General features: G+C 58.4%; 58 protein-coding genes and 1 pseudogene (2 of these 59 cut by a window edge). 30 read left to right on the top strand and 29 right to left on the bottom strand.

The window, feature by feature from the left end:
• Both ACZ9BB_RS04040 and ACZ9BB_RS04035 read right to left on the bottom strand, forming a co-directional pair.
• Positions 1 to 122 carry the beginning of an MOSC domain-containing protein gene (locus ACZ9BB_RS04040; RefSeq protein WP_476212643.1) on the bottom strand. The gene continues 682 nt to the left of window position 1, outside the view, so the window shows 122 of its 804 coding nt (coding positions 1-122); the start codon lies at positions 120 to 122; its stop codon lies off the left edge, out of view.
• A 94-nt stretch (positions 123 to 216) separates the two neighbouring features.
• The gene (locus ACZ9BB_RS04035) at positions 217 to 1,152 is read right to left on the bottom strand and encodes a chemotaxis protein CheV (protein WP_007940052.1); all 936 of its coding nucleotides are present in this window, start codon (positions 1,150 to 1,152) and stop codon (positions 217 to 219) included.
• Between the two features lie 461 nt (positions 1,153 to 1,613).
• On the opposite strand from ACZ9BB_RS04035, the gene ACZ9BB_RS04030 reads away from it, so the two are divergent.
• The 3 genes from ACZ9BB_RS04030 (at position 1,614) to ACZ9BB_RS04020 (ending at position 4,087) form a co-directional block, all read left to right on the top strand.
• Positions 1,614 to 2,078 (top strand): hypothetical protein, encoded by a 465-nt coding sequence (locus tag ACZ9BB_RS04030; protein ID WP_476212642.1) that lies wholly within the window; start codon positions 1,614 to 1,616, stop codon positions 2,076 to 2,078.
• Between the two features lie 459 nt (positions 2,079 to 2,537).
• Complete coding sequence (locus ACZ9BB_RS04025) at positions 2,538 to 3,431, top strand: sensor histidine kinase (protein ID WP_476218191.1); 894 nt, start codon at positions 2,538 to 2,540, stop codon at positions 3,429 to 3,431.
• A complete protein-coding gene (locus tag ACZ9BB_RS04020) occupies positions 3,428 to 4,087 on the top strand; it encodes a response regulator (RefSeq protein ID WP_476212641.1) in 660 nt (219 codons plus the stop codon). Before ACZ9BB_RS04025 ends, ACZ9BB_RS04020 begins: the two co-directional genes overlap by 4 nt.
• Here ACZ9BB_RS04020 and ACZ9BB_RS04015 read toward each other — a convergent pair.
• Positions 4,071 to 4,184: pseudogene (locus tag ACZ9BB_RS04015) on the bottom strand (lipid kinase YegS); the annotation flags it as partial. The gene ACZ9BB_RS04020 and the pseudogene ACZ9BB_RS04015 overlap by 17 nt on opposite strands.
• 408 nt (positions 4,185 to 4,592) lie before the next feature.
• Between ACZ9BB_RS04015 and ACZ9BB_RS04010 the strand changes: the two are divergent.
• Positions 4,593 to 4,901, top strand: coding sequence for a hypothetical protein (locus ACZ9BB_RS04010; RefSeq protein WP_476212640.1), 309 nt, complete (start codon positions 4,593 to 4,595; stop codon positions 4,899 to 4,901).
• Positions 4,902 to 4,967: 66 nt separating this feature from the next.
• Here ACZ9BB_RS04010 and ACZ9BB_RS04005 read toward each other — a convergent pair whose 3' ends face one another.
• Positions 4,968 to 6,194 (bottom strand): molybdopterin molybdotransferase MoeA, encoded by a 1,227-nt coding sequence (locus tag ACZ9BB_RS04005; RefSeq protein WP_476212639.1) that lies wholly within the window; start codon positions 6,192 to 6,194, stop codon positions 4,968 to 4,970.
• Positions 6,178 to 6,717 (bottom strand): molybdenum cofactor biosynthesis protein B, encoded by a 540-nt coding sequence (moaB, locus tag ACZ9BB_RS04000; protein ID WP_476212638.1) that lies wholly within the window; start codon positions 6,715 to 6,717, stop codon positions 6,178 to 6,180. The genes ACZ9BB_RS04005 and moaB overlap by 17 nt, the downstream gene beginning before the upstream one ends.
• A gap of 81 nt (positions 6,718 to 6,798) precedes the next feature.
• Here moaB and mobA point away from each other — a divergent pair, with 81 nt between their 5' ends.
• On the top strand, positions 6,799 to 7,401 hold the full coding sequence (gene mobA, locus ACZ9BB_RS03995; protein WP_476212637.1) for a molybdenum cofactor guanylyltransferase MobA: 603 nt from the start codon (positions 6,799 to 6,801) through the stop codon (positions 7,399 to 7,401).
• Positions 7,402 to 7,479: 78 nt separating this feature from the next.
• Positions 7,480 to 7,701, top strand: coding sequence for a YgdI/YgdR family lipoprotein (locus tag ACZ9BB_RS03990; protein WP_476212636.1), 222 nt, complete (start codon positions 7,480 to 7,482; stop codon positions 7,699 to 7,701).
• Positions 7,702 to 7,791: 90 nt separating this feature from the next.
• On the opposite strand, the gene ACZ9BB_RS03985 is transcribed toward ACZ9BB_RS03990, so the two are convergent.
• The 3 genes from ACZ9BB_RS03985 to ACZ9BB_RS03975 form a co-directional block, all read right to left on the bottom strand.
• On the bottom strand, positions 7,792 to 8,682 hold the full coding sequence (locus ACZ9BB_RS03985) for a pseudouridine synthase (RefSeq protein WP_476212635.1): 891 nt from the start codon (positions 8,680 to 8,682) through the stop codon (positions 7,792 to 7,794).
• 72 nt (positions 8,683 to 8,754) lie between these two features.
• Positions 8,755 to 9,075, bottom strand: coding sequence for a transcriptional regulator (locus tag ACZ9BB_RS03980; protein ID WP_476212634.1), 321 nt, complete (start codon positions 9,073 to 9,075; stop codon positions 8,755 to 8,757).
• A gap of 160 nt (positions 9,076 to 9,235) precedes the next feature.
• The gene (locus ACZ9BB_RS03975) at positions 9,236 to 9,478 is read right to left on the bottom strand and encodes a glutaredoxin family protein (RefSeq protein ID WP_476212633.1); all 243 of its coding nucleotides are present in this window, start codon (positions 9,476 to 9,478) and stop codon (positions 9,236 to 9,238) included.
• A gap of 210 nt (positions 9,479 to 9,688) precedes the next feature.
• On the opposite strand from ACZ9BB_RS03975, the gene ACZ9BB_RS03970 reads away from it, so the two are divergent.
• Positions 9,689 to 11,401: a cation:proton antiporter gene (locus ACZ9BB_RS03970; protein ID WP_476212632.1), complete on the top strand. Its 1,713-nt coding sequence runs from the start codon at positions 9,689 to 9,691 to the stop codon at positions 11,399 to 11,401.
• A 1-nt stretch (position 11,402) separates the two neighbouring features.
• Here ACZ9BB_RS03970 and ACZ9BB_RS03965 read toward each other — a convergent pair whose 3' ends face one another.
• Positions 11,403 to 12,611 (bottom strand): ammonium transporter, encoded by a 1,209-nt coding sequence (locus tag ACZ9BB_RS03965; protein WP_476212631.1) that lies wholly within the window; start codon positions 12,609 to 12,611, stop codon positions 11,403 to 11,405.
• 306 nt (positions 12,612 to 12,917) lie between these two features.
• Here ACZ9BB_RS03965 and ACZ9BB_RS03960 point away from each other — a divergent pair, with 306 nt between their 5' ends.
• The 9 genes from ACZ9BB_RS03960 to ACZ9BB_RS03920 all read left to right on the top strand — a co-directional run bounded on the left by ACZ9BB_RS03960 (position 12,918) and on the right by ACZ9BB_RS03920 (position 24,742).
• A complete protein-coding gene (locus ACZ9BB_RS03960) occupies positions 12,918 to 13,232 on the top strand; it encodes an ElaB/YgaM/YqjD family protein (RefSeq protein ID WP_476212630.1) in 315 nt (104 codons plus the stop codon).
• A gap of 2 nt (positions 13,233 to 13,234) precedes the next feature.
• A complete protein-coding gene (locus tag ACZ9BB_RS03955; RefSeq protein ID WP_476212629.1) occupies positions 13,235 to 13,624 on the top strand; it encodes a phage holin family protein in 390 nt (129 codons plus the stop codon).
• Complete coding sequence (locus ACZ9BB_RS03950) at positions 13,621 to 13,962, top strand: hypothetical protein (RefSeq protein ID WP_476212628.1); 342 nt, start codon at positions 13,621 to 13,623, stop codon at positions 13,960 to 13,962. The genes ACZ9BB_RS03955 and ACZ9BB_RS03950 overlap by 4 nt, the downstream gene beginning before the upstream one ends.
• 123 nt (positions 13,963 to 14,085) lie before the next feature.
• Entirely contained in the window at positions 14,086 to 15,249 is a 1,164-nt protein-coding gene (locus ACZ9BB_RS03945; RefSeq protein WP_476212627.1) for an EAL domain-containing protein, read from the top strand.
• A gap of 67 nt (positions 15,250 to 15,316) precedes the next feature.
• Positions 15,317 to 16,648, top strand: coding sequence for a deoxyguanosinetriphosphate triphosphohydrolase (locus ACZ9BB_RS03940; RefSeq protein ID WP_476212626.1), 1,332 nt, complete (start codon positions 15,317 to 15,319; stop codon positions 16,646 to 16,648).
• 171 nt (positions 16,649 to 16,819) lie between these two features.
• A complete protein-coding gene (locus tag ACZ9BB_RS03935) occupies positions 16,820 to 17,224 on the top strand; it encodes a response regulator (RefSeq protein WP_476212625.1) in 405 nt (134 codons plus the stop codon).
• Positions 17,225 to 17,469: 245 nt separating this feature from the next.
• Entirely contained in the window at positions 17,470 to 18,096 is a 627-nt protein-coding gene (locus tag ACZ9BB_RS03930; protein ID WP_476212624.1) for a response regulator, read from the top strand.
• 8 nt (positions 18,097 to 18,104) lie between these two features.
• Entirely contained in the window at positions 18,105 to 21,749 is a 3,645-nt protein-coding gene (locus ACZ9BB_RS03925; protein ID WP_476212623.1) for a transporter substrate-binding domain-containing protein, read from the top strand.
• A gap of 47 nt (positions 21,750 to 21,796) precedes the next feature.
• Positions 21,797 to 24,742, top strand: a complete 2,946-nt coding sequence (locus ACZ9BB_RS03920; RefSeq protein ID WP_476212622.1) for an HD domain-containing phosphohydrolase — start codon at positions 21,797 to 21,799, stop codon at positions 24,740 to 24,742.
• Here the strand turns inward: ACZ9BB_RS03920 and ACZ9BB_RS03915 are convergent, their stop codons facing one another.
• Together ACZ9BB_RS03915 and ACZ9BB_RS03910 are read right to left on the bottom strand one after the other, a co-directional pair.
• Positions 24,743 to 25,225, bottom strand: a complete 483-nt coding sequence (locus ACZ9BB_RS03915; protein WP_476212621.1) for a GAF domain-containing protein — start codon at positions 25,223 to 25,225, stop codon at positions 24,743 to 24,745.
• The gene (locus ACZ9BB_RS03910; RefSeq protein WP_476212620.1) at positions 25,222 to 26,112 is read right to left on the bottom strand and encodes an ATP-binding protein; all 891 of its coding nucleotides are present in this window, start codon (positions 26,110 to 26,112) and stop codon (positions 25,222 to 25,224) included. Before ACZ9BB_RS03910 ends, ACZ9BB_RS03915 begins: the two co-directional genes overlap by 4 nt.
• Positions 26,113 to 26,278: 166 nt before the next feature.
• Between ACZ9BB_RS03910 and ACZ9BB_RS03905 the strand changes: the two genes are divergently transcribed.
• Positions 26,279 to 28,600 (top strand): hybrid sensor histidine kinase/response regulator, encoded by a 2,322-nt coding sequence (locus ACZ9BB_RS03905; protein ID WP_476212619.1) that lies wholly within the window; start codon positions 26,279 to 26,281, stop codon positions 28,598 to 28,600.
• Here the strand turns inward: ACZ9BB_RS03905 and ACZ9BB_RS03900 are convergent.
• The 3 genes from ACZ9BB_RS03900 to msrB form a co-directional block, all read right to left on the bottom strand.
• Positions 28,584 to 29,045 carry a MarR family winged helix-turn-helix transcriptional regulator gene (locus tag ACZ9BB_RS03900; RefSeq protein WP_476212618.1) on the bottom strand — a complete coding sequence of 154 codons (462 nt, stop codon included), beginning with the start codon at positions 29,043 to 29,045 and terminating at the stop codon, positions 28,584 to 28,586. The genes ACZ9BB_RS03905 and ACZ9BB_RS03900 overlap by 17 nt on opposite strands.
• Positions 29,042 to 29,527, bottom strand: a complete 486-nt coding sequence (locus tag ACZ9BB_RS03895) for a glutathione peroxidase (protein WP_008075665.1) — start codon at positions 29,525 to 29,527, stop codon at positions 29,042 to 29,044. The genes ACZ9BB_RS03900 and ACZ9BB_RS03895 overlap by 4 nt, the downstream gene beginning before the upstream one ends.
• 186 nt (positions 29,528 to 29,713) lie before the next feature.
• On the bottom strand, positions 29,714 to 30,109 hold the full coding sequence (gene msrB / locus ACZ9BB_RS03890) for a peptide-methionine (R)-S-oxide reductase MsrB (protein ID WP_476212617.1): 396 nt from the start codon (positions 30,107 to 30,109) through the stop codon (positions 29,714 to 29,716).
• Between the two features lie 226 nt (positions 30,110 to 30,335).
• Here msrB and ACZ9BB_RS03885 point away from each other — a divergent pair, with 226 nt between their 5' ends.
• Positions 30,336 to 31,547, top strand: a complete 1,212-nt coding sequence (locus tag ACZ9BB_RS03885; protein WP_007940017.1) for a pyridoxal phosphate-dependent aminotransferase — start codon at positions 30,336 to 30,338, stop codon at positions 31,545 to 31,547.
• A gap of 316 nt (positions 31,548 to 31,863) precedes the next feature.
• The gene (gene htpX / locus ACZ9BB_RS03880; RefSeq protein ID WP_476212616.1) at positions 31,864 to 32,754 is read left to right on the top strand and encodes a protease HtpX; all 891 of its coding nucleotides are present in this window, start codon (positions 31,864 to 31,866) and stop codon (positions 32,752 to 32,754) included.
• 115 nt (positions 32,755 to 32,869) lie between these two features.
• On the opposite strand, the gene ACZ9BB_RS03875 is transcribed toward htpX, so the two are convergent.
• Positions 32,870 to 33,523 carry a thiopurine S-methyltransferase gene (locus ACZ9BB_RS03875; RefSeq protein WP_476212615.1) on the bottom strand — a complete coding sequence of 218 codons (654 nt, stop codon included), beginning with the start codon at positions 33,521 to 33,523 and terminating at the stop codon, positions 32,870 to 32,872.
• Positions 33,524 to 33,626: 103 nt separating this feature from the next.
• Between ACZ9BB_RS03875 and ACZ9BB_RS03870 the strand changes: the two genes are divergently transcribed.
• Entirely contained in the window at positions 33,627 to 34,394 is a 768-nt protein-coding gene (locus ACZ9BB_RS03870) for a DODA-type extradiol aromatic ring-opening family dioxygenase (protein ID WP_476212614.1), read from the top strand.
• Between the two features lie 122 nt (positions 34,395 to 34,516).
• On the opposite strand, the gene ACZ9BB_RS03865 is transcribed toward ACZ9BB_RS03870, so the two are convergent.
• Positions 34,517 to 36,190 carry a DEAD/DEAH box helicase gene (locus ACZ9BB_RS03865; protein WP_476212613.1) on the bottom strand — a complete coding sequence of 558 codons (1,674 nt, stop codon included), beginning with the start codon at positions 36,188 to 36,190 and terminating at the stop codon, positions 34,517 to 34,519.
• Positions 36,191 to 36,622: 432 nt separating this feature from the next.
• Between ACZ9BB_RS03865 and ACZ9BB_RS03860 the strand changes: the two genes are divergently transcribed.
• On the top strand, positions 36,623 to 37,414 hold the full coding sequence (locus ACZ9BB_RS03860) for a crotonase/enoyl-CoA hydratase family protein (RefSeq protein ID WP_476212612.1): 792 nt from the start codon (positions 36,623 to 36,625) through the stop codon (positions 37,412 to 37,414).
• A gap of 158 nt (positions 37,415 to 37,572) precedes the next feature.
• Here ACZ9BB_RS03860 and ACZ9BB_RS03855 read toward each other — a convergent pair whose 3' ends face one another.
• Entirely contained in the window at positions 37,573 to 38,328 is a 756-nt protein-coding gene (locus tag ACZ9BB_RS03855) for a spermidine synthase (RefSeq protein WP_476212611.1), read from the bottom strand.
• Positions 38,329 to 38,476: 148 nt separating this feature from the next.
• Here ACZ9BB_RS03855 and ACZ9BB_RS03850 point away from each other — a divergent pair, with 148 nt between their 5' ends.
• Positions 38,477 to 39,823 (top strand): class II 3-deoxy-7-phosphoheptulonate synthase, encoded by a 1,347-nt coding sequence (locus tag ACZ9BB_RS03850; RefSeq protein WP_007899909.1) that lies wholly within the window; start codon positions 38,477 to 38,479, stop codon positions 39,821 to 39,823.
• Positions 39,824 to 39,907: 84 nt separating this feature from the next.
• Here the strand turns inward: ACZ9BB_RS03850 and ACZ9BB_RS03845 are convergent, their stop codons facing one another.
• The 3 genes from ACZ9BB_RS03845 to ACZ9BB_RS03835 form a co-directional block, all read right to left on the bottom strand.
• Positions 39,908 to 40,855 (bottom strand): IS110 family transposase, encoded by a 948-nt coding sequence (locus tag ACZ9BB_RS03845; RefSeq protein ID WP_476212610.1) that lies wholly within the window; start codon positions 40,853 to 40,855, stop codon positions 39,908 to 39,910.
• A 231-nt stretch (positions 40,856 to 41,086) separates the two neighbouring features.
• Entirely contained in the window at positions 41,087 to 42,316 is a 1,230-nt protein-coding gene (locus ACZ9BB_RS03840) for a winged helix-turn-helix domain-containing protein (protein WP_476212609.1), read from the bottom strand.
• Positions 42,317 to 42,380: 64 nt separating this feature from the next.
• Positions 42,381 to 42,596, bottom strand: coding sequence for a DUF1127 domain-containing protein (locus ACZ9BB_RS03835; protein ID WP_476212608.1), 216 nt, complete (start codon positions 42,594 to 42,596; stop codon positions 42,381 to 42,383).
• Positions 42,597 to 42,692: 96 nt separating this feature from the next.
• Between ACZ9BB_RS03835 and ACZ9BB_RS03830 the strand changes: the two genes are divergently transcribed.
• Positions 42,693 to 43,547 carry a LysR family transcriptional regulator gene (locus tag ACZ9BB_RS03830; protein ID WP_476212607.1) on the top strand — a complete coding sequence of 285 codons (855 nt, stop codon included), beginning with the start codon at positions 42,693 to 42,695 and terminating at the stop codon, positions 43,545 to 43,547.
• Here the strand turns inward: ACZ9BB_RS03830 and ACZ9BB_RS03825 are convergent.
• Positions 43,537 to 44,286 (bottom strand): sulfite exporter TauE/SafE family protein, encoded by a 750-nt coding sequence (locus ACZ9BB_RS03825; RefSeq protein ID WP_476212606.1) that lies wholly within the window; start codon positions 44,284 to 44,286, stop codon positions 43,537 to 43,539. The genes ACZ9BB_RS03830 and ACZ9BB_RS03825 overlap by 11 nt on opposite strands.
• Before the next feature lie 110 nt (positions 44,287 to 44,396).
• Between ACZ9BB_RS03825 and ACZ9BB_RS03820 the strand changes: the two genes are divergently transcribed.
• The 3 genes from ACZ9BB_RS03820 to ACZ9BB_RS03810 all read left to right on the top strand — a co-directional run bounded on the left by ACZ9BB_RS03820 (position 44,397) and on the right by ACZ9BB_RS03810 (position 46,654).
• Complete coding sequence (locus tag ACZ9BB_RS03820) at positions 44,397 to 45,353, top strand: LysR family transcriptional regulator (RefSeq protein WP_476212605.1); 957 nt, start codon at positions 44,397 to 44,399, stop codon at positions 45,351 to 45,353.
• A gap of 69 nt (positions 45,354 to 45,422) precedes the next feature.
• Entirely contained in the window at positions 45,423 to 45,884 is a 462-nt protein-coding gene (locus ACZ9BB_RS03815; RefSeq protein WP_476218189.1) for a MarR family winged helix-turn-helix transcriptional regulator, read from the top strand.
• 350 nt (positions 45,885 to 46,234) lie between these two features.
• Positions 46,235 to 46,654 (top strand): organic hydroperoxide resistance protein, encoded by a 420-nt coding sequence (locus tag ACZ9BB_RS03810; RefSeq protein ID WP_047295466.1) that lies wholly within the window; start codon positions 46,235 to 46,237, stop codon positions 46,652 to 46,654.
• A 123-nt stretch (positions 46,655 to 46,777) separates the two neighbouring features.
• Here ACZ9BB_RS03810 and ACZ9BB_RS03805 read toward each other — a convergent pair whose 3' ends face one another.
• Positions 46,778 to 47,347 carry an elongation factor P gene (locus ACZ9BB_RS03805; protein WP_007899917.1) on the bottom strand — a complete coding sequence of 190 codons (570 nt, stop codon included), beginning with the start codon at positions 47,345 to 47,347 and terminating at the stop codon, positions 46,778 to 46,780.
• 48 nt (positions 47,348 to 47,395) lie between these two features.
• Positions 47,396 to 48,553 (bottom strand): elongation factor P maturation arginine rhamnosyltransferase EarP, encoded by a 1,158-nt coding sequence (gene earP / locus ACZ9BB_RS03800; RefSeq protein WP_476212604.1) that lies wholly within the window; start codon positions 48,551 to 48,553, stop codon positions 47,396 to 47,398.
• Between the two features lie 124 nt (positions 48,554 to 48,677).
• Between earP and ACZ9BB_RS03795 the strand changes: the two genes are divergently transcribed.
• Positions 48,678 to 49,076, top strand: coding sequence for a hypothetical protein (locus tag ACZ9BB_RS03795; protein WP_476212603.1), 399 nt, complete (start codon positions 48,678 to 48,680; stop codon positions 49,074 to 49,076).
• A 14-nt stretch (positions 49,077 to 49,090) separates the two neighbouring features.
• On the top strand, positions 49,091 to 49,573 hold the full coding sequence (locus tag ACZ9BB_RS03790; RefSeq protein WP_476212602.1) for a GreA/GreB family elongation factor: 483 nt from the start codon (positions 49,091 to 49,093) through the stop codon (positions 49,571 to 49,573).
• Between the two features lie 3 nt (positions 49,574 to 49,576).
• Here the strand turns inward: ACZ9BB_RS03790 and cysB are convergent, their stop codons facing one another.
• The 5 genes from cysB to ACZ9BB_RS03765 form a co-directional block, all read right to left on the bottom strand.
• Positions 49,577 to 50,551, bottom strand: coding sequence for an HTH-type transcriptional regulator CysB (gene cysB / locus ACZ9BB_RS03785; protein WP_007899921.1), 975 nt, complete (start codon positions 50,549 to 50,551; stop codon positions 49,577 to 49,579).
• A 113-nt stretch (positions 50,552 to 50,664) separates the two neighbouring features.
• Positions 50,665 to 51,168, bottom strand: a complete 504-nt coding sequence (locus tag ACZ9BB_RS03780; RefSeq protein ID WP_476212601.1) for a universal stress protein — start codon at positions 51,166 to 51,168, stop codon at positions 50,665 to 50,667.
• 102 nt (positions 51,169 to 51,270) lie between these two features.
• Positions 51,271 to 52,176, bottom strand: a complete 906-nt coding sequence (locus ACZ9BB_RS03775) for a 5'-nucleotidase (protein WP_476212600.1) — start codon at positions 52,174 to 52,176, stop codon at positions 51,271 to 51,273.
• A gap of 66 nt (positions 52,177 to 52,242) precedes the next feature.
• A complete protein-coding gene (locus ACZ9BB_RS03770) occupies positions 52,243 to 53,199 on the bottom strand; it encodes a putative 2-dehydropantoate 2-reductase (RefSeq protein WP_476212599.1) in 957 nt (318 codons plus the stop codon).
• Complete coding sequence (locus ACZ9BB_RS03765) at positions 53,196 to 53,582, bottom strand: thioredoxin family protein (protein WP_476212598.1); 387 nt, start codon at positions 53,580 to 53,582, stop codon at positions 53,196 to 53,198. Before ACZ9BB_RS03765 ends, ACZ9BB_RS03770 begins: the two co-directional genes overlap by 4 nt.
• Here ACZ9BB_RS03765 and ACZ9BB_RS03760 point away from each other — a divergent pair.
• Positions 53,581 to 54,024, top strand: coding sequence for a PilZ domain-containing protein (locus tag ACZ9BB_RS03760; protein WP_476212597.1), 444 nt, complete (start codon positions 53,581 to 53,583; stop codon positions 54,022 to 54,024). The genes ACZ9BB_RS03765 and ACZ9BB_RS03760 overlap by 2 nt on opposite strands.
• A 185-nt stretch (positions 54,025 to 54,209) precedes the next feature.
• Positions 54,210 to 55,286: a 3-deoxy-7-phosphoheptulonate synthase gene (locus tag ACZ9BB_RS03755; protein ID WP_008009435.1), complete on the top strand. Its 1,077-nt coding sequence runs from the start codon at positions 54,210 to 54,212 to the stop codon at positions 55,284 to 55,286.
• A gap of 65 nt (positions 55,287 to 55,351) precedes the next feature.
• On the opposite strand, the gene ACZ9BB_RS03750 is transcribed toward ACZ9BB_RS03755, so the two are convergent.
• A protein-coding gene (locus ACZ9BB_RS03750; protein ID WP_030132333.1) for a GNAT family N-acetyltransferase crosses the window boundary here: on the bottom strand, positions 55,352 to 55,617 show its 3' portion. The gene runs 16 nt beyond the window's last position; the window shows 266 of its 282 coding nt (coding positions 17-282); its start codon lies off the right edge, out of view; the stop codon is at positions 55,352 to 55,354.

Here is a 55,617-nt window from a genome sequence, read left to right as displayed (position 1 = left end):
GCCTCGTCCACCAGCATCCAGCGTCGATCACCGTCCAGCCCCAGCTTGTCCAGGCTGACCTGATTCAGGGTCTCGCCCTTGCCGGATTTCAACGGATAACGATAAAGCGCGCTCAGATGCATGACCAGCTCCCTGGTAGGTAAAAACGCCACCCTATACGAGCTTGATGCCGAATCAAAGGCCTGTGGCGAGAGCTTGCCCTCCTACATTCCCATTTCAGGCAGGCACTGCATCGAGCATCAGGCGCTGGCGAACCACGTCGACGAGCTTGTCGGGCTGGAACTTGGAGAGGAAGTTATCGCAGCCGACCTTCTTGACCATCGAGTCGTTGAAGCTACCCGACAGCGAGGTGTGCAGGACCACATAAAGGCCGCGCAAACGGGGGTCGTTACGGATTTCGGTGGTCAGACGATAACCGTCCATCTCCGGCATTTCCGCATCGGTGAAGATCATCAGCAGTTTGTCGGTCATGTTCACACCGGTATCAGCCCAGGCCTTGAGCATGTTCAAAGCCTTCAAGCCATCGCTGGCGATGTGCATCTTCACGCCCAACTGACCCAAGGTGTCGCGCAGTTGCGACAGAGCCACGTTCGAGTCATCCACCAACAGCACTTCACGGCCACGGGCGCGCTCCAGAACCGGATCGTCGAGTTTGTCGCGCGAGACCTTGGCGTTGTACGGAACGATTTCGGCCAGGACTTTTTCGACGTCGATGATTTCCACCAACTGATCATCGACCTTGCTGATGGCGGTCAGGTAATGCTGGCGACCGGCGCTGGTCGGCGGCGGCAGGATGGCTTCCCAGTTCATGTTGACGATGCGGTCCACGCCACCGACCAGGAATGCCTGCACCGAGCGGTTGTACTCGGTGACGATGATCGTACTGGTGGGGCTTGGTACCAGCGGACGCATGCCGATGGCTTGGGACAAGTCGATCACCGGCAGCGTCTGGCCACGCAGATTGACCACGCCGCAGACAAACGGATGGCGTTGCGGCATCAGGGTCAGCTTCGGCAGCTGCAGTACTTCCTGGACCTTGAAGACGTTGATCGCGAACAATTGGCGTCCGGCCAGGCGGAACATGAGAATTTCCAGGCGATTCTCACCCACCAGTTGCGTGCGTTGGTCTACCGTGTCGAGAATGCCGGCCATTAATGACTCCTGGGCTTGTTCTGATGAATTCACTAAAGGGAGTTATCGGCTGTTCTTGCCGGATCTTGACCCCCAGACAAAATGCCACGACCAAGCATTGATGTCACATTAACATCATGCTTTACTGGTTCGGTGATTTCATCTGCTTCATCCCCTGCGGCGCGACCTCGGTTTGCACGTTAGGTTCCCCTGTGTAAGGGATTCCCCTAGGAACAATCAGGCCCAACCTGATATTCGCAATATCCAATAGCCATTAATGTGACGCCATTCTCATTGCATGAACGGAGTCAGGCTTTTGTGCGCGATCGCAGGTCAGTGGCCATCCACCCTCTCGAGTTCCCCAGTCGGCGCCGAGCCTGCCGGAGCGCGATCTCACGAAGGCCTGGCAGCGCCGGGACACGTAATGTTCTCGTCGGCACACACGACATTCCCTCATCTGACATGACGTTGTGGAGATAAGCATGCCGAATGACCCAAAAGAGTGGGCTCAGCGATTTCCGGAGTTCCTCCACGAGGCTGAAACTCTCCTGGCCAAATCCGAGGAGTGCCTGAGTCATTTGCAACTGATCAGCAATGACAAGGACGCCATCGATTGCATGCTCAGCACCCTGCTCAAACTGGCCAACAAGGCCGATGCCCTGGCGTTGGCAGCGGTTTCGGAGTTCTCGCTGAATATTCATGGATTGCTGAGCCAGGCCCACATGGACCTGCACGATCAGGCCCTGGATGCACTCAAGGATTGCTTCACATTAATGGCCTGGCAACTCGAACTCATTGATCAGACGACTGGCCAACTCGGCCTCGATGACAGTGAACAGACTTCCCTGATCGAAGCGTTTGCGTTTCAAGTGGGACAAAGTCAGTTTCAGCCGCCCAGCCACTCCAGGCCATTCAGGCTCGTTTCGTTCTCGGAACGGCAAGCTTAACCTCACCGGCCCCTATGCCGTATTGCGCATCTAATTGCCATGATGCCAGTGCGTAATTTGAATGTGCCCATGCCGTAATTAATATTCGATGCTGTCGAAGACGGCTCGAAACTAATAGCTCGATCGCGGATAGTGCCCGTCAGATAAAACAAAACGCCAGGCACGGGCGATATATTTCGATGATAAGAATCGAAAGTTTTTCCATTGTGGAACCCTCGTCCAAAAACCTATTTCCTGAATGTGCAGATCTATATACCGGAACGCGACCAACGGTATGTAAAGTGGTATTATGCCGACCATTCGTTGACGTCAATTAATGGCAGAGAGATTCCCGGCAAGAACAGCCTGATAACGTCAAAAGGCTGTATTTCGGGAATCACACAACAGATTTCCACACAGAGACCCGTCAGCCATTGTGGCTGGTCTGCCCACAGCGAACATTCATTGGCTCCATCCGCTATGTACGCCAGCCTCAAGTCAATTACCCTGTGGCCACCCTCCCGAAAAAACGCGCGCCGGTTCACGCTTTTACTGTGTACCTGCTCGGCATTTGGCAGTTTGTTGGTCTACAGCTTGTCCATGCCTCTGCCGGTGAGTGTGCTGGTGCTCAATTGTGCGGCAATGACCTGCGTCTGGATCGGACATCGCCTCTCACGCAAATCGATAAAGTTTCAGCCTCAAGAACTGGCCAACCGTTTGCTGGAAGTGCAGGAAAACGAACGCCACCGGCTCAGTCGGGAACTGCATGATGACATCGGTCAATTGCTGACCGCCGCAAAACTTCAAAGTGAATGGCTCAAACGGCGATTGCCCGAAGAACTGCAAGGCCAGTGTTCAATACTGTGCGATACGCTGGACGAAACACTGACCAAGGTGCGTGATGTGTCGGCCATCCTGAATCCGCGGCAGTTGGCCAGTCTCGGGCTGGAAGCCAGTCTGCGTGCGCATTTACTCAGGACCCTGGCCAATACCTCCGTACATTGGAGCCTGGAATGCCATCAACGCTTGACCGGCATACCGGAGGAAATGGCGGTGGCGGCCTTTCGCATCACTCAAGAAGCGGTTACCAATATGTTGCGTCACGCGCAGGCCAGGAATCTGTTGGTCCGCCTGCAGCGCCTGCCCGAGGGCCTGGCGCTGTTGATCAGCGACGATGGCCTGGGTTTCACGCCAGCAACAGACCCCGCTCGCGAGGGGCAACGCGGAATGGCCGGGATGTCGGAACGGATCGACCAGTTAGGTGGCACACTGATCGTGACCAGCGAGCCGGGCAAAGGCACTCAAATCGAAGCACTCTTCCCCTGGGCACCCCGTGCGTTAGAACGGGCCAGTACGAATAAGGTTATGCATTGACTTGTAACTTACTTCTGGTGGACGACCACTCGCTTATCAGGGCTGGCGTGCGCGCCCTGGTACTGGACATTCCCGGCTATGCGGTAATCGGTGAGGCCAATGACGGCTCAAAGTTACTCGAAATGGTCGAGCAACTGTCCCCGGACATCATCCTGCTGGATATTTCCATGAAGGAAACCGGTGGCCTTGAAGCCTTGCAGCGACTCAAACGAGTGCGCCCGCAGTGCAAAGTACTGATCCTGTCGATGCACACCGACCCGGCGCTGATCATGCAGGCACTGGAATCAGGGGCTCATGGCTACCTGCTCAAGGACACCACAGCCATTGAGCTCGAACATGCCCTGGATGCCTTGCGCAATAACGAACGTTACCTGAGCCCGGCCATCGCCCATACCGTCATCAACCAGGCGCTGATCCGAACCCAGAAAAGTCAGCCGCAAACCCAGGACTCGCACAACCTGACAGCACGTCAGCTGGAAATCCTGCGACTGATCGTTCGCGGAAAATCCACCCGAGAAATCGCCAATGGCCTGGGCTTGAGCATCAAGACTGTCGAAACCCATCGCTCGCAGATCATGAAACGCTTGCAGATTTATGACGTGGCTGGCCTGGTGCTGTTCGCCGTGCGCGAGCAAATCATCAGCCTGGACGACTAGCCGGACTCGAGACGCTCAGCAACGGCGAGTCGTCGGGCAAATGCACACGCAATGCCGACGGACGTGCCGAGAAACGCAGACTTTCAAAAGGCGCGCCTCCGGGAATTTTTTCAGATCCTCTGAGGTATTGGCGGTGCCTGCTTGCCATGCAAAATCAACAGCGCTTTGCGCTCGCTCATATTTTGTCACTCCCATACCGGATGCTCGTATGGGAAATGTTGACCTCATAACCCCTCATAAGAGTCGCAAGGACTTGGACTATTTCAAGGGAAAGGAAGCCTGAGTCCTACAGAGCGGTATTTTTTCTTACAAAACGTGAGGAATCGGCTCAATTGACCGATCAGGGCGATTGGTACACCGTTGTGTCAGCGGTATCAATCATCATCAGGTAATTTACACAGGGACGTGCAAACAATGAATGGAACCCCTTCAAGGGCCTCAAAAAGCGTAAGTAATAACGGCATCGGCCACTTGATTGGTTTTAACGCAAGGAGCCAGTTACTCCATGCAAAGCCATGACCTCAGACTACCGGTCACTCCGGTCGCGCCGTTTGCAGACAACCGCGCCAATCATCAGGCTGAACTCAAAAACAGCGCAAAGCCCACCGGAGAAGTCGATATGGAACCTCGCGTCATTGAACTGGAGACACACCTCAAGTACATCCGAAGGGACATGGATGAAGTCCGCGACGACGTCAAATCCATCAAGCACAGGCTTGCCTATTCAGCCGGTGGTGCTGCCGTGATCCTCGGGCTTTTAGCCTGGATCGCCAACAGCCGCTTCGACCAGGTCGTGACACTTCTGGCTCGTTAAGGAATAGCGATACACGCAAGCCCCAACTCGATCAACCGGGCTTGCGTAGCAAAACCAGCGCCTGTATTAGCTCAAGACTTCACTCAGCGGGATGAAGCTCACACAATCACCCTCGATCAGCGTACGGTTCTCCAGCACTTCAACCAGACCGTCAGCCCAGGCAGCACTGCGCAGCACGCCAGAGCTCTGATTCTTGTAAATGATTGCCCGGCCATTCTCCAGACGCCCACGCAAGTACTCACGCCGATTACCGGCCTTTGGCCAGACAAACCCTGCCGGCACCTGAAACTTCAAGGGTGCGACCTCTTGTACACCTTGACGACGCAGGAGGTAGGGCCTTGCCAACAAAGCAAAAGTCACCAGGGTCGACGCAGGGTTACCGGGCAACCCAATTACAGGCACGCCGCGAAAATGCCCGAACGTCAGCGGCTTGCCTGGCTTGATGGCAAGCTTCCACAGCGTTAATTCGCCCTCTTCGCGCAAGGCAATGCCCAGAAAGTCAGCCTCCCCCACCGATACGCCACCGGTTGAGAGAATCAGGTCGACATCCTTCAATTCACCAAGGCGCAGACGTGTGGTCGCTAAATCATCGGGAAGAATGCCGGCATCGATCACCTCACAACCCAAGCGCTGTAACCAGCTGCAGAGCAATACCCGATTACTGTTGTAGATCTGCCCCGGCCCAAGGGACTGACCCGGTTCAATCAACTCATCACCGGTAGACAAGACCGCAACACGAACCTTGCGAACCACGTCCAGCTCAGCGCATCCCAGCGATGCCGCCAGCCCCTGTTCGATGGGGCCCAGGCGTGTTCCAGCGGACAAGACCAACTCGCCGACGGTGGTTTCCTGGCCTTGTGGACGGATGTTCTGTCCTGGGGTCATGGTTTCGGTGAAACGTACCCGCTCATCCGCCTGGACTTCGGTGTTCTCCTGCATCTCGACACAATTGGCACCTGCGGGCACAGGTGCACCGGTGAAGATCCGTGCACAGGTACCTGGTTTCAAGGGCTCCGGAGCCTGGCCTGCAAAAATCTTCTGACTGACCACCAACGGTTCTCCCGTCCAGTCAGCCAGGCGCAAGGCATAACCGTCCATGGCACTGTTGGGCCAAGGTGGCAAATCAAGTGTCGAGACCAGGTCAGCAGCCAGTACACGCCCCTGAACCTGCGCCAGCGGCAAGCGATCACGCTCAATAATCTTCGAGGCGTCGGCCATTTCCAGTAGACGCGCCAGAGCCACCTCGACAGCCATCAGACTGCCAGTCTTGCCTGACTTACCCGCGGGATGCACAGGGTGCCGCCTGTTTCAGATGGGTCACGAAATTGCACGGACGGTGCCGGGAATCCAGTTGTTCGGCGAGAATGCCGTCCCAACCGGTGCGCACAGCATTGGTCGAACCCGGCAAGCAGCAAACCAGCGTGCCATTAGCCAGACCGGCCAAGGCCCGGGACTGAACCGTCGAGGTACCGATATCCGCCACCGATATCTGGCGGAACAACTCACCAAAACCATCGACCTGCTTATCCAGCAGGCAACTCACGGCTTCGGGCGTGCTGTCGCGACCGGTGAACCCGGTACCGCCGGTGATCAGCACCACTTGCACAACCTCATCGGCAATCCAGTTGGCGACTTGCGCGCGAATTTTGTAGAGGTCATCTTTGAGCAGTACACGGGCCGCCAGGTTATGACCGGCAGCGCTCAAGCGGTCGACGAAGACCTGGCCTGAGGTATCGGTTTCCAGGGTACGGGTATCGCTGACAGTCAGCACCGCGATGTTGAGCGGTGCGAAAGGTACATCAGCCTTGGCTTTCATAGGCTCGTCCAGTTGTAGGAGAAACAGCCCGGTGTTATATCACAGCGCCTCATTTTTTCGCCGCCCCCATGGAGAAGTGCGATGACCTCGAATACACCTCTGGCTCCTTGCTCCATTCTGCTCCTGGCCGGCGGTCGCGGCCAACGCATGGGTGGTCAGGACAAGGGTTTGCTGGAATGGCACGGCGAGCCGCTGATCGCACATCTGCACCGCAAGACCCGCCCGCTGAGTGATGACCTGATCATCTCCTGCAACAGGAACCTGGAAAAATATGCCCCTTATGCGGATCGGTTGGTCCATGACGACGAGGGCGACTTTCCGGGGCCATTGGCGGGCATTCGCGCAGGCCTGAAGGCCGCCCGCCATACTCACTTGCTGGTATTGCCCTGCGATGTGCCGCGCATCGATGCCGCGCTGCTCCAGAGCATGCGTGAAACCGCCGGGCAGCATCCAGACAAACCGTTGATGCTGCGCCACGGCGAACACTGGGAGCCTTTGCTGTGCATGATTCCCGTCGCTCTTTCAGAAGCTTTCGAGAGCGCCTGGAACGACGGCGAGCGCAGTCCGGGCCGCCTGATGCGCAAATTGGGCGCCACAGCCCTGCAGTGTCCCGACAATGATCCTCGCCTGGCCAACCTCAACACGCCGGAACTGTTAAGCACGCATCACACTGTGTCAGACTGACCCTAGCCAAGGAACTTGCGCGCGTTGTATACGTCTCAAGCTCAGCAATCAAAAGAATTTCCATTCGGAGACACACCCATGACCCAACGGACCCTCGCCACTTTCATGCTCGCACTGGGCCTTGCGACCCTCGCCGGTTGCGCATCGCCAGCAGTGATCACCTTGAATGACGGTCGAGAAATCCAGGCCGTCGACGCGCCTAAGTACGATGAAGAATCAGGCTTTTACGAATTCGAACAACTGGATGGCAAACACACCCGCGTCAACAAGGATCAGGTTCGTACCGTTAAAGAGCTGTAATCTTTGCGGCGACAACCAGATACAGAAAAGCCCGCTTTTTAAGCGGGCTTTTTCATGGCTGAAGAAAAGCAGCATCGCCAGCCTCTGTCATCACCAATCCAGAGTGATGGTGCTTTCAAATACTCTTTCCTGTCCCGTGACCGGGTCGACAAATCGCAGCCCCTGGGCCAGCAGCTTCAAGGGGTTGGCGTAGTCATCTTCTACGTCCTTGAGTACCTGCGGATAGAACGGGTCATTGCAGATTCCGGCACCCAAGGCAGCCATGTGCACTCGCAACTGATGTTTCTTGCCCGTCACCGGGTAAAGCGCGTAACGCCAGAGCTCACCGTTTTTTTCCCTGACTTCGATAGCTGTCTCGGTATTGCTGACGCCCGGACCTTCCTGCATGCGAAAGAACGGCTCGCCATCAATGAGTCGACTTTTATGGACCATTGGAAAAGTCAGTTCAGGCAATGCCCGGGCGATGGCTTCGTAGCGTTTTTCGATCTGTCGTGTAGGAAACAACGACTGATACGCCGAACGACTCTGAGGGTTGGCTGAAAATAGCACCAGCCCCGCCGTATGCCGGTCAATGCGATGCAAAGGCACCAGATGCGGGTTATCCAGTCGACGGATCAGCCGTCGCAGCAATGTCTGCTCCACGTATTCACCCGCCGGAGTCACCGGCAGGAAGTGCGGTTTGTCCGCCACCACCAGATGCTCGTCAGCGTAGAGGATCGACTCCAGCACCGGGATCGGTTTTTCGTCCGGCACCTCACGGAAATAATGAATCCGCAGACCTTCCTTGTAAGGCAGGTCCAGGGCGATCGGCGTGCCTTGCCCATCGAGGACACGACCACGAGCGATTCTGTCCAGCCATTGTTCACGACCGATAGCGCTGAAGTGTTCGCACAGGCAATCGAATACGGTCTGCCACGAACCAGGCGGCAGATAGAGGGTGCTGGCCTGATTGTGTGCAGCAGAAAAAGATGAAGTGGACATACGAAAAGCTCTAACCCTCAATGCAGAGCGGCATTATCCAACAGTGGCCGGAGCGAACCTAGCAGAGAATCCTCAGGCCGGTATCAATCGGATTCGAGCGGCCGCGTCGGTGAACTCCTTGAGCCAGCGCAACACATCGACCGCTTCCCAGCGACCCGGATCATAAAGCGCGTACAACAGACCCTGATAGCCCACGACATCCAGTTGCCGGTGATAGCCCGCACGCTGGAACAAGGCTTCGATTTCGGCGAAACAGGTATTGAAATGCAGCTTGTTGAAGGGCGTTTTTCCCTCCGTGACCAGACCATCCAGGCGCAATTCGAGGACGGCCTCGCGTACCACGTCCGCCGACATCCGGTTCACGCTGTTTTTCAATTGCTCGACATTGACCACATTTCATCCCTCTGACGTCCGGGATCATCTGCCCAAACCCGAACAGGGAGAAGCATGGCAGGCAATCCGAATAACTGTATGCGCATACAGTAACCGAATAACCAACCTTTCGCCAACGAATGAAACGAGGATCGCGACAGGTGGGGCATCGCCAGCAGTGTCAGGATTCGCGCAGGAACGCCACCACCTGCTCGGCACTAAACGGCCAGCCCAGTTCAGCGCCGGTATCGACCCGTCGCAACACCGGAATACGCAGACTGTAAGCTTCGAACCAGGTTTCATCGTCGGCGATATCCACCAACTCCACCAACAGACCACGCTCGACAAATTCCATCAGCATGGCTTCGGCGACTTCACAAAGATGGCAACCAAGGGTGCCGAACAGCTGACATTCAGGAAGCATGATGACCAGACCAAACGAAGTAAGCGCTCATTCTAGGCCTGCCATCAAACGCAGTCGAGCCGATGCCCCCACGTGTCCGGGCAATGGCTGATTTCAAGAGTTTTCGGCAAACTTCTGATGCAAATCATTCGCCTTGACTGTCATTTGCGCGATGCTCGCGCCTTTTTTACCTCTACCCTTGAGTAGCCAGAACCCTCACCGGAGCTTTTTGTGTACGCCAACCTGTTGATCATCCTCGCCTCCTCCCTGGTGGTGATTGCGCTGTTCCAGCGCCTGCGATTGCCACCGGTGCTGGGCTACCTGTGCGTGGGGCTGATGATCGGGCCGACAGCGTTCAACTGGGTGAATGAAAGCGAAGAGTTGCCCGATCTGGCTGAATTGGGCGTGGTGTTCTTGCTGTTCTCCCTGGGGCTTGAGTTTTCCCTGTCGAAAATGCTCGCGCTGCGCCAGGTGGTGTTTGGCTTGGGCAGCCTGCAAGTACTGGGGTCCGGGAGCGTGCTGGGGGGTGTACTGATACTGTTCGGCATGCCGATCACGCCTGCCCTGTTACTCGGCGCTGGTCTCGCGTTGTCGTCTACCGCCATCGTCAGTAAGGAGCTGAGCAGCCTCGGTGAAATTTTCAGCCGTCACGGCCAGAATGCCATTGCCGTGCTGTTGTTCCAGGACGTGGTGGCTGTATTGCTGCTGACCCTGGTGCCGGTATTCGCCGGCAGCAGCGACCAGGCCTGGTATTGGGCGCTGCCATTGACGCTAGGCAAGACCCTGGTGCTGTTCGTCGGCCTGCTGCTGGTCAGTCGCTGGTTTCTGCCACGGCTGTTCCATGAAATCGCCGCGTCCCGGTCCGCGGAGCTGTTCGTATTATTGGCGCTGGTGATCGTTCTGCTGACAGCCTGGCTGACTCACCTGCTCGGCCTCTCCCCTGCCCTGGGCGCGTTTCTCGCCGGCATGTTGCTGGGGGAAAGCCATTATCGACATCAGATCGAGGCGGACATCCGTCCGTTTCGCGACATTCTGCTCGGGGTGTTCTTCGTCAGTATTGGCATGCTGATCGACTTGCGCTTGTTTGCCAGCCACGGCCTGCTGATTCTCGGCCTGACGCTGGGATTGCTGCTGATCAAAGGCACCTTGGTCGCGCTGCTGGTCAAATGGCGCGGCAGCGATGGCGAAACCGCCTGGCGCAGCGGCCTGGCATTGGCCCAGGGAGGCGAGTTCTGCTTTGCCCTGATGGCGCAGATGCAACAGAACAAACTGATGCCCGCCGACCTCGGTGGCCTGCTGCTGGCCGCCACTTTCTGCTCGATGCTGGCGACGCCTTTGCTGCTTCGCGCCGCTCCCCATATCGCCGCACACCTGCACCGCAAGCCCAACGAAGAAGCCGAACTCGAAGAAATCAGCGCACTCAACGCTGGCTTGCACAATCACGTAGTGATCTGTGGCTACGGCCGCGTAGGTCAATCCATCGGGCGCTTTCTGCGCCATGAACATCAACCCTACATTGCGCTGGACACCGACCCGGTGCGGGTGCAGGAAGCAGCCGTCGCTGAAAGCTGCGTTCATTACGGTGATTCACGTCGCGGCGAACTGTTGTTGGCGATAGGACTGGAGCGCGCCAGGCTGTTGGTGGTCGCCGTGGACAAGACTGACATCGCGCTGCTGATACTCAAGGAAGCACGGCGGCTCAATCCCATCGTGCCGATCCTGGTGCGCACACGGGACGACAGTCAGTTGGCCGAATTGAAGGCGGCCGGCGCCAGCGAAGTCGTACCCGAGTTGCTGGAGTCCAGCCTGATGCTCGCCTCACACGCGCTGGTCATGCTGGGCATACACGGTCAGCAGGTGCAAGACCGGGTCGACCAGGTACGACATGACCGCTATCGCCTGCTGCACGGTTTTTACCCCGGCGCTGACGATGAAGAAAATTGATTCAATCCTGACTCACGGCGCCGATCTTGTGCACCGACAAGTCCGCACCGTAATACTCCTCTTCCTGGCTCAGGCGCAGGCCATGGAGCGCCTTGATCGCGCCATACACCGCAAAACCTCCGGCCAGCGCCACGATCACCCCCACAGAGGTGCCAATCAACTGACTGATCAGGCTCACGCCTCCCACGCCACCCAAGACGGTTTGACCGAAGATACCGCAAGCGATCCCGCCCCAGACGCCACACAGCCCGTGCAATGGCCAGACACCCAGCACATCGTCGATACGCCATTTGCCTTGAGCCGCGGTAAAGCACCAGACAAACAGAGCCCCGGCGATGGCACCGGTCACCAAGGCGCCCACCGGGTGCATCAGATCCGAGCCGGCGCAGACCGCCACCAGTCCGGCCAACGGGCCGTTATGCAAAAAGCCCGGGTCATTGCGTCCCACGATCAACGCCGCCACGGTGCCGCCGACCATGGCCATCAGCGAGTTCACCGCCACCAGCCCGCTGACCCCTTGCAAGGTCTGGGCGCTCATCACGTTGAAGCCGAACCAGCCGACGATCAAAATCCACGAACCCAATGCCAGAAAGGGAATGCTCGACGGTGCGAATGCCACCAGTCGTCCGTCGCGATAACGACCTTGCCTCGGTCCGAGCAACAACACCGCCGCGAGTGCCAGCCAGCCGCCCATGGCGTGAACCACCACCGAGCCTGCGAAATCATGGAAACTGCTTCCAAAGCGTTCCAGCAACCAGGCTTGCAGGCCAAAGTTGCCATTCCAGATCATGCCTTCGAAGAAGGGGTAGATGAACGCCACGATCAGCGCCGTCGCACACAACTGCGGGACGAACCGGGCGCGCTCGGCGATGCCTCCGGAAATGATCGCCGGAATCGCCGCGGCAAAGGTCAGCAGAAAGAAAAATTTCACCAGCCCATAACCATGATCGGCAGTGATCACCGCCGCCGGCTGCATAAAAGTGACCCCGTAGGAAATCCAATAGCCTATAAAGAAGTAGGCCAGGGTCGAAATGGCGAAGTCGCTGAGGATCTTCGACAAGGCGTTGACCTGGTTCTTCTGTCGAACGGTACCGACTTCCAGAAAGGCAAAACCGGCGTGCATGGCCAAAACCATGACCGCACCGATAAGGATGAACAACGTGTTGGAGCTATGGACCAGACTGTCCACAGCACTTTGCAGATTTTCCATGGATTGGCAGACCTGAAGGCTGAAAAAAAGCACCAAAGCAGTTCGCGCAGATGGCCGGCGCACCAAGTTGCAGCTCATCCAGACCCAAGCGCTGGTCCGGATGAACCGATTTGGCGCACAAGAGCGAAGCCTCTACGCGAGTTTTGATTGTTTGAGTCAGGGTTTTCCTGAAATCATGCCCGGCAACAGCGCAGTAGCGCCGGCGGACGCACCACGACGTAGCAAAAGTTGTACCAGTCATTTGTACTGAACCTTCGCGCAAGGCTCATACTCGAACGCTTCACAAGCCACTTACGGAGATCACCAATGGCACGCATCAAGGCAAAGACTGCTCAAGAAATACTGATGGAAGATTTCCAGACGCTGGTCAGTGACACCGAGCGGTTGCTGGAACACACCGCCTCCCTGGCCGGCGATCAGGCCGATGAGCTGCGCGAGCAGATCCGCGACAGTCTGCTGCGGGCCCGGGAAACCTTGAAGCTGACCGAAGACTCTTTGCGCGAGCGCGGCCAGGCCGCTGTCACCGCCACGGAAGACTACGTCCAGGCCAACCCATGGCAATCGGTGGGAATCGCCGCTGGCGTGGGTTTCCTGATTGGCCTGCTGGCTACTCGGCGCTGATTATGGCGATTGGTGAATCCGACTCGTCCGCGACGGGTACCCGCTCCTCAACGCGACGCCTGGGTGCTGCCTTTCTTGGATTGCTGCATAGCCATGTCGAACTGTTCGGCATCGAACTGCAAGAACAAAAAGCCCGCACCGTAAGCCTGTTGCTGTTTGCAGGCCTGACGCTGGTCTTTGCCTTGTTGCTGCTGGTGGGCTTGTCGACACTGGTATTGATCCTGTTTTGGGACACCTACCGCCTGGCTGCGATCATCGGCCTCTGTGTGTTCTATACCCTCGCGGCGTTGTTCTGTGCGATGCGCTTGAGAGCGGCGATTTTCGATGAGTCCTCCCCCTTCCATGGCACCCTCGAAGAACTGGCCAACGATCGGGAGCGCCTGTTGCCATGAACTTGCCTGAACTTCCCCGCAACAGCTCGCGCACGGAAATGCGCAAGGCGCTGATCCGCCTGCGCATGGAAATGCATCGCCAGGAAATTCGCCACGAATCCCAACACCTGCTGCAACCCCTGCTACGGGTGCGTGGCATGACGCAAAACCTGCAAGACGGCTTCGGCATCAAACACGCTCCGCTCTGGGGCATCGCAGCCGTGATCGGGTTGGGCTTTCTGACCGGCAAGAGTGCCAAGGGCGGTGGCATCGGCAGCCTGACCCGGCTGGTTCGTCTGGGCGCCACGCTGGGGCCGCTGATCAAACTGGCCATGCAGATCTCTACGCGCAAACACTAATCAGTGCTGTCTGGCTGCATTCTTGCAATACCACCGGGATTGACCTCTTTACCCAGAGGTTAATCCTGCGTGCCTGACTGGCGACCAGGTTTATCCAGAACAAGACCTTACTAAGGAGGCCTCGTGATCGACGGGCAACCGCTCGCCTGCTTTCAGCCGTTCATCGATACCGCCACAGGCCGTATCGCTGGCGTCGAAGCACTGGGTCGACTGCGCCAGGCCGATGGTCAACTGACCTCGGTAGGACCGCTGTTCGCTGACCCTCGAACTCCCGCCATCGCCCTGCGTCGTCTCGATCGCCAGATTCGCGATAACGCCCTGAGCCGCTTGCATGAAGCGCCCTCGGACTGGTTTCTGAGCCTGAACATCTCACCTCGCTGGATCAGCCGCTTGCGCCGGGATCAGGAGTTGCCGAGTCTCAGACAACTGAGCAGGCACGGCGTCGACGCGCAGCGAATCGTCTTCGAGATCACCGAACTGGGCGGCGACAGCCAGCGTCTGGCAGAAGTCGTGGCGCGCTACCGACAAGCCGGGGCGCGGATCGCCATCGATGATTTCGGGGCCGGCTACTCTCAGCTCGATCGCGTGCTGACACTGCAACCGGACATTCTCAAGCTCGACATGCGGCTGTTCCAGGCCGCCGCTTTAGGTGGCCCCAGCAGCGAAGTGGTCAAGGCACTGGCGCAAATGGCGGAGAAAACCGGTTGCTGGATCATCGCCGAAGGCGTGGAAACCGAAGCCCAACTGAACTTTGCCCTGGAGTGTGGCTCACGCTACGTACAGGGTTTTCTGTTCGCCCGGGCACAAGCGGACTTCTTCGCCACAGACGCCTTTGTCGAGCGTTTCGCGCAATTACGCCAGCGTTATGTCCAGCAAAAACTGGCTGAGCGCGCTCGCCTGATGATCATGCGCCAGCAACTCAGCGAACTGATGGCCATCCTGCAAGCCTGGGCACAAGCCAACGCGCCCCTCAGCGCCTTGCCGCAATTGGAGGCGTTTCCCTGGCTGTTGCGTTTCTATCAATGCGACCGCCACGGCACGCAACTGACACCCAACCTGGAATGGCGCAACAACGGCTGGGAAGCCGATAACCGCTACCTGGGCCATAACTGGTCGTGGCGCCCGTATTTCTATCACTTACTGGCCGAGGGTTGGGATGAACGCCGCCTGACGCTTTCCAATACCTACCGCGACGCCACCAGCAATCAATACTGCCTCACCGCCGGGCAGTTTTTCGATAACGGCGAGCGGCTGCTACTCATCGATATTGACGCGGCCGGGCTCTAGTTCTCCTTGCAGGTACCGACACGAACCGGGAAGCTAGGGGATCAGTCACCTGACGGAGAAACCAGCCTTGGATTGGCAAACCCTGCTTACCCGCGAACGCCTCGGAAAGCCTGTGCACAGCCCGCAAGAACTCGGCCGTAGCCCTTTCCATAAAGACCACGACCGCATCATTTTCTCGGGCGCGTTTCGCCGTCTCGGGCGCAAGACCCAGGTCCATCCGGTCTCCAGCAACGATCACATCCATACGCGCCTGACCCATTCACTGGAAGTCAGCTGCGTCGGTCGCTCGCTGGGGATGCGCGTCGGTGAAACCATCCGCAGCGCCCTGCCCGACTGGTGCGAACCAAGCGATCTGGGAATGGTGGTGCAATCGGCTTGCCTAGCCCATGACATCGGTAATCCGCCCTTCGGCCACTCCGGCGAAGACGCGATCCGCCACTGGTTCCAACAGGCCGCGGGCCGTGGCTGGCTGGATGCCATGAGCGAAGTCGAACGCAATGACTTCCTCAATTTCGAAGGCAACGCCCAGGGTTTCCGGGTACTCACCCAGCTTGAATACCATCAGTTCGAAGGGGGCACCCGGCTGACCTATGCCACCCTCGGCACCTACCTGAAATACCCGTGGACCGCGCGGCACGCCGACTCGCTGGGCTACAAGAAGCACAAGTTCGGCTGCTATCAGAGCGAACTGCCTCTGCTGGAACAGATCGCTCAAAAGCTCGGCCTGCCACAACTGGAGGAACAGCGCTGGGCGCGCCATCCGCTGGTGTATCTGATGGAGGCTGCCGACGACATCTGCTATGCGCTGATCGATCTGGAAGATGGCCTGGAGATGGAGCTGTTGGAGTACACCGAAGTCGAGTCCCTGCTGCTGGATCTGGTGGGCGATGATCTCCCCGAAACCTACCGCCAGCTCGGCCCACAGGATTCGCGTCGGCGCAAACTGGCGATCCTGCGGGGCAAAGCCATCGAACACCTGACCAACGCAGCAGCCCGAGCCTTCGTCGAGCAGCAGGATGCGCTGCTGGCCGGCACGCTGCCGGGTGATCTGGTGGAACACATGCATGGCCCCGCCAAACGCTGCGTCCTGAATGCCAAGGACATGGCGCGCAAAAAAATCTTCCAGGACAAACGCAAGACGCTCCACGAAATCGGCGCCTACACCACCCTGGAGATTTTGCTCAACGCCTTTTGCGGCGCGGCACTGGAGCAGCACAACGGTCGTACACCCTCCTTCAAGAACCGCCGCATACTCGACTTGCTGGGCAACAATGCGCCCGATCCTAATGGCCCGTTACACACCGCCTTCTTGCGCATGATTGATTTCATCGCCGGCATGACCGACAGCTATGCCAGTGAAATGGCGCTGGAAATGACCGGTCGTTCAAGCCACGGATAAAAGCCTATCGATCAGCCGCGTCCGGGACACCTGAACGGCTGATCGATCTTCTCGATATTCATTTGTATTTCAACCTCGACAGAATCGCCCTACACCTTGTGCAGAGCGGACTGATCGATTGTTCGGCCATCTCGCGAAATAATCGCACTCCAACTGCTCGACAGATGAAGCATGAAAACTCCTATGTTCAAACACGATTGGCGCATCTTGCTGGTGGAAGATCATCCCTTTCAGTTAAGAGCGACTCAATACCTGCTCGAAAGCGATGGTTTCACTCAACTGACCGCCACTGACAGTGCCGCAGGCGCCTTGAAACAAATGTTCAAGTCTGCGCAACCGTTCGACATTCTTCTGTGCGACCAATGCCTGCCCGACCTACCAGGCCTTGATCTGATCAAATATGCCAGTCATCGGGGAATGATCAGACAGGCAATACTTCTGAGCAGCCTGACATCCGTCGAACTGCACGAACTTGAAATAATGGCTTACGAACATGGCCTGCCCTTGCTGGGCTACTTGACCAAACCATTGAAACAATCAGACTTTATAAACCTGTTGACGTCGACCTCACAATAAAAACACACATTAAAACCATAACCAAAGTACAAATTAAAACCTACAACTCAATACTTTCAGATTCTTGACTACACCTACTCAACTTTCACCCCTTCCTCATTCAAAACCTAGTTGATACGTAGTCCTATTCTTCTTCATTTGTAGGACTTTTCCTATATTGCTGCTACAGGGCTGTCAGTTCATGCGACCCCTCAACTATCTGAGCTAAGGTGCGCGCTTTATTTGTGCACGTATGGGATTTGATTATGAACTCCGTTTTTATTGTCGACGATCACCCTGTCATCCGCCTTGCCGTTCGAATGCTGCTGGAACATGAAGGTTACAAAGTCGTCGGTGAAACTGACAATGGGGTCGATGCAATGCAGATGGTTCGTGAATGCATGCCCGATCTGATCATTCTCGACATCAGCATTCCCAAACTGGATGGGCTGGAAGTTCTTTCCCGTTTCAACGCAATGAGTACCCCCCTCAAAACACTGGTATTAACTGCACAGTGCCCGACACTTTTTGGCATTCGGTGTATGCAGTCCGGCGCATCGGGGTATGTATGTAAACAGGAAGATCTCAGTGAACTGGTCAGTGCGATCAAAGCAGTCTTATCAGGTTACAACTACTTTCCCAGTCAGGCCCTGAATCCTGTTCGCAGTGACGATGTACGGTGGGCAGATCTGGAGTTATTCAAGTCCGTTAACGATCGAGAGCTGATGGTATTACAACTTTTTGCCCAGGGCCGTACCAACAAGGAGATTGCCAAGGGTATGTTTCTCAGCAACAAGACGGTCAGCACCTATAAAAAACGACTCATGCAAAAACTCAAGGCCAAATCCCTGGTTGAACTCATCGATATGGCAAAACGTAACGCGTTAGTGTGAGAAACAGGATGCCCAGCCGCTTCAAGGATTATCTGATACTCATGGCCGCGGGTTTATGCCTGAGTACTTCAGCGCTCGCGGCACAGACGGCCAGCGAGTACTACACCCTGCTCAGTCGCTCGACGGCCGGGCACATGGAAGTCCAACTGGATACCTCACAACGACAATGGGTCAAGGATAAACATGAATTGATCCTGGGCACCTCGGCCCCGGACTATCCTCCTTTCGACCTGACCCTCAGCGGCCACGATTATGAAGGTTTCACCGCCGATTACGCGGGCATCCTCGGCAAGGCTATAGGGTTGCCCGTCAAGGTTCAGCGCTTTGCATCCCGAGGGGCCGCGATCGAGGCACTGGAAAAAGGCGAGGTCGACATGCTCGGCACCGCCAATGGATTCGAGGCCGACAATGCCGACATTGCCCTGTCCACGCCTTATGCAGTGGATCAACCCGTACTGGTGACACGAGAAGGAGAAACCAGGTCACTGACCGATGGACTTGCCGGCATGCGGCTTAGCATGGTGTATCACTATCTGCCGCTGGACGAGGTCAGGGCGCTGTATCCGAAGGCAATCATCACCTCCTACCCGTCCTACCAGAATGCAATCAACGCGGTTGCCTTCGACCAGGCCGATGTTTTTCTCGGTGACACCATTTCAACCCATTACATGATCAACAAGGGGTATTTGAACAACATCCGCATGGCCAACTTCGGTAAACACGAAGCCCATGGCTTCAGCTTTGCCGTGCAAAAGAACAACCCGGATCTGCTCGGCATCATCAACGCCGTACTCAAGGCCATCCCCACCAGCGAGCGAGATAACATCGCCAAACGCTGGAGTGCCGGCAGCGACATTCTTCTCACCGATCAAAAACTGCAACTCACCCAGCGCGAAGAACGCTGGCTGGCGCAAAATCCAGTCGTGCGCGTGGTGGTCAATGAAGCGTTTGCGCCGCTGACGTTTTTCGACAGCGACGGCAACTTTCGTGGCGTCACGGCTGACCTGCTCGAGTTGATCAGATTGCGTACCGGTTTGCGTTTCGAGATCCAGCGCAGTCGAAGTGATGACGAGATGATCGAGCAAATCGCTAACCATCAAGCCGACCTGATCGCCGCCCTGCTCCCCAGCGCCCAACGTGAAACAGCGTTGAACTTCAGCCGCCCTTATCTGGAAAACTCCTTCGTCCTGTTGACGCGCAAAGCGCCCGACAGCCCGACGAACCTCACCCAACTACAAGACAAGCGCCTGGCCATTGCCCAAGGCAATCCACTGGTGGATTACCTGCGCCGCGAGTTCCCGCGGATCAACCTGATTGAAACCCCGGACACCTTCAGCGCCGTGGAGTTGCTCGCCGAGGGCAAGGCCGAAGGTGCGGTGAACTCATTGGTGATCGCCAACTACTTCATCTCCTCGCGGATCTTCGAACAGACACTTCAGATCAGCACGACCATTGGCACCCGACAAGCAGCGTTTTCCCTGGCGACCGGGCGCGACGCCAAAGAACTGAATGCCATCCTCGACAAAGCACTGCTGAGCATCGCACCGGAAGAGCTGGGCATTATCAACAACCGCTGGCGTGGTTATTCGGCGGCCTCGCAAAGTACCTGGCGCAACTATCACCGAGTGTTTTATCAGATCGTTACAGGCGCCGGCGTGTTGCTGCTGATATCCGCCGCCTGGAACGCCTATATGAGACGCCAGATAAAACAGCGGCAAGCGGCCGAACGTGCATTGAACGATCAACTGGAATTCATGCGATCACTGGTCAATGGCACGCCTCACCCCATTTACGTGCGTGATCGCCAGGGATTACTGCAAAGCTGCAATGACAGTTATCTGGAAACCTTCTGCACGAAGCGCGAAAACATCATCGGTAAAGGCGTTATACCGGGCACCCTGAGCAATGCCTTCGAAGCACGGGAGTATCAGGCGGACTACCAGCGCGTCATGGCCGAGGGTACGCCGTTGATTCTCGACCGCCCGTTGCACATCGGCGAGCGCAAGCTGACGATCTATCACTGGATTCTTCCCTATCGAGACTCGAGCGGTGACGTGCAAGGCGTCATCGGCGGCTGGATCGACATCAGCGAACGGCGGCAGCTGTTCGATGAACTGCGGGCGGCTAAAGAACGGGCCGATGAAGCCAACCGGGCGAAAAGCACCTTTCTGGCGACCATGAGCCATGAGATCCGCACGCCCATGAATGCGATCATCGGCATGCTCGAACTGACGCTCAAACGCATCGAGCACAACCACCCGGATCGGCCGGCCATCGACGTCGCGTATAACTCGGCGAAAGACCTGCTGGAGCTGATCGGGGACATTCTCGATATTGCACGCATCGAGTCCGGGCGTCTGAGCCTGAGCCCGGAACGGGTCAATCCGGGTGAAACCATCGCCTCGGTGGTGCGGATCTTCGACGGGCTGGCCCGACAGAAAAATATCGTGCTGCAACTGGAATTCAACCCCGTCAAACCGGCGACCGATGTCCTGTTGGACCCGATGCGTTTCAAGCAAGTGCTGTCCAACCTGGTCAGCAATGCCATCAAGTTCACGCAACAGGGCCAGGTCAGGGTCAGCGTCGAATTGCAGCCGACCGACACGCCCGACCGGGTCCATTTGCAGTTGCTGGTTGAAGACAGCGGCGCCGGGATCAGCGAGCAGGATCAACAGCGATTGTTCGAACCATTTGTCCAGGCCGAAAACTCCAGCCAGTTACCCAGAGGCGGCGCGGGGCTGGGCCTGGTGATCAGCCGCAATCTGTGCGAAATGATGGGCGGCAGTCTGAGATTGAGCAGTCAGCCGGGAATCGGCACACAGGTCCGGGTGTCGCTGGACCTGGCAACCCTGCCGCCGGAACAGATACCAGAACGTATCGAGCCGCAAATTCTTCCCAGTGCTGCCCCGTTGAACGTTCTGGTGGTCGACGATCACCCGGCCAATCGCTTGCTCATGTGCCAGCAACTGGAGTTTCTGGGGCATCGGTTCATTGTCGCAGCGGATGGCGAGGCAGGGTTCGAGGCGTGGAAGAATCAGCCATTCGACCTGGTGATCGCCGATTGCAACATGCCGATCATGAATGGATATGAGCTGGCCCGCGCCATTCGCCAACATGAACAGCACACGCAGCGCTCTCGCTGTACCGTTCTGGGTTTCACCGCCAATGCGCAGCCGGAAGAAAAACAGCGCTGCAAGCACGCCGGGATGGACGATTGCCTGTTCAAGCCCCTCAGCCTGACAGCCTTGAGTCAATGGATCGAAGGCATCACGCCGACATCCCGCGCCCCGACCTTCAGCCTGGAGGGGCTGCACCTGTTGACCGGTGGCAACCCGACGCTGAACCAGCGATTATTGACCGAGCTGCTGAACAGCAACCGCCTGGACCGCCAAGCGCTGCTGGCGTTGTCCCGGTCAAAGGATCGGCAGTCATTGCTCGACGTCGCTCACAAAATCAAGGGTGCGGCCCGAATCATCCAGGCTTCCCGATTGATCGACAGTTGCGAGGCGCTCGAAAAGGCCTGCAATAACCGGTTCCACCACGACGAAGTGGCTGATTGCAGCAAGTCCATGGAGCACGCGATGCTCGAACTGGAGCAGGCATTGCAACAACAGATGGCACGCCACAACAAAAGCACTATGACGGAGCGTTAACTATGCTTGAGGGCTGAGCAGTGTGTTAATCATCATGGAGAAACAGCATGCCCAACCCACTGCGCCCGGATCAACGCCGGTTTCCCCTGCACATCCATATCAGCGTGATGTTCACCTTCCTGCTGTTGCTGACCGGGGTGGTGCTGGGCATATTCAACTATCGGCAAACCACCCAGATCATTCTTGCCAGCAGCGAAAAGCTCTTCAACCGCATCGAGCAAGATGTCCGTCTGGATCTGCAGCGCACCTATGAGCCGATTCGTCATCTGTTGAGCCTGCTGGCGGACTATCCGGCGACCCGCGCGCCCGACCTTGAGCAGCGCCTGGCGTTGCTCAAGCCCTTCAGCCAATCGCTCAAGGACAACCCGGATCTGGCCTCGTTGTACCTGGGCTATGGCAATGGCGACTTTTTCATGGTTCGTCCACTGCGAACCGTCGCCCTGAAAAAGCTGGTCGAGGCACCGGATACGGCGGCGTATCAGGTCTGGAGCATCGAGCACCCAGGCAATGGCCAGGTCCGCTCCCAATCATTGTTTTTCGATCAGAACCTGAACCTCATCAGCCGTCAGGACAATCCCGACGAAACCTACGATCCCCGTACCCGCACCTGGTTCTCCAGCGCCCGTAGCGACGTCGATCAGATCACCACCGAACCTTATCTTTTTTTCTCCACCCATAACGTCGGTACCACCCTGGCCCGGCGCAGTGGCGAGCATGCGGTGATGGGGGCCGACCTCACCCTGGCGGAACTGTCGGCGACCCTGGCCAAACATGCAGTGACCCCCAGTACCGAAATTGTGCTGTTCGATGCCCAGGGTAATGCCATCGCCTACCCCGACAGCAGCAAACTGATCGTCGACGACCAGACGGCCCGCCTGATCAAAGCCGCCGACCTGAGCCCCAGCCTCGCGGCCCTGCTCACAAGTCCCCCGCAGGCCAAGCGCCTGAACACCGCCGGCCGTCAATGGATCATGGCGCGCAACAGCATGCAGGAGGGTGGCCCGCAGGGGCTGCAACTGGCGCTCCTGGTGCCGGAGGATGAATTGCTCGTCGACGCCTACCGCATGCGCTGGCAAGGCGCGTTGATTACCCTGGCCACGCTGCTGATGTGCCTGCCGATGGGTTGGCTGACCTCCAGAGTCCTGGTCAAACCCTTGCGCGCCCTGGTGCAAGAAGCTGATGCGATTCGCAGTTTCGATTTCAATTTTCCGGTCAGCCGTCGTTCGCCGGTGCTTGAAGTCGACCAATTGAGCGTGTCGATGGCGCGCATGAAAGACACTCTGGCGAGTTTTTTCCAGATCACCGACAGCCTGAGCGCCGAGACCCGCTTCGCCCCTTTGTTGCAACGGGTGTTGTTTGAAACCGTGAAGATCGGCCAGGCCCAGGCCGGTCTGCTCTACCTGCGTGAAAATGATGACGACCGCGTGGAGCCGCATGCACTGGTCATCAATGGCAACCCACAGGCATTACCGTCATTCGACATTCAAGGACACGCACCTCAGGATCCGCAGAGCCCTCAATGGATGCAGAAACTGGCAAATGCCGACAATGTCGTCACCAACCTGGGTTTCGAACAGGCGGGCGACCTGCAGAAGGTTTTGCTTGCGCTGGAGTGCCCCCGGGTCCATCTGATCGGTATCCGCCTGCACAATCGCCATAACGAAACCGTCGGCCTGCTGATCCTGTTGCTGGCCGACAGCGGCGCACAAAGCGACCTGGAAAAACTTCGCCCCGATCGCATCGCGTTTCTCCAGGCGGTTTCCGGTGCGGCCGCCGTGAGTATTGAGAGTCAACGTCTGCAAGCCAAACAAAAACAGCTGCTGGACTCGTTCATTCAACTGCTGGCCGGCGCAATCGATGCCAAGAGCCCCTATACCGGCGCTCACTGTCAGCGGGTGCCGGAACTGACCCTGATGCTGGCGCAGGCCGCCGCGGCCAGTCAGGACCCGGCCTTCAGCAACTATCAGCCCACCGAAGATGAGTGGGAAGCCCTGCACATCGCCGCCTGGCTGCATGACTGCGGCAAGGTCACCACCCCGGAATACGTGGTCGACAAAGCCACGAAGCTTGAAACCCTGTACGACCGCATCCACGAAATCCGTACCCGTTTCGAAGTCCTCAAGCGTGACGCCTGGGTCAGCTATTGGCAGGCCATCGCGATGGGGGGTGACGAGCAATCTCTGGCGCAATTACGCGATGCGAGCCTGGCGGCGCTGGATGATGATTTCGCGTTTGTGGCCCACTGCAACCTGGGCAGCGAGACCATGGCCGAAACCGATCTGCAACGGCTCAATACCATCGCCCAACGCACCTGGACCCGAACCCTGGATGATCGGCTTGGGGTTTCGTGGGAAGAAAACCGTCGCCAGGCCCGCACCCCGGCACCGACCCTGCCGGTCAGCGAACCGCTGTTGGCGGATAAACCCGAGCACCTGCTCGAGCGCGCCGAAAGCGAACTGATTCCGGCCGACAATCCCTGGGGGTTCAAGCTCGACGTACCGCGCTACAAGTACAACCGGGGCGAGCTCTACAACCTGAGCATCACCCGAGGCACCCTGACCCGCGAGGAGCGTTACATCATCAATCACCACATGGTGCAGACGATCCTGATGCTCAGTCACCTGCCCTTCCCCGGCCATCTCAATAACATCGCGGAGATCGCCGGCGGCCACCACGAAAAAATGGACGGAACCGGTTATCCCAAACGATTGAAGCGCGAAGACATGAGCCTGCCGGCGCGGATGATGGCGATTGCCGATATTTTCGAAGCGCTGACGGCCGCCGATCGACCCTACAAGAAAGCCAAGCCCTTGAGCGAAGCCCTGAGCATCATGGCCACCATGTGCCGTGACGCCCATATCGACGCGCAATTGTTCGGGCTGTTCATCAACGACGAAATCTACTTGCAGTACGCCAGCCGATTCCTCGAGCCACAACAGATCGATGCGGTCGATCCTTCAAGCCTGCTGATCAAGGCCGGCTTGAAGACCTGATCAGCAGTCGGTCAGACGCAGGAAAATCGCCGCCAGTTGTTCGATACCGGCCTGATCGTCAGCGGTAAAACGCGCCAGTTTCGGGCTGTCGAGGTCCAGTACGCCGATCAGTCGACCGTCCTTGACCAGCGGCACCACCAACTCGCTGTTCGACGCACTGTCGCAGGCGATATGCCCGGGGAACGCATGTACGTCTTCAACCCGTTGAGTCTGCAAGGTGGCCGCCGCCGCCCCGCACACACCGCGACCGAACGGAATCCGTACACAGGCGATCTGCCCCTGAAACGGGCCAAGCACCAGTTCTTCGTTGCGATTAAGGTAGAAACCGGCCCAGTTCAGGTCTTCGAGCTGGTTGAAAAGAAACGCCGAAAATTGTGCGGCATTGGCGATAAAATCACGCTCGTCCGCCAGCAACGATTCCAGCTGCGCCCACAGCATGCCGTAGCCCTCAAGGCCCTGGCCGCTTTTTTGCAGATCGATCATGCCTTGTACTCCAACAGCTTCAGCCCGACCCAATAGCGGGCAAATTGATAGGCGCAACGTCCGTTGCGATTGCCCCGACCCGTGGCCCAGCGCACTGCGAGGATGTCCAATTCTTCGTCACGCTGCCATTCAAGGCCGGCCTTGTCGGCCAATTGACCGATCCAGTGTTCGACAACGTTAAGGAAATGCTCCTGAGTAAACGGATAGAACGACAGCCACAGGCCAAAACGGTCCGACAGCGCGATCTTGTCTTCCACCGCCTCACTAGGATGGAGTTCGCCATCGACCCTTTTCCAGTTCTCGTTATCGCTTTCCTTTTCCGGCACCAGATGGCGACGGTTGGAGGTGGCGTACAGCAGAACGTTGTCCGGCGCCTGTTCGAGAGAACCATCGAGCACGCTCTTGAGCACGCGATAATCGCCCTCGCCCGACTCGAACGACAGGTCATCGCAGAACAGCACGAAACGCTGGGGCAGCTTGGCAATTTGCTCGACCACGCGCGGCAAGTCCGCCAGGTGATCGCGCTCGATCTCGATCAGCCGCAGGCCGCTCTTGGCGTGTTCAGCCAGCAAGGCGCGCACCAGCGACGATTTTCCCGTGCCCCGCGAGCCCCAGAGCAAGGCGTGGTTGGCCGGCATGCCATCGAGGAACTGCCGGGTGTTGCGGCCCAGTTGTTCCAGTTGCCGGTCAACGCCGATCAGGTCGGACAGACGCATGTCCAGGCTGACTTGCAGGGGCAGCAGAAAACCGCTGCGCCCTTCCCGTTGCCAGCGGGCGGCCAGGCAGTGCGTCCAGTCGATGGCTTGCCGAGGGGCGGGCAACAGCGGCTCGATACGGGCCAGAACGGCATCGGCGCGTTCAAGAAAAGCATTCAATCGGGAATCCACGTCTTCTCCTCGGGCACATTCACAGTGATGATGGCGATACAGCGACGAAACACAGCATCCGATGCCCGGCCCATACCCCATACAGGTGTTTTGCGAGAACATCGGTATCCATTGATGATCGACTATGCTTGAGCAGCGAAGGGAAACGGAAGTGGTTCAACATCCAATGGATATCAAGTTCAGCCAGCGGCTGTCGTACAAGCAAGCACGGCTTACGGTGCTGGTCGGTTTCATTCTGGGCACGCTGCTCAGTCTGCTGCAAATAGGCATCGATTATGCCAGCGAAGACGCCTCCATCAACCGCGAAATACTGTCCTTGATGGAAATCAGCCATAACCCGGCATCGCGCATCGCCTATAACATCGACGCCGAACTCGCCCAGGAGCTGACCCTGGGCCTGTTGCGCTCCCCTGCAATCATCGGCGCGCAATTGACCGACAACAACAATACCGTGCTGGCCAGCGTCAAACGCCCGGGCCTGGAAAACAGTTACCGGATGATCAGCGACTTCCTGTTCGGCGCCAACCGACAGTTCGAAGACCGCCTCTACCTCGACCACTTGCCGGAAGAATCCCTCGGGACCTTGCACCTGGAAGTCGATACCTACACCTTCGGCAGCCGTTTCCTGCGTCGAGCTGAAGTGACTCTGCTCAACGGCTTTGCGCGCAGCCTGATTCTCACGGGCATTTTGCTGGCGCTGTTTTACGTGATGCTGACCAAGCCGCTGGTACGGGTCATCCGCGAACTCAGTGGCCGTGATCCGCGCGCCGCGGAACCGACGTGGCTGGAGTATCCGACGGGGCATGAAAACGATGAAATCGGGGTCTTGGTCAAGGTCGCCAATCAGCAGTTCGAAAATATCGCCACCGAAATCCAGCAACGGCGCAATGCCGAAAACCGCCTGACCGACTACCTCTCGCAACTGGAAAACATCGTTTCGGCCCGCACCGCGGAACTCAAGGCCATCAACTCCCGGCTCAGCCAATCCAACGAGGAGCTGGAAGTCGCCCGCCGCACCGCCCTGGACATGGCCGAAGCGCGCTCGGTGTTCCTGGCCAACATGAGCCATGAGATCCGTACGCCCCTCAACGGCTTGCTGGGGATGATCGCGCTCTCGCTGGACGGCCCGCTCAATGCCGAACAGCAACAACAACTGTCCATCGCCCATGACTCGGGCAAAGTGCTGGTGGAACTGCTCAACGATATTCTCGACCTGTCGAAATTCGACGCCGGCCAGCTCGAACTCGAACACATTCCATTCGACCTCGGCTCGCTGATCGAAGACACCGCCAACCTGCTGTCCCAGAACGCCGCGCCGAGTGTCGAACTGACGTGCCTGATCGACCCGCGATTTCCCGCACTGGTACTCGGCGATCCCACCCGGGTCCGGCAGATCGTCAGCAATCTGTTGTCCAACGCCCTCAAATTCACCCGCTTCGGGCGAGTCGATGTGCGTCTTTCGACGTTCGAAGACGGCGTGCGAATCGAAGTCTGCGACACCGGCATCGGCATCGCCCAGGACGCGCAGGTCAAAATCTTCCAGCCATTCACCCAGGCCGGTGCCGGCATTACCCGGCAATTCGGCGGTACCGGACTGGGCCTGGCGCTGACCTATAACCTCTGCGAAGCCATGCAAGGGCGTCTGACGATCAGCTCGGAAACGGGCTTTGGCAGTCAGTTCTGCGCCGACCTGCCGCTGCCCTGCCACACCCAGGCCATCGCTCCGGCGCCGCTGCAAGGCAACATCATCGCGATCACCGCCGCCAGCAGCGGTCTGGCGGAGCTGTTGAACAGTCTGTTGCCCGACTGGGGGCTCGATTATCAGCAGCGTTCCATCGATGACCGGTTGATCGGCCTGGAACCTGATGTGTTGATCACCGACTGCCCCGAATGCCTGTTTGGCCTGCGCCCAACCTTCACCGCGCCAATTTTGCTGGTGACCGCTTACGGCAGTTTCCTGCCCGGCGAGCAAGCCAACGCCCTGGCGCCGTTGCAGCAACAGGCGCGGCCTTTGGCCCGCAACGCGCTTTACCAGGCATTGCGGCGGATCCTGCAGCCAGAAATCAACACAATCAACGGAGCCCGGATCGAAGCCCTCTCACCCCAGCGACGCGGACGCATCCTGTTGGTGGAAGACAACCCGGTCAATCAGCTGGTGGCCAAGGGAATGCTCGGAAAACTCGGTTGCGAGGTGATCATCGCGGCCCACGGCGCCGAGGCTCTGGATCAGCTTGAGCAAAGCGAATTCGATCTGGTCCTGATGGACTGCAACATGCCGGTAATGGACGGCTATGAAGCCAGTCGGCAAATCCGTCGCAGCGGACGCTGGCCTCAACTGCCCATCGTCGCCCTGACTGCCAATGCCATGTCCGAAGAACGCGAACGCTGCCGCGCAGCAGGCATGAGCGACTACCTGGCCAAACCCTTCCGCCGCGAAGAACTGGCGGCCCTGCTCGATTTGTGGATACCCACTACGACAGCGATTTGATTTGCCCCAACAGGTGGTCGAGGCCATTGCGCAGATCACTCAGGCGATCCAGATCGACGCCGCTATCGCACAACAGACGGGCCTTGAGCGGCCCGACCTGATCGCGCAAGGCCTTGCCGGTGGGCGACAGGCTCAGGTGCACCTCGCGCTCATCGCGTGCCGAACGTTGCCGCTGCACTAGCTGTAGTTGCTCAAGACGCTTGAGCAGCGGCGTCAGGGTCCCGGAATCCAGCGCCAGGCGCTCACCCAGGGCCTTGACCGTCGGCTGCTCCGGCGCCGCCTCCTGCCATTCCCACAACACCAGCATCACCAGATATTGCGGGTAGGTCAGGCCTAACTGATCGAGCATCGGCTTGTAGGCTCGGATCACCGCCCGAGAGGCGGCGTACAGCTTGAAGCAGAGCTGGCTGTCGAGCTTCAGCGAATCGACTGACAACGTGTTCATTTGAGCAGGGCTTCGATCTCGCGGCTCAGGTCCTGCGGCTTGGTCGCCGGAGCAAAGCGCTTGACCAACTTGCCATCCTTGCCGATCAGGAACTTGGTGAAGTTCCACTTGATGCCCTGGGATCCCAGCACGCCCGGCGCGCGTTTTTTCAACTGAACGAACAGTGGATGGGCGCCGGCACCATTGACTTCGATCTTCTTGAACAGCGGGAAGCTCACCCCGTAATTCAATTCGCAGAACTCGGAAATCGCCCCCTCGTTGCCTGGTTCCTGCTTACCGAACTGATTGCAGGGAAAACCGAGTACCACCAGGCCTTGATCTTTATAGGTTTGCCAGAGTTCTTCGAGGCCTTTGTACTGCGGGGTGAAACCGCATTTGCTGGCGGTGTTGACCACCAGCACCGCTTTGCCGGCGAAATCGGCCAGGGTCTTTTGCTCGCCCTTGATGGTGGTGCAAGGGATGCTCAGCAGGTTATCGCTCATGGCACGAACTCCAATGATGGAAGAGAAACCAAACATAGCGAGCAATTGAATTGTGTGCAATTTAAAATATTGAACGCCGTCCACCTGTAGGAGCGAAGCTTGCTCGCGAAAGCGCCGGGCCAGTCAACATCAGTGTTGAATGCCAAGACGCCTTCGCGAGCAAGCTTCGCTCCTACGGGGCTCGCATTATTCGCGGGGAACGAGGTCCAGGCACACCGAGTTGATGCAATAACGCAGGCCAGTGGGCGGCGGTCCGTCCGGGAACACATGTCCGAGATGCGCATCGCATTTGGCGCAGACCACTTCGGTGCGGATCATGCCGTGGCTGATGTCACGGATCTCGACCATGGCGCTGTCGCCGATCGGCGCGTAGAAGCTCGGCCAGCCGCAACCGGAATCGAATTTGGTCTTGGAGTCAAACAGCGGCGCGTTGCAGCAGATGCAGTGGTAAACACCGTCGGTTTTGGTGCCGTTGTATTTGCCGGAGAATGGCCGCTCGGTGCCCTTGAGGCGGCAAACGTTGTACTGCTCCGGATCAAGCATGGCCCGCCATTCTTCCAGGGTTTTCTGCAATTTTTCCATCGTTACACCTCAGCAGCTGAAAAAGCCCGATCTGTATCTTTTCCACGGATCGGGCGGCACGTATGATTGCGCCTCGTCAAACGCCAGTCTGGCAGCCAGACCACGTGCATTCAAACGGATTTATGAATGCCGCCACTCAAGGCGTCAGGCCTGTGTGAATACGCAGGATTCCCAGTACGGTCGTTCACACGCCGCCTGGATCGTTCATTTTCGGGAACACATCGCCATGCAGGTCAGCAAATCGAACAAGCTCGCCAACGTCTGCTACGACATTCGCGGCCCAGTGCTCAAGCACGCCAAACGCCTGGAAGAGGAAGGCCATCGCATCCTCAAGCTGAACATCGGCAACCCGGCGCCCTTTGGTTTCGAAGCGCCGGATGAAATCCTTCAGGACGTGATCCGCAACCTGCCGACCGCCCAGGGCTACAGCGACTCCAAAGGCCTGTTCAGCGCCCGTAAAGCCGTGATGCAGTACTACCAGCAAAAGCAGGTGGAAGGCGTCGGCATTGAAGACATCTACTTGGGCAATGGCGTTTCCGAGTTGATCGTGATGTCGATGCAGGCCCTGCTCAACAACGGCGACGAAGTGCTGGTGCCGGCCCCCGACTATCCGTTGTGGACTGCCGCAGTGAGCCTGGCGGGCGGCAACCCGGTGCATTACCTGTGTGATGAACAGGCCAACTGGTGGCCTGACCTGGCCGACATCAAGGCCAAGATCACCCCGAACACCAAGGCCCTGGTGATCATCAACCCGAACAACCCGACCGGCGCGGTGTATTCGAAAGAAGTCCTGCTGGGCATGTTGGAACTGGCCCGTCAGCACAATCTGGTGGTGTTCTCCGACGAGATCTACGACAAGATCCTGTACGACGATGCCGTGCACATCTGCACCGCCTCGCTGGCACCGGACCTGCTGTGCCTGACCTTCAACGGCCTGTCCAAGTCCTATCGCGTGGCCGGTTTCCGCTCCGGCTGGATCGCCATTTCCGGCCCGAAACACCATGCCCAGAGCTACATCGAAGGCATCGACATGCTGGCCAACATGCGCCTTTGTGCCAACGTACCGAGCCAGCATGCAATCCAGACCGCCCTCGGTGGCTATCAGAGCATCAACGACCTGGTATTGCCCCAAGGGCGTCTGCTGGAACAGCGCAATCGTACCTGGGAATTGCTCAACGACATTCCGGGGGTGAGCTGCGTCAAGCCGATGGGGGCGTTGTATGCGTTCCCACGGATCGACCCGAAAGTCTGCCCGATTCACAACGACGAGAAATTCGTGCTCGACCTGCTGCTCTCGGAGAAGCTACTGGTGGTACAAGGCACGGCTTTCAACTGGCCATGGCCGGACCACTTCCGCGTGGTCACCCTGCCACGGGTCGACGACCTGGATCAGGCCATTGGCCGGATCGGCAACTTCCTCAAATCCTATCGCCAATAAGCGGTCTGTCACCGTGCGACGCTAGCTGAAGTCGCACGGTGATTAATTCAGCAACATATCTTTGCACCCTGCCGCACATTCTTCCTGCAAGCGCCGTCTGGCGACTTGTCCTGTGCCCGCGTCTAGCAAAGACGGGGCCTGCGAGATTAATCGGCTGACAAACACTCCCCATGCCGACGTCGGAAATGTCCTTCATGCAGCTAAACTGTTGCCGTAGGACACAGTTTGAAATAGTCACCCGGTTGAATAGCCCGGTGCAGCACCTTATATACCCCGCAGTACGCTACATCTTTAGCACGAGGAGATTTCTACAACCATGATGCGCATCCTGCTGTTTTTGGCCACTAACCTGGCGGTCGTGCTGATTGCCAGCATCACCCTGAGCCTTTTCGGCTTCAACGGGTTCATGGCGGCCAATGGGGTTGATCTCAACCTCAATCAGCTGCTGATTTTCTGTGCGGTCTTTGGTTTCGCCGGTTCCCTGTTCTCGCTGTTCATCTCCAAGTGGATGGCGAAAATGAGTACCAGCACCCAGATCATCAGCCAGCCGCGCACCCGGCACGAACAATGGCTGCTGCAAACCGTCGAGCAACTGTCCCGCGAAGCCGGGATCAAGATGCCCGAAGTCGGGATTTTCCCGGCCTATGAAGCCAACGCCTTCGCCACCGGCTGGAACAAGAACGATGCACTGGTCGCGGTCAGCCAGGGCTTGCTCGAGCGTTTCTCGCCGGATGAAGTGAAAGCCGTTCTGGCCCACGAAATCGGCCACGTGGCCAATGGCGACATGGTCACCCTGGCGTTGATCCAGGGCGTGGTGAACACCTTCGTGATGTTCTTCGCCCGGATCATCGGCAACTTTGTCGACAAGGTGATCTTCAAGAACGAAGAAGGCCAAGGCATCGCCTACTACGTGGCGACCATCTTCGCCGAACTGGTTCTGGGCATTCTGGCCAGCGCCATCGTCATGTGGTTCTCGCGCAAGCGTGAATTCCGTGCCGACGAGGCCGGCGCAAGCCTGGCGGGTACCAGCGCAATGATCGGCGCCCTGCAGCGTCTGCGTGCCGAACAAGGGCTGCCGGTGCACATGCCGGACACCCTGAATGCCTTCGGCATCAACGGTGGTCTCAAACAAGGGTTCGCCCGTATGTTCATGAGCCACCCACCGCTGGAAGAGCGCATCGACGCACTGCGTCGTCGGGGCCAATAAACTCCGCACTAAAAGAAAAGGCCCGCAGCGCGATGCGGGCCTTTTTTATGTCTGCTTGATTGATAGGGTGTTCTCAATGACCCCTTCGCGGGCCGACACAAACAACACAAATCTATCAGCTGGAAATCCGATACACCCGCTCCTCAAGCCGAGTGACACCGGCCTCGAGAAACTTCCAGCTCTCGCCCAGTACATCCTGGTCTTCCAGGATCTTCAGCTCCCACGAAGCGCCCAGCAACCGTTGCACTTCGTCGTCAAGCACCGCAAACGGCGGCCCGTCCATCTGCGCCTGGTCGTAATCCAGGGTAATCAACAGCCCCAGAGAATCCTTCGGCAGAATGCGAATCAAATGAGCCGCGTATTGTTCACGCATCGCCGGCGGCAGGGCAATCAACGCCGCGCGGTCGTACAGTGCACTGCAATCGGCGACATCGCCTGCCGTCAACTCAAAGAAATCGCCACACCACAACTCGATTGAACCTGCGCGGTAGACCTTGAACGGCCCCTGCTCACTGACATCCGGGTCAAATTGATGCTCACTGAAGAAATCCTCCACGGCCTTTTCCGACAGCTCAATCCCCAAGACCTCATGACCTTGGTGCGCCAGCCACAACAGATCCAGGCTTTTCCCACACAGCGGCACCAGCACGCGAGCGCCCTCTTCCAGGCTCAACGCAGGCCAAAACCGTTGCAGATAGGGATTCACTTCCGGCAGATGAAAGCCGATCTGATTCGACGCCCATCGTTTGTGCCAAAACTCCGGCTGCATAATTAACCCCGAAAAATTCGATCAAAAGACCCTAAAACTTATATTAGATTTAGATCAATGATCTGACTGAAGATGGTGCCATCTTACTCTCAGGAGCTCATTTATGTTCCCCAGCCTGTATATCTCCCATGGCTCCCCCATGCTGGCCCTGGAACCCGGCACCAGCGGACCGGCCCTCGCGCGTCTGGCCGCAGCTTTGCCGAAACCCAAGGCCATTGTGATCGTTTCCGCGCACTGGGAAAGCAGCGAACTATTGGTCGGCGGCAACCCCCAGCCTGAAACCTGGCACGACTTCGGCGGTTTTCCGAAAGCCTTGTTCGAGGTGCAGTACCCGGCCCCCGGCAATCCACAACTGGCGGCGGAGGTTGCCGAGCTGTTGAAGGCCGATGGCCTGCCTGCGCGCATCGACACCCAGCGCCCCTTCGACCATGGCGTTTGGGTGCCCTTGTCGTTGATGTATCCCCAGGCTGACATCCCGGTGGTGCAGGTCTCGTTACCCACCCGTGGCGGCCCTGCCCTGCAAACCCGCGTCGGCCATGCCTTGGCCAGCCTGCGCGAACATGGCGTGCTGTTGATTGGCTCCGGCAGCATCACCCACAACCTGCGCGAACTGGACTGGCACGCCGGCCCGGAAAGTGTCGAACCATGGGCCAAGGCATTTCGCGACTGGATGATCGAGAAGCTCGAAGCGAACGACGAAGCCGCGTTGCACGACTATCGTCAGCAAGCGCCGAACGCTGTGCGTAACCACCCCAGTGATGAGCATTTGCTGCCGCTGTACTTTGCCCGCGCGGCCGGGGGTGAGTTCAGCATTGCCCATCAGGGTTTCACCATGGGTGCGCTGGGGATGGATATTTATCGCTTTGGCTGACAGGTAGACCGAGTCGCGATAGGGGCGCCTGCGCTCAAACGCCGGACACAAAACAGCAGACAAAAAAAATCCCCGAACCAGTCGGGGATTTTTTATGTGCGATCAATCAGCCCGAGAGCGGATCAATCTTCGCGATAGCGACGCAGCTTCAACTGCTTACCGGCAACACGAGTGTCCTTCAGTTTGGTCAGCAGTCGCTCCAGACCATCTTCCGGCAGCTCGACGAGGCTGAAGCTGTCACGCACCTGGATGCGACCGATAGCTTCACGCGCAAGACCACCTTCGTTGAGGATGGCGCCCAGCAGGTTCTTGGCAGCGATACCATCACGCGCACCCAGCGCGGTACGGCAACGAGCACGACCTTCGGCCAGCGGGATCGGAGCACGACGCTCGCGGTCACCACGATCCGGACGATCACCGGAACGCTCTGGACGATCGCCACGCGGTGCATTGTTCGGCACCAGTGGACGTTCTTTCTCGATCGCGGCCAGGGTCAGCGCCTGAGCGTTGGTTGCCTTGCGCAGCAGAGCAGCGGCCAGGGCACGCGGGCTGCAACCGATATCGGCGGTCAGACGATCCAGCAGATCACCGTGGGTCGATTCGGCATCAGCGACCAGCGGCGACAGGCTGTTGGTCAGTTTCTTGATGCGGGCATCGAGAACGGCCTGAGCGTCCGGCAGGCGAACTTCGGCAACTTTCTGACCGGTGACACGCTCGATCACTTGCAGCATGCGGCGCTCACGAGGAGTCACCAGCAACAGCGCGCGACCTTCGCGACCGGCACGGCCGGTACGGCCGATACGGTGAACGTAGGATTCCGGGTCGTACGGCATATCAACGTTGAACACGTGAGTGATACGCGGAACGTCCAGGCCACGAGCCGCGACGTCGGTCGCCACAACGATGTCCAGACGGCCATCCTTGAGGGAGTCGATCACGCGCTCACGCTGGTTCTGGGCAATGTCACCGTTCAGCGCAGCGGCTTTGTAGCCTTTGGCTTCCAGGGCACTGGCCAGGTCCAGGGTCGCTTGCTTGGTGCGCACGAACATGATCAGGGCGTCGAAATCTTCCACTTCCAGCAAGCTGAGAACGGCAGAGGTCTTCTGGTCAGCGTGAACCAACAGGTGAGCCTGTTCGATCGCGGTAACGGTCTGAGTCTTGCTCTGGATCTTCACGTGCTTCGGATCGCGCAGGTGGCGCTCAGCGATGGCACGGATCGATTGCGGCAGGGTGGCCGAGAACAATACGGTCTGACGGGTTTCCGGCATGGCCTTGAAGATAACTTCCAGGTCGTCCATGAAGCCCAGTTTGAGCATTTCGTCCGCTTCATCCAGAACCAGGTGGTTCACGGTAGCCAGGACTTTTTCGTCGCGACGCAGGTGGTCGCACAGACGACCCGGAGTGGCGACAACGATCTGTGCGCCATTACGGATTGCTTTCAATTGTGGGCCCATCGGCGCGCCGCCGTAGACAGCCACAACAGTTACGCCCGGCATTTGCTTGGCGTAGGTTTCGAAAGCGGTTGCAACTTGTAGCGCCAACTCACGAGTTGGGGCCAGGATCAGAGCTTGCGGCTCGCGCTTGGACGGATCAATGCGGTGCAGGATAGGCAGGGCAAAGGCAGCGGTTTTACCGGTACCGGTTTGCGCCTGGCCAATCATATCGTGACCGGCGAGAATGATCGGGATCGACTGCTGCTGAATGGCCGAAGGCTCTTCATAGCCGGTAGCGACTACTGCAGCGACAATATTAGGGTGAAGTTCAAGAGCGGCGAAGCCGCCGATTTCCTGGGTCATGGGTCTGCCTCTAAGTGCATCCGCAAAGACCCATGCTCCAAAGCTGCACATGCCGTGTTGAGACTCAAGAGTCGCCCTGGCAGCTTTGTCGGCGGGGATTTGCGAAAACGAATGAATGAAAAGAATCGTCAAGGAAGAGTCCGCTGGGCGGACGTGCAGCCGAAGCTGGCTTCGGGGAATTGCGCTACCTAAACGCGGCCCGGTTAAAGGCCGGCGCGCACTATACCGGAATTTGCCCAAAAAGGGAGCTTTTTTTATCGGAAAAAACCCGCCTATACCGTTGTGTCACAGGCTTTGCGGATAATTGTGCGACAGTCTATTTTCCAAAGGCCCGGCCCTGCTGGCGATGGCGCTAAAACGGTTCACCCTTATGATGCAGACCAGCGGCCTCACATATTCCTTCCCGCCCCTTCCCGCCCGAGGAAATGTTCCATGAATCAGCCCAGCTCCAGTCGTGTAACCCGTGAACGGCACGGTCATGTCCTGATGATTGGCCTGGATCGGGTGGCCAAGCGCAATGCCTTCGACCTCGGCCTGCTCAACGAACTCAGCCTGGCCTATGGCGAGTTCGAGGCCGACAGTGAAGCGCGGGTGGCGGTGGTGTTTGGCCATGGTGAGCATTTTACTGCCGGGCTCGATCTGGTCAGCGCCGGCGCAGCCCTGGCCGAAGGCTGGCAGGCACCGCCCGGTGGCTGCGATCCATGGGGCGTGCTCGCCGGCCCCAGGGTGAGCAAACCGGTGATTGTCGCGGCGCAGGGCTACTGCCTGACCGTTGGCATCGAGCTGATGCTGGCCGCCGACATCAACCTGTGCGCCAGCAATACCCGTTTCGCCCAGAAGGAAGTGCAGCGCGGGATTTTCCCGTTCGGCGGTGCCACCTTGCGCCTGCACCAGGTCGCGGGTTGGGGCAATGCCATGCGCTGGCTGCTCACCGGTGATGAATTCGACGCTCATGACGCCTTGCATCTGGGCTTGGTGCAGGAAGTCATGGCCAGTGAGGACTTACTGCCACGGGCGATTGAATTGGCGCAGCGGATTGCCCGGCAGGCGCCACTGGGAGTCCAGGCAACGTTGATGTCTGCCCGGCAGGCGCGCTATGAAGGTGAAACCGCGGCGGCTCAGGCCTTGCCGGCGCTAGTGAAGACATTGCTGAATAGCGAAGATGCCAAGGAGGGCGTGCGGTCGATGATCGAGAAGCGGCCGGGCGTTTTTAAAGGCTGCTGACATTCAACCTGTGGCGAGGGGGCTTGCCCCCGTTGGGTTGCGCAGCAACCCCAAAACCATTCAATTCGGGTGTATCAGGCACACCGCAATTGCTGGTTTTACGACGGCTTCGCCGCCGAACGGGGGCAAGCCCCCTCGCCACAGGTGACCTCATTGCTTCATGTCGCCGGCCGAATCACCTTGATCAACGACTGCAACGAATACCCCAAGCGTGGCGCCAGGTCTTCGGCACGTGCGATCAGCCCGTCCATGTCCAGTTCCTGATCCAGCTCCGATGGCACGATCAGAATCACGTTGCCCTCCTTCACCGGCAGTTCCCAGTAATGCCGGTGATAGAGGCCGCGCAACAATGCCGCGCCCAACGGTTTGCCATCGTCGGTGGCCCACTGGTTGATCACCAGCCAGCCACCCGGATTCAGCCGTTTCTGACAGTCTTCCAGAAAACTCCAGGCCAGATGCCCGACACCCGGCCCGACATCGGTATACAGGTCGACGAAAATCAGATCGGCCGGTTCAGCCGTTTCGAGTAGCTCCAAGGCATCGCCGACGCGGATGTACAGCCGCGGATCATCATCCAGCCCCAAATACTCAATGGCCAGGCGCGGCACGTCGGGACGCAGCTCGATGGCTTCGACATCGTCCAGTGGCAGGAACTTCAGGCAAGCCTGGGTCAGTGTCCCGGCGCCAAGGCCGAGGAACAGCGCGCTTTCCGGCTGCTCGTGGCACAGCGCACCAATCAGCATCGCGCGGGTGTAATCGTACTCAAGCCAGCTAGGGTCGGCGGTGAACACGCAGCTCTGCTCGATGGCGTCACCGAACTCCAGGAAACGGTAATCAGCCACTTCCAGCACACGAATCACGCCGAACTCATCCTGTACCTCGGCGAGCAGATGCTCGACGCGCTCCTCAGTCATTTCGTCTCCTGATCGTTACCGGCCCCGGCAACACGATAAACCGCAACATAAAGCGGCAAAGGCGCGATTGTCTGCGAAGCGACGGGAACAGGTCACGCACTAATTGCTGATAACATAACCGTCCGAGCGTAAAACACTAGAGAATGCGATGAGCCAACCCTGGAGCCCTGACAGCTGGCGCGCCCTGCCGATCCAGCAACAACCTCAATACCCCGACGCGGCGCATTTGCTGCACGTCGAGCAAACCCTGGCGAGCTATCCGCCGCTGGTGTTTGCTGGTGAAGCGCGGGAGTTGCGCCGTCAGTTTGCCGAAGTCACCCAGGGCCGGGCGTTTCTGTTGCAGGGCGGCGACTGCGCCGAAAGCTTCGCCGAATTCTCCGCGGCGAAAATTCGCGACACCTTTAAAGTGCTGCTGCAAATGGCGATCGTCATGACCTTCGCCGCCGGTTGCCCGGTGGTCAAAGTCGGACGCATGGCCGGTCAGTTCGCCAAACCCCGTTCGGCCAACGATGAAACCATCAACGGCGTGACGCTGCCGGCCTACCGTGGCGACATCGTCAACGGCATCGGGTTCGACGAAAAAAGCCGCGTGCCGGACCCGGATCGCCTGCTGCAGTCTTATCACCAGTCCACCGCGACCCTGAACCTGCTGCGTGCCTTTGCCCAAGGCGGCTTTGCCGACCTGCATCAGGTGCACAAATGGAACCTGGACTTCATCGCCAACTCGGCGCTGGCCGAGAAGTACAGTCACCTGGCTGACCGCATCGATGAAACCCTGGCCTTCATGCGTGCCTGCGGCATGGACAGCTCGCCGCAACTGCGTGAAACCAGTTTCTTCACCGCCCACGAAGCGCTGCTGCTGAATTACGAAGAAGCCTTCGTGCGTCGCGACAGCCTGACCAACGACTACTACGACTGCTCGGCCCACATGCTGTGGATCGGCGACCGTACCCGTCAGCTCGACGGTGCCCATGTCGAATTCCTGCGCGGGGTGCACAACCCGATCGGGGTGAAGGTCGGCCCGAGCATGAACCCTGAAGACCTGATTCGCCTGATCGATGTGCTCAACCCGGACAACGACCCGGGCCGCCTGAACCTGATTGCCCGGATGGGCGCGAACAAGGTCGGCGATCACCTGCCGCAACTGATTCGCGCGGTGCAGCGCGAAGGCAAGCAGGTGCTTTGGAGCTCCGACCCGATGCACGGCAACACCATCAAGGCCAGCAGCGGCTACAAGACCCGCGACTTTGCGCAGATCCTTGGCGAGGTGAAACAGTTCTTCCAGGTTCACGAAGCGGAAGGCAGTTATGCCGGCGGCATCCACATCGAAATGACCGGGCAGAACGTCACCGAATGCATCGGCGGCGCGCGGCCGATTACCGAGGATGGCTTGTCGGATCGTTACCACACCCATTGCGACCCGCGGATGAATGCCGATCAGTCGCTGGAACTGGCGTTTTTGATTGCCGAGACCCTGAAGCAGGTTCGGCGTTAAACCGCACTGAACCCATCGCGAGCAGGCTCGCTCCCACAGGATTGCGCTGTACCTGTGGGAGATTCTATGGTTGAGGGGAAGCCCTCAACTGACTTTCGGTTGGTATTCGTCCTGCCCCTTTAGCAGAGCGAATACCACCCGAGCGAGCTTTCGAGCCAGCATCACCAATGCTTGAGTCGTGCTGAAACCCCGAGCTCTTTGTTCTTGATAAAAATCTTTCCAGGCCTCGGTGCGACTCGCCGACATTGCCGCATTGTGCAGCAGCCGCCGAGCTTCCGGGTCACCGCGCTTGGTCAAACTGCGGCGGCCATCTTTTTGCCCCGATTTTGATACCCGCAAATCCATTCCCAGAAAGGCGATAAAAGCATCCGCGTTTCTGAAGTCACCCCTCTGAAACGCCGTGATCAAACGCGCTCCTGTCAAAAAACCAATGCCTTCCACTTTCAGGCAGCGTTTTAACTGGCCCAGCAAACCGGCTTCTTTGAGCTGATCGTTGATCGTCTTCTCGATCAGCATCTCAAGCTGTTGCATGGACTTCACTTGTTCGGCAAAAGCGGTCTTGAGCAGCGGCTCATTGGCCCAGCTTTGCACCAGGCCGACCCTTGCCTGGACCAACGCCGCCCGGCGGCGGAAAAGACCCAGAAGCTGGCGGTATAGCGGGGATGGCGGGGTCCATGGGTGAAGCTCTTCATGTTCATTTTTCAGATACCGAGCAAGCAGCTTGGCATCCAGTGCATCAGTTTTGGCGCGGACCTTCACACCTTCGCGGTAATGCTTGAGTTCATAGCCGCCCACCATGTAAATCACGCATCCGGCCTCGTAGGCCAGATCGGCGAACTCCAAGTGGTAGATATTGGTGGCTTCGACGGCAATGGCCACCGTACTCGGCAAGGCCTTCAACCACTTCTTGATGGCTGTTTTGTTGTTGGGAATCTCTTCAAGCAGGCTCAGTTCGGCGTGATAAATCACCAACTCATTCTTGGCGACATCCACGCCCACGATCGGCTTTGAAGCAGAAACCGGCATTGCCATAGGATTTCCTCCGGGATATGGTTTTAAGCACTTGAAGGGCTCACCCAGGGGCGCAGGCTTGTTCCTATCGTCGGTCTAGGCCAGATGCATTCTTTATCGGCGCTTGGGTGAAAGGAGGAGGGGCGAACTCTCCCACGGTCTGTACTGCGTCAACAGTCAGAATCGAGCCTTGTCCCTTCTCCTCCCTTCAAGTCCTACCATACAAGCGAGCCTGCTCGCGATGGCGTCAGCTCAAACACCACTGAATTGAGCCAATGCCACCCGCAACCGCGCCGCGCTCGCCCGCGGGCAATTCAACTGAATTTGCGCCAGCCCCAACCAATCGGCCATCTGCCGCAGGTTGACCGCCAACGCCAGCATCCCTGCCTCGTCCAGCCCTGGTTCTTCCTCGTGCACGGCATGCACCGCCAACCGGCCCAACGCCCGTTCGGCTCGCAAGTCGACTCGCGCAGCAATCCGCTCATGGTGCAAAAACGGCAGCACGTAATAGCCATAGACCCGCTTGTGCTGCGGCGTATAAATTTCCAGCCGATAACGGAAATCGAACAATCGCTCGGTCCGGCTGCGCTCCCAGATCATCGAATCGAACGGTGAAAGCAGTGCACTGGCCTGGACCTTGCGCGGTACTGTCGGCGATCGCAGGCAATAGGCCGGTTGCCGCCAGCCTTCAACCTCACACACCAGCAGATCACCCTCCTCGACCAGCTCCGCCAGACGCGGCCGGCTGTCTGCCGGGCTCAAGCGAAAATAATCCCGCAGATCCTTTTCCGTGCCGATACCCAACGCCGTGGCGGCATGCAGCAACAGACCGCGCTGGGCCTCGGCCTCACTGAGCAAGGGTTGCTGGAGAATCGCCGAAGGAATCACCCGCTCCGGCAAATCATAAAGCCGTTCGAACCCGCGACGGCCGGCCACGGTCACTTCACCGGCGGCGAACAACCATTCCAGTGCATGCTTTTCGGCGCTCCAGTCCCACCACGGCCCTGCCCGCTCCTGACGGGTCGACAGGCTACCGGCCCCCAGCGCACCGAGTTCCTGGACCGATGCCAGCACGCGGCGAATCGTGTCCTGCTGCTCATGACCGAAACGCGCCAATTGCTGGTAGATGTCTTCGCCGCGGGCTGCGCGCTGCATGCGCCAGCGCATCAAGGGGTACATCGACAACGGCAATAACGACGCTTCGTGGCCCCAATACTCGAACAACGTGCGTCGACGGCCCTGACTCCAGGCAGCCTGATCGAGCAAGTCGGGTGAGTAGTTGCCAAGACGGGAAAACAAGGGAAGGTAGTGCGAACGCACCAACGCATTGACCGAATCGATCTGCAGAATGCCCAGGCGCTCGATCAGTCGGTTGAGCTGAACCGGTTTGATCGCCGCCGGCAGCTGGCGCCCGTTGAACCCTTGGGCAGCCAGCGCCAGACGCCGAGCCTGTTTGAGGGAAAAAGACAGTGTGGCGGGCATGAGCATCTCCTTGTCTGCTCGCAACCTACCTCACCCGAAAGCGGTTTGTGTAGCGATGGCATCATCATTTATGCATCGGATCATCCCAGAACGGTCTTACCGTCTCATGCTCCACATCCGCACGGCTCACGCCGATATCCTTGAGTGCTTCGTCGCTCAAACTCGCCAGCAATTCACGTTCACGGTGAAGTTCGTACCAGCGACTAAACTTGTGCAGCAGATCGGATACCGCGTGGATTGAGAATTTTTGTTCCGTTACATGCTCGTTGTGACCTTTCATCGTGTTGCCCTCCTTTAGGGATGGATCCAGTCTCGCTCCAGCGCTAAGATCAATCCAACGAATGTTTCTGATGGAATGCATCTCGGAGATTGATGAATGTCGGCATACCCCAGTATCGACACCGATGTACTGCGCACCTTCGTCGCGATCGCTGATCAGGGCGGCTTTACCCGCGCCGGCGAAATGGTCAACCGCACCCAGTCGGCGGTGAGCATGCAGATGAAGCGTTTGGAAGAGGACGTGTTGCAGCGCCAGCTGTTCGAACGCGACGGGCGCCAGGTCAAGCTGACCGCCGAAGGCCAGGTGTTGCTGGGCTATGCGCGGCGCATCCTCAAACTCCACAGCGAAGTCTTCAATACCCTGCGCGAGCCCCACATGGTCGGCACGGTGCGCATCGGCACGCCCGACGATTACGTGATGCGCTTTCTGCCGGGTATCCTGTCGCGTTTCGCGAAGTTCTACCCGCTGATCCAGATCGAGGTTCATTGCGAATCGACCCGGCAACTGTTGCAACGCCAGGATCTGGACCTGTCCATCGTCACCCGCGAGCCGGGCAACGAGATCGGCCAGTTGTTGCGCAAGGAGCGTTTTGTCTGGGCCGAAGCTCAATGCTTCAACGCCCACGAGCAGACGCCGCTACCGCTGGCGATGTTCAACAGTGATTGTTTCTGCCGTGTCTGGGCGTGCAATGCCCTGGACGCCATGGGCCGCGATTACCGCATTGCCTACAACAGCTCCAGCCTGTCGGCGTTGATGGCCGTGGTCAGCGCAGGGCTTGCGATCACCGCGCAACTGGAAAGCCTGATCACGCCGGACATGCGCATCCTCGGCGCCGACCAGGACCTTCCCCTGTTGCCGGAAGCCAGCATCATGCTGATCCGCAACCTGAACAACCCTTCGCCGATCACCGAATGCCTGGCCGAGCACATCGTCGAAGGTTTCAAACTTTAAACGCGAGCATCACCGCACAAACCACCAGAAAACCACAGAACAGCCCGCGCAGAAGCCGTTCCGGCAATGCGTGGGCAATTCTCACGCCCCAACTGATGCTCATCAATCCACCGACCGCCAACGGCACACCGATCGCCCAATGCACCTGATCATGCATCGCATAAGTCGCCAGGGTGACGCCCGTACTCGGCAAGGCCAGCGCCAGCGCCAACCCTTGGGCCACCACTTGAGTGGTACCGAACAGGCTGGTCAACACCGGCGTTGCCACCACCGCCCCGCCCACTCCAAACAGTCCGCCCATCGTCCCGGAAGCCGCGCCGAGCACACCCAGCCACGGCCAGGAATAGCGCATCTGCGAAGAGGCCGGTGCGTTGGTGGTGAACATTCGCATCAGGTTGTAGGCCGACAGGGCGATCAGGAAGGCGACGAATCCCACGCGCATGGTTTGCGCATCGATGCCCACCGCCCAGATCGAACCGATCCAGGCGAAGCAGAACCCCATCGAGGCCAGAGGCAGCGCATGATGTAACTCGATGCGATTGCGCTGGTGATAGCGCCACAGCGCCAGCATCACGTTCGGCACCACCATCACCAATGCCGTGCCTTGGGCGATCTGCTGATCGAGACCGAACCACACGCCCAGCAACGGAATCGCGACCAACCCGCCACCAATGCCGAAGAGCCCGCCGAGCGTTCCCAGGGCGGCGCCAAAAAACAGATACATCACGAACTCGATCACGGGCGATTTTCCTTCTGTCAGGCCGTTCATCCTACGCAGTCAGCTCTGGCGGGGAAACGCACAGCAACGCACAATGGCTGTGCCAATTTCGCACAAGCGCCGACAAAACCATGAACCCCAATCAGTTGACCGAACAACTTGGTCTATTTCTGGATGTGCTGGAAAGTGGCAGTTTTTCCGCCGCGTCCCGCCGCCATCCCTTGACGCCATCGGCGGTGGCGCGACGTATCGACAGCCTGGAAAGCGCCGTCGGCAGCCAGTTGTTCATTCGCAGCACCCACGCGGTGCGCGCGACCCCGGCCGGTCTGGCCTTCGCCGAACGCGCGCGGCGGATCGTCGCGGAACTGCGCCTGGCCCGGGCAGAAGCGGTGTCCCTGAGCAATGCGCCGGAAGGCTTGATTCGGGTCGATGCACCGGCAGCATTCGGACGCCGACACCTGGCACCGGCGATTGCCGACTTCCTGACGCTTTACCCCGGCCTTGATGTGCAATTGCACCTGATCGACAGCTTTGTCGACATGCAGGGCTCGAATCTGGGCAAGGTCGATCTGGTATTGCGGGCCGGGCAAATGGCCGATACCCGGCTGGTGGCGACGCCGCTGGCGAGCATGGTGCGCATCGCCTGCGCCAGCCCCGATTATCTGCAACGCCGTGGCGTGCCCACCGACCCTGCGCAGTTGATCGACCATGATGGTCTCGACTGGGAGGGCCTGGCTCCGCCGTTCGCCTGGCGCTTCGAACGGGATGGGCAGATGCATTTGCACCGGCCAGCGCGAATCCGCATGAGCGCCAACAATGCCGAGGCACTGGTCTGCGGTGCATTGGCCGGGTTGGGCATCGCGCATTTGCCGACCTGGCTGGCCAGCGAATATTTATTACGCGGCGAACTGCTGCCGCTGTTCTGCGAAAACGGTCTGCCAAAACCGGAAAGCACCGGCATTTATGCGTTGCGCCTGGAGCAGCAACCCAGTTCGCGCAGCCGCTTGTTGCTTGAGTACCTGAAGACCCGTTTCAGCCCCATCCCGCCGTGGGATCTGGCGCTGCAAACCAACCTGGACCGCCACTAGTCCAGAATTATCTGGCGCATTAAAGATTCGCCCGCTAGATTCATGACGATCACTGATCAAGGCTTTGAAATGAACACCGAGCGCAACACCCCGGACAACTGCGACAACCTGCTGCTGGACAATCAGGTCTGCTTCGCCCTGCATTCCACCTCGCTGATGATGACCAAGGTCTACAAGCCGCTGCTGCAAGCGCTGGGCCTGACCTATCCGCAGTACCTGGCGATGATGGTGTTATGGGAAAAGGATGGGTTGACGGTCGGCGAAATAAGCACCCGACTGCTGACCGATCCCGGCTCCCTCACCCCGCTGCTCAAGCGCCTGGAAGCCGAAGGCCTGCTGAGCCGTACCCGCAGCCGTGAAGACGAACGGGTGGTGATTGTCGAACTCACCGAGCAAGGTCGTGCGCTGCGAGACCAGGCGCGGGGCATTCCACAGTGCATCCTCGGCGCCAGCGGACAAACGCTGGAACAGTTGAAGAAGCTGCAAGCGGATCTTCAAGCGCTGCGCAGCCATCTGCAAGACAGCCTCTGACCTCCAAAACACCACAAATCCCCTATGGGAGCGAGCCTGCTCGCGATGACGGCGTGACATTCAGCATTGATGTTGACAGACACATTGCTATCGCGAGCAGGCTCGCTCCCACATTTGTTTTGGGGCGTCCTTTCCACGCTCGTTCGCCTTCCTCCTCAAAAAAATTCTCCGCTGAATAACCGCCTCGACAGCTCTAACTCAGCACTTCTAACTGCATACGCTCAATCGGGATCATTTTTTTCAGAAAATTTATCTTGCGCACTAAATATTAGCGAGCTACATTCAGGTCGCACTTACTTAGCGCGCAAACATTTAGCGCAAACAATCAAACTCCGAATGAGGCTCACACCATGCAAACTCTCTACACCGCAATCGCAACCTCCACCGGCGGCCGTGACGGTCGTGCGATCTCCAGCGACAACGTGCTCGATGTAAAACTCGCTACTCCCAAAGAACTCGGTGGTGCCGGCGGCGCAGCGACCAACCCTGAACAACTGTTCGCAGCCGGCTATTCCGCCTGCTTCATCGGTGCACTGAAATTCGTCGCCAGCCAGACCAAACGCAAAATCCCGGACGACGCATCGATCACCGCCCATGTCGGCATCGGCCAGATCCCTGGCGGTTTCGGTCTGGACATCGACCTGCACATCAATCTGCCGGGCCTTGAACAAGCCGACGCGCAAAGCCTGGTCGAAGCCGCCCACCAGGTTTGCCCGTACTCCAACGCCACCCGTGGCAACGTCGATGTGCGCCTGCACGTTACCGTCTAATCGCTGAAAGTGTTCGCGGTGCGTTCGGCCATGCTGCAGACCTGAAATAACACCGCTCCTACAAGCAGCAGGCACAAAAAAGCCCGACTCAATGGTCGGGCTTTTTCATTCCTCAAGCGGTGCTTATTTAGCACGGCCTTTGTAGGAACCGCCTTCGCGGGTATCGATCTCGATCATGTCGCCGATTTCGATGAAGTCAGCAACCGACAGCTCGGTACCGTTCTTCAGTTTGGCAGGCTTCATCACCTTGCCGGAAGTGTCACCGCGAGCGGAACCTTCGGTGTAGTCAACCTGACGCACGATGGTGGTCGGCAGTTCTACGGAAACCAGACGCTCTTCGAAGAAGATCGCTTCGCAAACATCGGTCATGCCTTCTTCAACGAAAGGCAGAACGGCTTCGATGTCTTCAGCGTTCAGTTCGTACATGGTGTAGTCGGTGGTGTCCATGAACGTGTAGGAGTCGCCGCTGATGAAGGACAGGGTCGCTTCTTTACGGTCGAGGATTACGTCGTCCAGTTTGTCGTCGGCGCTGTAAACGATCTCGGTCTTGTAACCGGTCAGCAGGTTTTTCAGCTTGGTCTTCATGATCGCGCTGTTACGGCCCGACTTGGTGAATTCAGCTTTCTGAACCAGCCAAGGATCGTTTTCGAGACGGATAACCATCCCGGGTTTCAGTTCTTTACCAGTTTTCATTGCGAATATCCGAATTTGGATGGGATTTACAAAAATCTAGGCCGCGTATCATATCCAATTTAGGTAAAACTGTACCAGCGCTGCGGCAAGATCTGCCTGCAAGGCTTGTTCCAGACACCATGTCTCGGCATGTTTTTCCAGTTCAGGCCAGTGTTTGCGGGTTGATTTCCAGTGCCCGGCCATTGTCTCACCCGCATTCCACGCACGCCATAGACCGCTGATCGCCTCGCCGGCAGGCTTGGACAGGCCTTGGGTATACAGGGAGAGGAAGGCGTCGAGCTTGTCCAGATGAATATCTTCGTCCTGCCGATAGATGTGCCAGAGCAGTGGCCGGCCTGCCCATTGGGCGCGGACAAAGGAGTCTTCGCCGCGCACGGCGTTGAAATCGCAGCTCCACAGCAGCAGGTCATATTGATCCTGTCGGACGAACGGCAGAACTTGCACAGTCAAGGCGTCGCGCTCATGCAGCACCCCGGCTGTCAGCCCGTCCACCCCGAGCCAGCGTTCGACGTCGCCGAGAATCCGGCCTTCGGGCACCAGCAAATGAGTAGGCGTCGAATCGCCAGCCATCGCGTCGAGCCAACTGGCCAGCCCAGAATTTTCGTAGGCAAACAGCGAGATCAGCTGCGCATTCGGCGCGCGATCAACCCCCAGGCCTTGCAGGAATTCTCGCTGCGCTTGCGGGCTTTGCTGAAACTGCCGACGCCGCTCGAACAATCCCCTCTCACGCAGCAAGCCACCGGTGCCCTTGCGAAAACCCGGGAAGAAAAAGAACTTCTGCACGTTCTTGAACTTCACCGATGGCAAACCGTGACAACCGACGACCCAGTCTTCGGCGCTCAGATAATCGAGGTTCATCCACAGCGGCGGCTTTTCCCGTTCGGCCATGGCTTCCATATAAACACTCGGCAACTGGCAGGCGAATGCGGCGATCACGACATCGGCGGCTTCGGTGGGTTGCCAGTGCGCTGACCACTGTCGCACCTCGACACCCTGCTGCCACTGCTGCGTGGCGTGGATGTCGATTTCTGGACACAACCGCTCGAAAGCCCGCAGGTCATCGACCCACAAGCGCACCGTCACTGAATGTTCGGCCACCAGTTGGCGGGCCAGGCGCCAGGTCACGCCGATGTCGCCGAAGTTGTCGACCACGGTGCAAAAAATATCCCAGCGCCAGCGGTTTTTCACTTGAGGCATTTCAGGCATTCCAGGCTCCCGTTGGCAAAGGCGCCGATTGTCCGCATAAATTACTCCGTGCAGAAGAGCCGACGACGATTAATCTTCATGCGACAATCGCCACTCGCCCGCGACCACCCGCCAGGAGGCAGTCATGCCCTACCGTCCCCACCCGCGCCGCTCCTTGCCGATCCAGCTCAATGCGCTGCAACTGACCGGCAGCATCGCCCTCGGTTTGTGGCTGGGATTTATCGCGATTGCACTGACCTGCTGGCTCGCCTGGCGCCTGTTGTTCAACGAGCAATTGGCACCCTTGGCCCAGGTGGTGGAACAACTGGCCAAACCGCCGGTGATTGAACAACCCGCTGCGCAGAACCCGATGTTCGAACAGTACGAGGAACACCTGCGCAGGAACGAGCAGCAGCAAATGGTGGAGCAGGCCAGAAGCAGTAAACACAACCTGTCCAATGCAAAATGCCAGTTCTGGCTGCAACAGGATCAAACCGCGCCTAACGAAAAAAGCCGCGCCAACGTCCTGCAATTCTGCGATTGATCATGAAGCTCTCTATGCACAAGCCGACCGTCCACCAACTGATTATCGACAAGCTGCGGATCGATCTCGATATCGCCGAGCGTGCCGCGCAAACCGCTTATGAAACGGCGACGCATGAAGAAAACATAGCCGAAAACAAGTACGACACCCTGGGGCTGGAGGCGTCTTATCTGGCCGCCGGACAGGCCAGGCGGGTGGAGGAAATCAGGCAGTCATTGGCCCTCTGCCAGAACCTGACACTGCGCCCTTATGACGACCGGCGCGGCATCGAAGTCGGCGCCCTGCTCGGCCTGGAAGACGAAAAGGGTCGCGAACAATGGCTGTTCCTGGCCCCCGACGCGGCCGGATTGAAGGTTGATCTGGTGGGGCAACTGATTACTGTCATCACCCCCCGCTCACCGCTGGGCAAAAATCTGCTGGGCAAGTTCGAAGGGGATGAAGTGGAGATTCTGGTGGCGGGCGCTCGGCAACAGTTTTCTGTCACCGAGGTGGTTTAGCGATTAATGAACTGGCAGTTCGACCCCGTCGAACAGCTCTTCCAGTTCCTGCTTGTTGTGGCACTGAATGGCCTTGGCCATGACTTCGCGGGTCAGGTGCGGGGCGAATTTCTCGATGAAATCGCACATGAAGCCACGCAGGAAAGTGCCACGACGGAAACCGATTTTGGTAATGCTGGATTCGAACAACTCGCTGGCATCGAGTACCACCAGGTCGCTATCGAGCTTGGTGTCGACCGCCATTTTCGCCACGATGCCCACGCCCAGACCCAAGCGAACGTACGTCTTGATCACGTCGGCGTCGGCGGCGGTGAACACCACTTTCGGTGTCAGGCCACGGTGGCTGAAGGCTTCATCGAGTTTCGAACGGCCGGTGAAACCGAACACGTAGGTCACGATCGGGTATTCGGCCAGGGCTTCGAGGGTCAGCTTCGACAGCTTGGTCAGCGGGTGGCCCTGAGGCACGACCACACAGCGGTTCCAGCGATAGCACGGCATCATCACCAGGTCACCGAACAGCTCCAGCGCTTCGGTGGCGATGGCGAAATCGACGGTGCCGTCAGCGGCCATTTCGGCGATCTGCATCGGCGACCCCTGGTGCATGTGCAGGGCAACATCCGGGTATTGCTTGATGAAATTGCTGATCACTGGCGGCAACGCATAACGCGCCTGGGTGTGAGTGGTGGCGATCGACAGGGTGCCTTTTTTCTCGTTGGAGAATTCCTGGGCGATCTGCTTGATGCTTTCAACCTTGCGCAGGATCTCACCGGCAGTAGTGATAATGCGCTCGCCGGCCGGGGTAACGCGGGTCAGGTGCTTACCGCTGCGGGCGAAAACCTCGACCCCCAATTCGTCTTCCAGCAGACGGATCTGTTTGCTGATGCCCGGTTGCGAGGTGTAGAGGCTTTGGGCGGTAGCAGAAACGTTGAGGTCGTGGTGCGCCACTTCCCAGATGTAGCGCAATTGTTGAAGCTTCATATGAATCCCTCAAAGCAGGTAGACGCCACGGGCATCAGCGACGGTATATAACTATATTAATGGTTCGAATAATAAATCTAGAACTTTTTTATCAAAATGCCATTATTCGTGTCCTAGCGATCCCCTTTGCGGCGACGCTCCACCAGCGGCACCAGATAGACTGGCACCCTGGCCAGTTGCAACACTCGCGTAGCGGTTCGGCCCAGCGGCGTTTCCGCGCTGGCGCCATGGGTGTGACTTCCTAGGATCAGCAAATCCACCGAGAGTTTCTGCGCCTGTTCGAGAATCACCTGCGACGGATCGCCCTGCAACACGCGCACTGCCCGAATCCGTTCCAGGTCCTGGTCCCCCTCATCCCCCAGTTCTTCGCGAAAGCTGTCGAGTACCCGCTGCTGGATATTGGCAATCACCGTATCCAGGCCCTGACTGTGAAACTCGTTCAAGGCCTCCTCATCGAGGTAACTTTGAAGCACCGATTCGGCGAACAACCCCATCGGCTCAACCGCGTGCACCACATACAAATCGGCATTGAATGTTCGAGCCAGTGCCAACGCGTGCTGCATCACAAAAGGTGCATACAGACCGAGGTCGGTGGCATACAGCATCGAATGAATCATTGGGACCTCCTTGAATGCCAACATGGCGGAGATTGATTCAGCTTAGCAGTGCCATGGCGAGTCCGGCGTCCGGCGTCCGGCGCAACGCATTGAACCAGGGCTTTAAATCGACGGCTCGTTACTGATGCCATGCGGTACGTGACCAGTGGCGACCACTTCGCGGGCCAGTTCGCAATGGCCGGCCTGATCGTCGAAAAATACGTCGGCAGCAAAGGCTTCGAGAAAAGCCGATTTGGTCAGGCCGCCAAGGAACAGCGATTCGTCCAGACGAATATCCCATTCACGCAAAGTGCGGATCACCCGTTCATGGGCCGGTGCCGAGCGTGCAGTCACCAGCGCGGTGCGGATCGGACAGGCGTCATCGGGGAACTCGCGCTGCAACAGATTGAGGGCTGCGAGGAAGCCTTTGAACGGCCCGCCGCGCAAAGGCTCGCGGGCCGCCTCACGCTCGCTGGCCTGAAACGCCTCAAGGCCTCCCGATTGGTAGACCCGCTCCGACTCGTCGGAAAACAGCACCGCGTCACCGTCGAATGCAATGCGCAGTTCATCGCTGGCGGCGCGACTGGCACCGCCCGACAGAATAGTTGCTGCGGCAAATCCGGCATCCAGCGCATTGCGCACGTCTTCGGCGTGGGTCGAAAGAAACAGGTCGCAGCCAAAGGCCTTGAGGTACGGATAAGGGCTGCGCCCGCCGACAAATGCCGCACGCGAGATCGCCAGGCCATAGTGATGAATCGAGTTGAAAACCCGCAGGCCGGTGTCGGCGCTGTTGCGTGACACCAGGATCACCTCGACCCGGGCGCGGCCAAGACGGGCGTTCAGGTTCAGGAGTTTTTCCACTAACGGGAATGCATCGCCGGGTTCGAGAATTTCGTCCTCGTGTTCGATCTGGTACTGCCGATAGGCCTCGACGCCGCTCGACAGATAGACCTTGTGGCTCTCGCTCAAGTCAAACAGCGCCCGCGAAGAAATCGCCAGCACCAGTTTGTCGTCTATGCCATTTGCCATGCCTTTCCCCTAATGCCCAATCCGTTAAGCCGCAATGCTATCTGCTGAACAGTCCTTTTGATCGACTCAATGATTACGTCGATCGATAAAACTCAAGCTGCGATACAAGGCCTCGATTCGCGGCAACTCGCATCCTGCCGCTTTCGCCGCTGCCAGCGGTCGAGTGTAGATCGCGTCCAGTTCCAGGGGCCGTTTGTGCAGAAAGTCGTGGTGCATGCTTGGCCAATAGTCGGGCATTTTCTCGGTCATCTTGAACAGATAATCGGCGTAACCCGCTGGCATGTCGTGACCACAGGCCTTGGCTCCCTGAACCACTTCGGCCATCAGGGCCTGAATCAGTGCGCGGCTGTCGGCATCCGCCATCAATGGCGTGGTACTGGCCCCGAGCAGAACCGACAGACCGTTGTAGGGGATATTCCAGACCAGTTTCTGCCAGCGTGCCTGATGCAGGTTGGGCATGGCCTGGGCGTCGATGCCGGCCGCGTGAAACAGCCCGGCGCCCTCCTCGACGATACTCATGCGTGCCTGTTCATCGTTGGCGGGGCCGCTGTGGTAGCCGACATTCACCGACCCGAGCGCCTGATGGGTGATGACCCCGGGGCCGGCACGATGAACGCAGATCAGGCAAAGCCCGCCGAGCAGGTACAGCGAATCGGGGAGCAACTCACGCAGGCTGTCTTCGACGTCCAGGCCATTTTGCAGCAGCAGTACTTTGGCATCGGGTGCCGCGGCTTGAATAATGGCCGGTGCCAGGTCGGCGTTTTGGGTGGTCTTGGCGCCCACCAGCAACCAGTCACAGGGCGGCATGTCTGCTGCCGACGAGTATGCCTGGACCGGGTTCAGGGCCAGCGGGCCCAATGACGCATGGTCGAGCTGCAAGCCGCGTTCGGCCACCGCTGAAAACTCGCTGCGCAACAGAAAATGCACATCGAAGCCGGCACGTGCCAGCATCAACCCGTAGAAACCACCGATCGCGCCGGTCCCGATAATGCCGATGGTCGGCCTGGTTACTGTGCCAGTCATGGCAACTCCTCTGCTTGTCGACTCAACGCCTGGCCCACAGCTTCATTGAGCGCCGAGCGGGTCAGACGCGACTGTAGCGCCCCGAAGAACTCACCATCGCGCACCAAAAACAGCGCCGGCAAATGAAAAACCCGATACCGCTCGACCACCCCGCCATTGTTTCCGGCGTCGATCCAGCACAGTCGATCGACCGCCAGATCCAGTCCGGGCAATTGCTCACGGGCAAAACGACAACCGGCGCAGCCCACGCTGGTAAAAACCACCAGGGAAATGCCGCTCATCGCCAGCAGCCGTTGGTCGGCATCGAAATCGGTCAGTTCCAGTTCGACCACTATACTGGGAGGAACAATGTCAAATGGCCGACACAGGGAGTCCGTGTTCATGGGACGTTATCTTCCTCATCCTGGCGATGTACCCGTTGAATTAACGCTGCTCAAACATGAGTGTATTTCGCGGCAACAGCTGCACACTATCAGCCTCGGCGGCATGGCTTGCAATTACCACCGCGCGTGGCGCCACGGTACGGCGCTGGAAGTGCGCATGCCGACCGTGAACCCGGACCTGCGTTATCTGGGCTATGTGGCTTGGTGCCTGCGACGAAAACGCGGTTATCTGGTGGGTATTGCTTTCGTTGACGAACACACACTGTTCTGTGCGCGGATGGGGGAACAGGTGTGTCAGATCGAACGTTATTGCCGCATGCATGACATCCATACCGACTTGCACGACAACCAGGCACTGGCCCTCGAATGGGTCCAGCAACACGCCGACGAATTCTCCCACGACACGGTTCGCCGGGCATTTGCACAGCCAGCGCTGAGCTAGGGTTGTTCTCAATTAGTTTCCCCGCCACGAAACTAATGGAGAATGCTCCCGAAACCGGCGTCTGCCCATTGTCGAGCCACGGTGTAACGCGCTAAGGTTCGGGCTCCCCCGACGCGCTTAAATTTGCTGTGCTCCGCCGCGCGGGGATCGCTGGCGGCCGGCACCCGTGACCTGACGAGTAAACGATGGCTGATTTACCGATCAACGACCTTAACGTCGCCTCCAACGAGACCCTGATCACTCCCGATCAGCTCAAGCGTGATATCCCTCTGAGCGACGCTGCCCTGCGCACCGTTACCAAGGGCCGCGAAGTCATTCGTAACATTCTTGATGGCACCGACCACCGCCTGTTCGTCGTGATCGGGCCGTGCTCGATCCATGACATCAAGGCTGCGCACGAATACGCCGAGCGCCTGAAAGTGCTCGCGGCCGAAGTGTCCGATACCCTGTATCTGGTCATGCGCGTGTATTTCGAAAAGCCACGCACCACCGTCGGCTGGAAAGGCTTGATCAACGACCCGTACCTGGACGACTCGTTCAAGATTCAGGATGGCCTGCACATTGGTCGTCAGTTGCTGCTGGACCTGGCCGAGATGGGCCTGCCGACCGCGACCGAAGCCCTCGACCCGATCTCCCCGCAATACTTGCAGGACCTGATCAGCTGGTCGGCGATCGGCGCGCGTACCACCGAATCCCAGACTCACCGTGAAATGGCTTCCGGCCTGTCCTCGGCTGTCGGCTTCAAGAACGGCACCGATGGCGGCCTGACAGTGGCCATCAACGCCCTGCAATCGGTTTCCAGCCCGCATCGGTTCCTGGGCATCAACCAGGAAGGTGGCGTATCGATCGTCACCACCAAGGGCAACGCCTACGGTCACGTGGTATTGCGCGGCGGTAACGGTAAGCCGAATTACGATTCGGTCAGCGTCGCGCTCTGCGAGCAAGCGCTGAACAAGGCCAAGATCAAGCCGAATATCATGGTCGATTGCAGCCACGCCAACTCCAACAAGGACCCGGCCCTGCAACCGCTGGTGATGGAGAACGTCGCCAACCAGATCCTTGAAGGCAACCAGTCGATTATCGGCCTGATGGTCGAAAGTCATCTGAACTGGGGCTGCCAGGCGATCCCGAAAGACCTCGCCGACCTGCAATACGGCGTATCGATCACCGATGCCTGCATCGACTGGACCGCCACCGAAAACACCTTGCGCAGTATGCACGCCAAGCTCAAGGATGTGCTGCCGAAACGCGATCGCAGCTGATCGCCGTTTCACGCATAAAAAAACGCCAGGCTTAAACCTGGCGTTTTTTTATGCGTTCGCTTTGTTCACAGCTTGGCGGCATGCCGCTGGTGACGTTCCATGTAGCGCTCCACGTAGGAGCACGATGGAATGACCGTGTAGCCCATTTCCTCGGCGTACTGCAGAGCCTGCTCGGTCAATGCCGCCGCGATGCCGCGACCGCGTAATGCATTGGGCACAAATGTGCGATAAATATCCAGGGTCTGTTTCCCCAGATCCATATAGGTCAGGTAGGCACGATAACCGTCCACAGTGGTCTCGAACTGATGACCAGCCTGGTCATGGTGGATGG

The sequence above is a fragment of the Pseudomonas sp. TE3552 genome (assembly GCF_056278945.1).
This window is presented reverse-complemented; position numbering and strand designations above follow the sequence as displayed.

Bases quoted from the DNA above. Each gene is read 5' to 3' on its own strand.
- ACZ9BB_RS04035 (WP_007940052.1), bottom strand. From the start codon at position 1,152: ATGGCCGGCATTCTCGACACGGTAGACCAACGCACGCAACTGGTGGGT.
- ACZ9BB_RS04030 (WP_476212642.1), top strand. From the start codon at position 1,614: ATGCCGAATGACCCAAAAGAGTGGGCTCAGCGATTTCCGGAGTTCCTC.
- ACZ9BB_RS04025 (WP_476218191.1), top strand. From the start codon at position 2,538: ATGTACGCCAGCCTCAAGTCAATTACCCTGTGGCCACCCTCCCGAAAA.
- ACZ9BB_RS04010 (WP_476212640.1), top strand. From the start codon at position 4,593: ATGCAAAGCCATGACCTCAGACTACCGGTCACTCCGGTCGCGCCGTTT.
- moaB (WP_476212638.1), bottom strand. From the start codon at position 6,717: ATGAAAGCCAAGGCTGATGTACCTTTCGCACCGCTCAACATCGCGGTG.
- mobA (WP_476212637.1), top strand. From the start codon at position 6,799: ATGACCTCGAATACACCTCTGGCTCCTTGCTCCATTCTGCTCCTGGCC.
- ACZ9BB_RS03990 (WP_476212636.1), top strand. From the start codon at position 7,480: ATGACCCAACGGACCCTCGCCACTTTCATGCTCGCACTGGGCCTTGCG.
- ACZ9BB_RS03985 (WP_476212635.1), bottom strand. From the start codon at position 8,682: ATGTCCACTTCATCTTTTTCTGCTGCACACAATCAGGCCAGCACCCTC.
- ACZ9BB_RS03975 (WP_476212633.1), bottom strand. From the start codon at position 9,478: ATGCTTCCTGAATGTCAGCTGTTCGGCACCCTTGGTTGCCATCTTTGT.
- ACZ9BB_RS03965 (WP_476212631.1), bottom strand. From the start codon at position 12,611: ATGGAAAATCTGCAAAGTGCTGTGGACAGTCTGGTCCATAGCTCCAAC.
- ACZ9BB_RS03960 (WP_476212630.1), top strand. From the start codon at position 12,918: ATGGCACGCATCAAGGCAAAGACTGCTCAAGAAATACTGATGGAAGAT.
- ACZ9BB_RS03955 (WP_476212629.1), top strand. From the start codon at position 13,235: ATGGCGATTGGTGAATCCGACTCGTCCGCGACGGGTACCCGCTCCTCA.
- ACZ9BB_RS03950 (WP_476212628.1), top strand. From the start codon at position 13,621: ATGAACTTGCCTGAACTTCCCCGCAACAGCTCGCGCACGGAAATGCGC.
- ACZ9BB_RS03935 (WP_476212625.1), top strand. From the start codon at position 16,820: ATGAAAACTCCTATGTTCAAACACGATTGGCGCATCTTGCTGGTGGAA.
- ACZ9BB_RS03930 (WP_476212624.1), top strand. From the start codon at position 17,470: ATGAACTCCGTTTTTATTGTCGACGATCACCCTGTCATCCGCCTTGCC.
- ACZ9BB_RS03925 (WP_476212623.1), top strand. From the start codon at position 18,105: ATGCCCAGCCGCTTCAAGGATTATCTGATACTCATGGCCGCGGGTTTA.
- ACZ9BB_RS03920 (WP_476212622.1), top strand. From the start codon at position 21,797: ATGCCCAACCCACTGCGCCCGGATCAACGCCGGTTTCCCCTGCACATC.
- ACZ9BB_RS03915 (WP_476212621.1), bottom strand. From the start codon at position 25,225: ATGATCGATCTGCAAAAAAGCGGCCAGGGCCTTGAGGGCTACGGCATG.
- ACZ9BB_RS03905 (WP_476212619.1), top strand. From the start codon at position 26,279: ATGGATATCAAGTTCAGCCAGCGGCTGTCGTACAAGCAAGCACGGCTT.
- ACZ9BB_RS03900 (WP_476212618.1), bottom strand. From the start codon at position 29,045: ATGAACACGTTGTCAGTCGATTCGCTGAAGCTCGACAGCCAGCTCTGC.
- ACZ9BB_RS03895 (WP_008075665.1), bottom strand. From the start codon at position 29,527: ATGAGCGATAACCTGCTGAGCATCCCTTGCACCACCATCAAGGGCGAG.
- msrB (WP_476212617.1), bottom strand. From the start codon at position 30,109: ATGGAAAAATTGCAGAAAACCCTGGAAGAATGGCGGGCCATGCTTGAT.
- ACZ9BB_RS03885 (WP_007940017.1), top strand. From the start codon at position 30,336: ATGCAGGTCAGCAAATCGAACAAGCTCGCCAACGTCTGCTACGACATT.
- htpX (WP_476212616.1), top strand. From the start codon at position 31,864: ATGATGCGCATCCTGCTGTTTTTGGCCACTAACCTGGCGGTCGTGCTG.
- ACZ9BB_RS03875 (WP_476212615.1), bottom strand. From the start codon at position 33,523: ATGCAGCCGGAGTTTTGGCACAAACGATGGGCGTCGAATCAGATCGGC.
- ACZ9BB_RS03870 (WP_476212614.1), top strand. From the start codon at position 33,627: ATGTTCCCCAGCCTGTATATCTCCCATGGCTCCCCCATGCTGGCCCTG.
- ACZ9BB_RS03865 (WP_476212613.1), bottom strand. From the start codon at position 36,190: ATGACCCAGGAAATCGGCGGCTTCGCCGCTCTTGAACTTCACCCTAAT.
- ACZ9BB_RS03860 (WP_476212612.1), top strand. From the start codon at position 36,623: ATGAATCAGCCCAGCTCCAGTCGTGTAACCCGTGAACGGCACGGTCAT.
- ACZ9BB_RS03855 (WP_476212611.1), bottom strand. From the start codon at position 38,328: ATGACTGAGGAGCGCGTCGAGCATCTGCTCGCCGAGGTACAGGATGAG.
- ACZ9BB_RS03850 (WP_007899909.1), top strand. From the start codon at position 38,477: ATGAGCCAACCCTGGAGCCCTGACAGCTGGCGCGCCCTGCCGATCCAG.
- ACZ9BB_RS03845 (WP_476212610.1), bottom strand. From the start codon at position 40,855: ATGGCAATGCCGGTTTCTGCTTCAAAGCCGATCGTGGGCGTGGATGTC.
- ACZ9BB_RS03840 (WP_476212609.1), bottom strand. From the start codon at position 42,316: ATGCCCGCCACACTGTCTTTTTCCCTCAAACAGGCTCGGCGTCTGGCG.
- ACZ9BB_RS03835 (WP_476212608.1), bottom strand. From the start codon at position 42,596: ATGAAAGGTCACAACGAGCATGTAACGGAACAAAAATTCTCAATCCAC.
- ACZ9BB_RS03830 (WP_476212607.1), top strand. From the start codon at position 42,693: ATGTCGGCATACCCCAGTATCGACACCGATGTACTGCGCACCTTCGTC.
- ACZ9BB_RS03820 (WP_476212605.1), top strand. From the start codon at position 44,397: ATGAACCCCAATCAGTTGACCGAACAACTTGGTCTATTTCTGGATGTG.
- ACZ9BB_RS03815 (WP_476218189.1), top strand. From the start codon at position 45,423: ATGAACACCGAGCGCAACACCCCGGACAACTGCGACAACCTGCTGCTG.
- ACZ9BB_RS03810 (WP_047295466.1), top strand. From the start codon at position 46,235: ATGCAAACTCTCTACACCGCAATCGCAACCTCCACCGGCGGCCGTGAC.
- ACZ9BB_RS03805 (WP_007899917.1), bottom strand. From the start codon at position 47,347: ATGAAAACTGGTAAAGAACTGAAACCCGGGATGGTTATCCGTCTCGAA.
- earP (WP_476212604.1), bottom strand. From the start codon at position 48,553: ATGCCTGAAATGCCTCAAGTGAAAAACCGCTGGCGCTGGGATATTTTT.
- ACZ9BB_RS03795 (WP_476212603.1), top strand. From the start codon at position 48,678: ATGCCCTACCGTCCCCACCCGCGCCGCTCCTTGCCGATCCAGCTCAAT.
- ACZ9BB_RS03790 (WP_476212602.1), top strand. From the start codon at position 49,091: ATGCACAAGCCGACCGTCCACCAACTGATTATCGACAAGCTGCGGATC.
- cysB (WP_007899921.1), bottom strand. From the start codon at position 50,551: ATGAAGCTTCAACAATTGCGCTACATCTGGGAAGTGGCGCACCACGAC.
- ACZ9BB_RS03780 (WP_476212601.1), bottom strand. From the start codon at position 51,168: ATGATTCATTCGATGCTGTATGCCACCGACCTCGGTCTGTATGCACCT.
- ACZ9BB_RS03775 (WP_476212600.1), bottom strand. From the start codon at position 52,176: ATGGCAAATGGCATAGACGACAAACTGGTGCTGGCGATTTCTTCGCGG.
- ACZ9BB_RS03770 (WP_476212599.1), bottom strand. From the start codon at position 53,199: ATGACTGGCACAGTAACCAGGCCGACCATCGGCATTATCGGGACCGGC.
- ACZ9BB_RS03760 (WP_476212597.1), top strand. From the start codon at position 53,581: ATGGGACGTTATCTTCCTCATCCTGGCGATGTACCCGTTGAATTAACG.
- ACZ9BB_RS03765 (WP_476212598.1), bottom strand. From the start codon at position 53,582: ATGAACACGGACTCCCTGTGTCGGCCATTTGACATTGTTCCTCCCAGT.
- ACZ9BB_RS03755 (WP_008009435.1), top strand. From the start codon at position 54,210: ATGGCTGATTTACCGATCAACGACCTTAACGTCGCCTCCAACGAGACC.